The organism is Thalassospira profundimaris (assembly GCF_003326755.1).
In the GTDB taxonomy this organism is placed as follows: domain Bacteria; phylum Pseudomonadota; class Alphaproteobacteria; order Rhodospirillales; family Thalassospiraceae; genus Thalassospira; species Thalassospira profundimaris_B.
Genome location: NZ_JPWH01000005.1, coordinates 1 through 57,671, shown reverse-complemented (window position 1 = coordinate 57,671; position 57,671 = coordinate 1). Strand labels below are relative to the sequence as shown.

The 57,671-nt window shown below is 54.9% G+C and carries 51 protein-coding genes (1 of these 51 running past the window's edge); 31 read left to right on the top strand and 20 right to left on the bottom strand.

Annotated elements, in window-relative coordinates:
- From ispG to TH25_RS07560, 7 genes are all read left to right on the top strand, one after another.
- Window positions 1-235 carry the end of a flavodoxin-dependent (E)-4-hydroxy-3-methylbut-2-enyl-diphosphate synthase gene (gene ispG, locus TH25_RS07590; RefSeq protein WP_114087828.1) on the top strand. Its footprint begins 878 nt before the window's first position, so only the last 235 of its 1,113 coding nucleotides appear in the window; its start codon lies off the left edge, out of view; the stop codon is at window positions 233-235.
- Between the two features lie 106 nt (window positions 236-341).
- A complete protein-coding gene (gene hisS / locus TH25_RS07585; protein ID WP_114087827.1) occupies window positions 342-1,583 on the top strand; it encodes a histidine--tRNA ligase in 1,242 nt (413 codons plus the stop codon).
- Window positions 1,584-1,590: 7 nt separating this feature from the next.
- Window positions 1,591-2,970 (top strand): glutamyl-tRNA reductase, encoded by a 1,380-nt coding sequence (gene hemA, locus TH25_RS07580; protein ID WP_114088004.1) that lies wholly within the window; start codon window positions 1,591-1,593, stop codon window positions 2,968-2,970.
- Window positions 2,967-4,049: a peptide chain release factor 1 gene (gene prfA / locus TH25_RS07575; protein ID WP_114087826.1), complete on the top strand. Its 1,083-nt coding sequence runs from the start codon at window positions 2,967-2,969 to the stop codon at window positions 4,047-4,049. Before hemA ends, prfA begins: the two co-directional genes overlap by 4 nt.
- Window positions 4,050-4,057: 8 nt before the next feature.
- Window positions 4,058-4,954: a peptide chain release factor N(5)-glutamine methyltransferase gene (gene prmC / locus TH25_RS07570; protein WP_114088003.1), complete on the top strand. Its 897-nt coding sequence runs from the start codon at window positions 4,058-4,060 to the stop codon at window positions 4,952-4,954.
- Between the two features lie 403 nt (window positions 4,955-5,357).
- A complete protein-coding gene (locus TH25_RS07565; protein ID WP_114087825.1) occupies window positions 5,358-6,398 on the top strand; it encodes a DUF4167 domain-containing protein in 1,041 nt (346 codons plus the stop codon).
- Between the two features lie 300 nt (window positions 6,399-6,698).
- The gene (locus tag TH25_RS07560) at window positions 6,699-8,297 is read left to right on the top strand and encodes a type IV secretory system conjugative DNA transfer family protein (RefSeq protein ID WP_181847468.1); all 1,599 of its coding nucleotides are present in this window, start codon (window positions 6,699-6,701) and stop codon (window positions 8,295-8,297) included.
- A 31-nt stretch (window positions 8,298-8,328) separates the two neighbouring features.
- Here TH25_RS07560 and TH25_RS07555 read toward each other — a convergent pair whose 3' ends face one another.
- Entirely contained in the window at window positions 8,329-9,096 is a 768-nt protein-coding gene (locus TH25_RS07555; protein ID WP_114087823.1) for an MOSC domain-containing protein, read from the bottom strand.
- A 437-nt stretch (window positions 9,097-9,533) separates the two neighbouring features.
- On the opposite strand from TH25_RS07555, the gene clpB reads away from it, so the two are divergent.
- The 3 genes from clpB to TH25_RS07530 all read left to right on the top strand — a co-directional run bounded on the left by clpB (window position 9,534) and on the right by TH25_RS07530 (window position 14,567).
- Window positions 9,534-12,128 carry an ATP-dependent chaperone ClpB gene (gene clpB, locus TH25_RS07545; protein ID WP_114087821.1) on the top strand — a complete coding sequence of 865 codons (2,595 nt, stop codon included), beginning with the start codon at window positions 9,534-9,536 and terminating at the stop codon, window positions 12,126-12,128.
- 154 nt (window positions 12,129-12,282) lie between these two features.
- Entirely contained in the window at window positions 12,283-13,098 is an 816-nt protein-coding gene (locus TH25_RS07540) for a DUF4197 domain-containing protein (protein WP_258549071.1), read from the top strand.
- Between the two features lie 287 nt (window positions 13,099-13,385).
- Window positions 13,386-14,567, top strand: coding sequence for an SAM-dependent methyltransferase (locus TH25_RS07530; RefSeq protein WP_114087818.1), 1,182 nt, complete (start codon window positions 13,386-13,388; stop codon window positions 14,565-14,567).
- A gap of 30 nt (window positions 14,568-14,597) precedes the next feature.
- On the opposite strand, the gene TH25_RS07525 is transcribed toward TH25_RS07530, so the two are convergent.
- The 3 genes from TH25_RS07525 to TH25_RS07515 form a co-directional block, all read right to left on the bottom strand.
- Window positions 14,598-15,017: an ATP-binding protein gene (locus TH25_RS07525; RefSeq protein WP_114087817.1), complete on the bottom strand. Its 420-nt coding sequence runs from the start codon at window positions 15,015-15,017 to the stop codon at window positions 14,598-14,600.
- A 127-nt stretch (window positions 15,018-15,144) separates the two neighbouring features.
- A complete protein-coding gene (locus TH25_RS07520; protein WP_181847466.1) occupies window positions 15,145-15,927 on the bottom strand; it encodes a substrate-binding periplasmic protein in 783 nt (260 codons plus the stop codon).
- A gap of 299 nt (window positions 15,928-16,226) precedes the next feature.
- Window positions 16,227-18,044, bottom strand: coding sequence for an AMP-dependent synthetase/ligase (locus TH25_RS07515; RefSeq protein ID WP_114087815.1), 1,818 nt, complete (start codon window positions 18,042-18,044; stop codon window positions 16,227-16,229).
- A 166-nt stretch (window positions 18,045-18,210) separates the two neighbouring features.
- Here TH25_RS07515 and TH25_RS07510 point away from each other — a divergent pair, with 166 nt between their 5' ends.
- Window positions 18,211-19,986, top strand: a complete 1,776-nt coding sequence (locus tag TH25_RS07510; protein WP_114087814.1) for a M3 family oligoendopeptidase — start codon at window positions 18,211-18,213, stop codon at window positions 19,984-19,986.
- A 1-nt stretch (window position 19,987) separates the two neighbouring features.
- Window positions 19,988-21,364 carry an ABC1 kinase family protein gene (locus TH25_RS07505; RefSeq protein ID WP_114087813.1) on the top strand — a complete coding sequence of 459 codons (1,377 nt, stop codon included), beginning with the start codon at window positions 19,988-19,990 and terminating at the stop codon, window positions 21,362-21,364.
- A gap of 79 nt (window positions 21,365-21,443) precedes the next feature.
- Here TH25_RS07505 and TH25_RS07500 read toward each other — a convergent pair whose 3' ends face one another.
- Window positions 21,444-23,159 carry a hypothetical protein gene (locus tag TH25_RS07500; protein ID WP_114087812.1) on the bottom strand — a complete coding sequence of 572 codons (1,716 nt, stop codon included), beginning with the start codon at window positions 23,157-23,159 and terminating at the stop codon, window positions 21,444-21,446.
- Window positions 23,160-24,035: 876 nt separating this feature from the next.
- Here TH25_RS07500 and TH25_RS07495 point away from each other — a divergent pair.
- From TH25_RS07495 to TH25_RS07480, 4 genes are all read left to right on the top strand, one after another.
- The gene (locus TH25_RS07495; protein ID WP_114087811.1) at window positions 24,036-25,214 is read left to right on the top strand and encodes a Re/Si-specific NAD(P)(+) transhydrogenase subunit alpha; all 1,179 of its coding nucleotides are present in this window, start codon (window positions 24,036-24,038) and stop codon (window positions 25,212-25,214) included.
- Window positions 25,207-25,638 (top strand): NAD(P) transhydrogenase subunit alpha part 2, encoded by a 432-nt coding sequence (locus TH25_RS07490; protein ID WP_114087810.1) that lies wholly within the window; start codon window positions 25,207-25,209, stop codon window positions 25,636-25,638. The genes TH25_RS07495 and TH25_RS07490 overlap by 8 nt, the downstream gene beginning before the upstream one ends.
- Before the next feature lie 15 nt (window positions 25,639-25,653).
- Window positions 25,654-27,051: an NAD(P)(+) transhydrogenase (Re/Si-specific) subunit beta gene (locus TH25_RS07485; protein ID WP_114087809.1), complete on the top strand. Its 1,398-nt coding sequence runs from the start codon at window positions 25,654-25,656 to the stop codon at window positions 27,049-27,051.
- A 145-nt stretch (window positions 27,052-27,196) separates the two neighbouring features.
- Entirely contained in the window at window positions 27,197-27,757 is a 561-nt protein-coding gene (locus TH25_RS07480) for a GNAT family N-acetyltransferase (protein WP_181847464.1), read from the top strand.
- A 77-nt stretch (window positions 27,758-27,834) separates the two neighbouring features.
- Here the strand turns inward: TH25_RS07480 and TH25_RS07475 are convergent, their stop codons facing one another.
- Window positions 27,835-28,434: a LysE family translocator gene (locus TH25_RS07475; protein ID WP_220151365.1), complete on the bottom strand. Its 600-nt coding sequence runs from the start codon at window positions 28,432-28,434 to the stop codon at window positions 27,835-27,837.
- A 270-nt stretch (window positions 28,435-28,704) separates the two neighbouring features.
- Between TH25_RS07475 and TH25_RS07470 the strand changes: the two genes are divergently transcribed.
- Window positions 28,705-29,310: a hypothetical protein gene (locus TH25_RS07470; RefSeq protein WP_181847462.1), complete on the top strand. Its 606-nt coding sequence runs from the start codon at window positions 28,705-28,707 to the stop codon at window positions 29,308-29,310.
- A gap of 10 nt (window positions 29,311-29,320) precedes the next feature.
- On the opposite strand, the gene TH25_RS07465 is transcribed toward TH25_RS07470, so the two are convergent.
- Window positions 29,321-30,160, bottom strand: a complete 840-nt coding sequence (locus TH25_RS07465; RefSeq protein ID WP_147252995.1) for a hypothetical protein — start codon at window positions 30,158-30,160, stop codon at window positions 29,321-29,323.
- A 283-nt stretch (window positions 30,161-30,443) separates the two neighbouring features.
- Between TH25_RS07465 and TH25_RS07460 the strand changes: the two genes are divergently transcribed.
- On the top strand, window positions 30,444-31,208 hold the full coding sequence (locus TH25_RS07460) for an SDR family oxidoreductase (protein ID WP_114088002.1): 765 nt from the start codon (window positions 30,444-30,446) through the stop codon (window positions 31,206-31,208).
- A 154-nt stretch (window positions 31,209-31,362) separates the two neighbouring features.
- On the opposite strand, the gene rpsU is transcribed toward TH25_RS07460, so the two are convergent.
- Window positions 31,363-31,566 carry a 30S ribosomal protein S21 gene (gene rpsU / locus TH25_RS07455; protein ID WP_008891676.1) on the bottom strand — a complete coding sequence of 68 codons (204 nt, stop codon included), beginning with the start codon at window positions 31,564-31,566 and terminating at the stop codon, window positions 31,363-31,365.
- Between the two features lie 223 nt (window positions 31,567-31,789).
- Here rpsU and def point away from each other — a divergent pair, with 223 nt between their 5' ends.
- Window positions 31,790-32,356: a peptide deformylase gene (gene def, locus TH25_RS07450; RefSeq protein ID WP_114087805.1), complete on the top strand. Its 567-nt coding sequence runs from the start codon at window positions 31,790-31,792 to the stop codon at window positions 32,354-32,356.
- A gap of 1 nt (window position 32,357) precedes the next feature.
- A complete protein-coding gene (locus tag TH25_RS07445; protein ID WP_114087804.1) occupies window positions 32,358-33,059 on the top strand; it encodes a COQ9 family protein in 702 nt (233 codons plus the stop codon).
- Between the two features lie 109 nt (window positions 33,060-33,168).
- On the opposite strand, the gene TH25_RS07440 is transcribed toward TH25_RS07445, so the two are convergent.
- From TH25_RS07440 to purE, 3 genes are all read right to left on the bottom strand, one after another.
- Entirely contained in the window at window positions 33,169-33,813 is a 645-nt protein-coding gene (locus TH25_RS07440) for a thermonuclease family protein (protein WP_114087803.1), read from the bottom strand.
- 246 nt (window positions 33,814-34,059) lie between these two features.
- A complete protein-coding gene (locus TH25_RS07435) occupies window positions 34,060-35,169 on the bottom strand; it encodes a 5-(carboxyamino)imidazole ribonucleotide synthase (protein ID WP_114087802.1) in 1,110 nt (369 codons plus the stop codon).
- A gap of 110 nt (window positions 35,170-35,279) precedes the next feature.
- A complete protein-coding gene (gene purE / locus TH25_RS07430; protein ID WP_114087801.1) occupies window positions 35,280-35,780 on the bottom strand; it encodes a 5-(carboxyamino)imidazole ribonucleotide mutase in 501 nt (166 codons plus the stop codon).
- A gap of 327 nt (window positions 35,781-36,107) precedes the next feature.
- Between purE and TH25_RS07425 the strand changes: the two genes are divergently transcribed.
- Complete coding sequence (locus TH25_RS07425) at window positions 36,108-36,932, top strand: GGDEF domain-containing protein (RefSeq protein ID WP_181847460.1); 825 nt, start codon at window positions 36,108-36,110, stop codon at window positions 36,930-36,932.
- A 143-nt stretch (window positions 36,933-37,075) separates the two neighbouring features.
- On the opposite strand, the gene TH25_RS07420 is transcribed toward TH25_RS07425, so the two are convergent.
- Entirely contained in the window at window positions 37,076-37,282 is a 207-nt protein-coding gene (locus TH25_RS07420; protein ID WP_114087799.1) for a YdcH family protein, read from the bottom strand.
- Between the two features lie 135 nt (window positions 37,283-37,417).
- Here TH25_RS07420 and TH25_RS07415 point away from each other — a divergent pair, with 135 nt between their 5' ends.
- The gene (locus TH25_RS07415; protein ID WP_114087798.1) at window positions 37,418-38,524 is read left to right on the top strand and encodes an ATP-dependent 6-phosphofructokinase; all 1,107 of its coding nucleotides are present in this window, start codon (window positions 37,418-37,420) and stop codon (window positions 38,522-38,524) included.
- On the opposite strand, the gene TH25_RS07410 is transcribed toward TH25_RS07415, so the two are convergent.
- Window positions 38,521-40,581, bottom strand: a complete 2,061-nt coding sequence (locus tag TH25_RS07410; RefSeq protein ID WP_181847458.1) for an FIST N-terminal domain-containing protein — start codon at window positions 40,579-40,581, stop codon at window positions 38,521-38,523. The two genes, TH25_RS07415 and TH25_RS07410, sit on opposite strands and share 4 nt — an antisense overlap.
- A 265-nt stretch (window positions 40,582-40,846) precedes the next feature.
- Here TH25_RS07410 and TH25_RS07405 point away from each other — a divergent pair, with 265 nt between their 5' ends.
- From TH25_RS07405 to TH25_RS07395, 3 genes are all read left to right on the top strand, one after another.
- Window positions 40,847-41,320, top strand: a complete 474-nt coding sequence (locus tag TH25_RS07405; RefSeq protein WP_114087796.1) for a TIGR02444 family protein — start codon at window positions 40,847-40,849, stop codon at window positions 41,318-41,320.
- 522 nt (window positions 41,321-41,842) lie between these two features.
- Complete coding sequence (locus tag TH25_RS07400; RefSeq protein ID WP_114087795.1) at window positions 41,843-42,007, top strand: YdcH family protein; 165 nt, start codon at window positions 41,843-41,845, stop codon at window positions 42,005-42,007.
- Between the two features lie 538 nt (window positions 42,008-42,545).
- Complete coding sequence (locus TH25_RS07395) at window positions 42,546-44,456, top strand: propionyl-CoA synthetase (protein ID WP_114088001.1); 1,911 nt, start codon at window positions 42,546-42,548, stop codon at window positions 44,454-44,456.
- 128 nt (window positions 44,457-44,584) lie between these two features.
- Here the strand turns inward: TH25_RS07395 and TH25_RS07390 are convergent, their stop codons facing one another.
- Window positions 44,585-45,217, bottom strand: coding sequence for a GNAT family N-acetyltransferase (locus tag TH25_RS07390; protein WP_114087794.1), 633 nt, complete (start codon window positions 45,215-45,217; stop codon window positions 44,585-44,587).
- Between the two features lie 111 nt (window positions 45,218-45,328).
- Here TH25_RS07390 and TH25_RS07385 point away from each other — a divergent pair, with 111 nt between their 5' ends.
- Entirely contained in the window at window positions 45,329-46,237 is a 909-nt protein-coding gene (locus tag TH25_RS07385; protein WP_114087793.1) for a LysR family transcriptional regulator, read from the top strand.
- Window positions 46,238-46,245: 8 nt separating this feature from the next.
- Here the strand turns inward: TH25_RS07385 and TH25_RS07380 are convergent, their stop codons facing one another.
- Together TH25_RS07380 and TH25_RS07375 are read right to left on the bottom strand one after the other, a co-directional pair.
- A complete protein-coding gene (locus TH25_RS07380; protein ID WP_114087792.1) occupies window positions 46,246-47,055 on the bottom strand; it encodes a DeoR/GlpR family DNA-binding transcription regulator in 810 nt (269 codons plus the stop codon).
- A gap of 164 nt (window positions 47,056-47,219) precedes the next feature.
- Entirely contained in the window at window positions 47,220-47,909 is a 690-nt protein-coding gene (locus tag TH25_RS07375) for a DUF1013 domain-containing protein (RefSeq protein ID WP_114087791.1), read from the bottom strand.
- Between the two features lie 38 nt (window positions 47,910-47,947).
- Here TH25_RS07375 and TH25_RS07370 point away from each other — a divergent pair, with 38 nt between their 5' ends.
- Window positions 47,948-48,157 (top strand): hypothetical protein, encoded by a 210-nt coding sequence (locus tag TH25_RS07370; RefSeq protein WP_114087790.1) that lies wholly within the window; start codon window positions 47,948-47,950, stop codon window positions 48,155-48,157.
- A gap of 29 nt (window positions 48,158-48,186) precedes the next feature.
- Here TH25_RS07370 and TH25_RS07365 read toward each other — a convergent pair whose 3' ends face one another.
- Window positions 48,187-49,194, bottom strand: a complete 1,008-nt coding sequence (locus TH25_RS07365; protein ID WP_258549070.1) for an NAD(P)H-quinone oxidoreductase — start codon at window positions 49,192-49,194, stop codon at window positions 48,187-48,189.
- A gap of 161 nt (window positions 49,195-49,355) precedes the next feature.
- On the opposite strand from TH25_RS07365, the gene TH25_RS07360 reads away from it, so the two are divergent.
- Entirely contained in the window at window positions 49,356-49,550 is a 195-nt protein-coding gene (locus TH25_RS07360; RefSeq protein ID WP_114087789.1) for a DUF1192 domain-containing protein, read from the top strand.
- A gap of 393 nt (window positions 49,551-49,943) precedes the next feature.
- Complete coding sequence (locus tag TH25_RS07355; RefSeq protein WP_114087788.1) at window positions 49,944-50,396, top strand: DUF1465 family protein; 453 nt, start codon at window positions 49,944-49,946, stop codon at window positions 50,394-50,396.
- 70 nt (window positions 50,397-50,466) lie between these two features.
- On the opposite strand, the gene TH25_RS25240 is transcribed toward TH25_RS07355, so the two are convergent.
- Window positions 50,467-52,200 carry an adenylate/guanylate cyclase domain-containing protein gene (locus tag TH25_RS25240; RefSeq protein ID WP_114087787.1) on the bottom strand — a complete coding sequence of 578 codons (1,734 nt, stop codon included), beginning with the start codon at window positions 52,198-52,200 and terminating at the stop codon, window positions 50,467-50,469.
- Between the two features lie 227 nt (window positions 52,201-52,427).
- Entirely contained in the window at window positions 52,428-52,655 is a 228-nt protein-coding gene (rpmE, locus tag TH25_RS07345; RefSeq protein WP_114087786.1) for a 50S ribosomal protein L31, read from the bottom strand.
- Window positions 52,656-52,879: 224 nt separating this feature from the next.
- Between rpmE and cyaY the strand changes: the two genes are divergently transcribed.
- Together cyaY and TH25_RS07335 are read left to right on the top strand one after the other, a co-directional pair.
- Window positions 52,880-53,212: an iron donor protein CyaY gene (gene cyaY / locus TH25_RS07340; RefSeq protein ID WP_258549069.1), complete on the top strand. Its 333-nt coding sequence runs from the start codon at window positions 52,880-52,882 to the stop codon at window positions 53,210-53,212.
- A gap of 50 nt (window positions 53,213-53,262) precedes the next feature.
- Entirely contained in the window at window positions 53,263-55,059 is a 1,797-nt protein-coding gene (locus TH25_RS07335; RefSeq protein WP_114087784.1) for an ABC transporter transmembrane domain-containing protein, read from the top strand.
- A 301-nt stretch (window positions 55,060-55,360) separates the two neighbouring features.
- Here TH25_RS07335 and TH25_RS07330 read toward each other — a convergent pair whose 3' ends face one another.
- Entirely contained in the window at window positions 55,361-56,743 is a 1,383-nt protein-coding gene (locus TH25_RS07330) for a M23 family metallopeptidase (protein ID WP_258549068.1), read from the bottom strand.
- Window positions 56,744-57,671 lie beyond the last annotated feature (928 nt).

Sequence of the window (57,671 nt, the reverse complement as noted above, 5' to 3'; positions counted from 1 at the left end):
GGCGCATATTTCAACACCCATTTCGCTGTCGATCATTGGCTGCATTGTCAATGGCCCCGGCGAAGCCCGCGAAACCGACATTGGCCTGACCGGCGGCGGTGGTGGCAACCACAAAATGTATATTTCCGGCCGTCCGGACCATAATGTGAGTACCGAAAAGATGGTGGATCACATCGTGGAACTGGTCGAGGAACGGGCGGCAAAAATCGAAGCCGCCAAGGCCGCCGCAGAATAGCAGGCGATAGCGCAATTAGGGCTTTCCGCCATCCCGGCGGAAGGCTATTTTCGTGCGCAGGCATCCGGCCTGATTTGGAAAACAGCAAAAATATCGGAGATACAACGTGGCATCGCTTCAACCCGTCCGTGGCACACATGACCTTCTACCCGAAGATAACCGGGTACAGGACCATATTGCGGAAACTGCCCGCGCCATTGGCGAGCTGTATGGTTATCATCGCATGACCACGCCGATTTTTGAGTTTACTGACGTTTTTGCCCGTACCCTTGGCGATACGTCCGACGTTGTGACCAAGGAAATGTATACCTTCGAGGATCGCGGCGGGGAACGCATTACCCTGCGCCCGGAAAATACCGCCGGGATCGCGCGGGCCTATATTTCGAATGGCATGCAGCAGATGTCGCCGGTGAAGGTGTGTTATTACGGGCCGATGTTCCGCTATGAACGCCCGCAAAAGGGCCGCCAGCGCCAGTTCCACCAAATCGGCGTGGAATTGCTCGGTGTTGAACAGGTTGCTGGCGACATTGAAGTGATTGCCTATGGGGCGCATATCCTCAAGGCGCTGGGGCTGTGGGATAACATCACCCTGGAGCTGAACACCCTGGGCGATCCGGAAAGCCGGGCGGCGTACCGCGATGTGCTGGTGGATTATTTTAAAGGCCATTTTGACAAGCTGTCGGAAGACAGCCGCAACCGCCTTGAGAAAAACCCGTTGCGCATTCTGGATTCCAAGGATGAAGGCGATCGCGAACTGGTGGCAAATGCGCCGATGTTTGGCGAGTATTTAAACGACTATTCAAAAACGTTCTTCAAACAACTGACCGACGGTCTGGGCGATATCGGGATTAATTACCAGCTTAACCCGCGTTTGGTGCGCGGGCTGGATTATTATTGCCATACCTGTTTTGAATTTGTCACCAGCACACTGGGTGCGCAGGGCACGGTTATGGCCGGTGGCCGGTATGATGGCCTGATTTCAACAATGGGTGGCCCGCAAACAGCCGGTGTGGGCTGGGCCGCTGGTGTTGAACGCCTGGCGATGATGGTGGAAAATGTGCCTGCCGCGCCGCGCCCGGTGGCGCTGGTGCCGATGGGCGATGCCGCCGAAAGCCGCTGCCGTGCGCTGGCACAGCAACTGCGCCAGGCCGGCATTGCCGTCGAGCTGGGGTATTCGGGCAATATGAAAAAACGCCTGAAACGGGCCGACAAGGCAAATGCCAAAATGGCCGTGATCATTGGTGACGACGAACTGGCAAAAGGCATTGCCGTTTTGCGTGACCTGGATGCAGGCGAGCAACAGGAAGTTGCGATTGACAGCCTGATTGGTGTGATTGGCAAGAGGTGATGACCTGGTGAGCGAGGCGGCCGCACGCGAGGAAGCCGGAGACTGGCCGCTGGACCGCTTGATGGTGGTTGGAACCAACCACCGGCGATCCAGTGAGGATACGCGCGACCGCCTGTTCATTGACGAAGCCCGCCTGCCGCAATTCTTGGGCGTGATCACCCAGGCAAGGCTGGGGCAGGCGGTTGTGGTTTCGACCTGCAACCGTACCGAAATCCACCTGCTGGCGAACGAGGCCGAACGGGGCCGGGAACGGGTGATCGACCTGATGGCCCTGTGGGCCGATCTGGACCGGGACCAGTTGGCGGCTGAATTGTATATTCGCACCGGGCGCGAAGCCTTGCGGCATGTTTTTGCCGTTTCATCCTCGCTCGATAGTCTGGTGATTGGCGAGCCGGAAGTTTTCGGCCAGATCAAGGAAGCCCACAGAATCGCCCGCGCCCACGGGCTGGTGGGCCGCGAACTGGAACAGGTTTACCAGACCGCCTATGCCATTTCCAAAAGAGTGCGCAGCCAGACCGGTATTGGTCAGGGGGCGGTATCGATTGCGGCGGCGGCACAGTCGGTCGCACGCGATTTGCATGGCGATATTGGCAATTGTTCGCTGTTGCTGGCCGGGGCGGGTGATATGGGCGAACTGATTGCCGCCTCCCTTGCCGAAAGGGGCATTGGCCGGATTATGGTCGCCGACCGGTTAACGGCGCGGGCGCGTCTGGTGGCGCGACGTCTTGAATGCCACTGGTCGGATATGGGCGATCTCGACCGTTTGTTGGCCGAGGCCGACATTGTGTTAACGGCAGGCGGATCACGGCGGTATTTGATCAATCATGATATTGCGCTTGCGGCGGTCAAGCGCAGGCGGTATCGCCCGGTTTTGATGATTGATACCGCCGTTCCCGGTGATATCGACCCGCAGGTTGACGATATTTCGGAAGTATTTTTCTATCGCCTGGAAGATCTTGAAAAGATTGCTGCCGAAGGGCGCGGCGGGCGCGAGGAAAAAGCCGACGAAGCCTGGGCGATGGTCGAAGCCGAGGTGGACCATTTTGTCCGGGTGCGCGCCGAACGCGCCGCCATCCCGGCACTGGCGGAATTACGCCAGCATTTTGATACTGTGCGCGCCAGTGCGCTGGCCGAAAGCCACGGCGATGCGGAAAAGGCAACCCGGCTTTTGGTTAATCGGCTGTTGCATGCACCGACACAAGCCCTTAAAGACCTAGCAGCCACCACAGGCGGGGCCGGGACAATGGAATGGGTCAAGGCGCAGAAACTGCTGGGGCGGCTGTTTCCGCTTTCGCCCGATGACGAGAGCCGGAGGGATATTTCAGACCCGGTGGACACCGCAGAGACGGCAGACCCGGCAGAGACAGATCAGGAGAATAAAGCGTGAGTTTGGACCCAGCAAAGCTGCATGGCGTTGTGCGCCGGTTTGATGAACTTAAATCCCTGCTTTCCGGCGGGGCGGGGGATTCGGACAGCTTTGCCAAATTGTCGCGCGAATATGCCGAATTGCTGCCGGTTGTCGAAAAGATCGAGGCCTTTAAACGCCTGCATGATGATTTGGCCGGGGTGAAGGAATTGCTCGCCGACCCGGAATCCGACCGTGACATGCGCGAAATGGCCGAGGCCGAACGCCAGGAATTGCTGGAAAAACTGCCCCAAGCCGAACATGAAGTAAAGCTGATGCTGCTGCCCAAGGATGCGGCAGACGAAAAGAATGCCATTTTGGAAATTCGCGCCGGAACCGGCGGCGAAGAAGCCGCTTTGTTTGCTGCTGATTTGTATCGCATGTATCAGCGTTATGCCGAAACGCGCGGCTGGCGGTTTGAACTGATGGACGTTAACGAAAACGACCTGGGCGGGTTTAAGGAAGTGGTGGTCAATGTTTCGGGTGCGGGCGTTTTTGCCCGCCTGAAATATGAAAGTGGTGTGCACCGTGTGCAGCGTGTGCCGGTCACGGAAACCGGCGGGCGTATTCATACATCCGCTGCGACGGTGGCCGTCCTGCCCGAGGCCGAAGAGGTTGACGTGCATATCGACCCCAAGGATTTGCGTATTGATACCTATCGTTCGCAAGGCGCTGGCGGGCAGCATGTGAACACCACCGACAGTGCCGTGCGCGTTACCCATATTCCCACCGGGGTTGTGGCCTCCTGCCAGGAAGATAAATCGCAGCATAAAAACAAGGCCAAGGCCATGAAAATGCTGATGACGCGCCTGTATGACCATGAACGCGAAACCAAGGATGCGGCGCGTGCGGCAGACCGAAAATCTCAGGTGGGGTCGGGCGACCGGTCGGAACGTATTCGCACTTATAATTTCCCGCAGGGGCGGGTGTCGGATCATCGTATCAATCTGACGCTGTACCGGCTGGATGATTTCATCACCGGCGGCCCGGCGGTTGATGAAATGATAGATGCCCTGATTTCCGAAGATCAGGCGCAAAAACTGGCCGAAATCGAGAATTGAGCCGCGATATGACATCCGACCAACCGGAAAATACCCCTGCGACGCTGGGAAATTTGATGGCCTGGGCGGTGGCAATGTTGCGCGACGCGGGCAATGACACAGCGCGACTGGATGCGAAGATATTGCTGTGCGAAGCCAGCGGTGTTGATACCAGCCGCATTCTGGCCTGGCCCGATGATGTTGTTTCGCCTGAAAAGGTGGATCTTTTTCGGGCCATGATTGCCCGGCGTTTGGCGCACGAGCCGGTATCGCGCATTTTGGGCAGGCGCGATTTTTGGCGTCATACCTTTAAGGTGACAAAAGACACCCTTGACCCGCGCCCCGATAGTGAAACGCTGGTGGAATGGGCAATCGAGTGTGCCAGGCGGTTTGACTCCCCGAAGATGATCGATTTTGGCACGGGTACGGGATGCCTGGTCCTGTCGGTTTTGGGTGATGTGCCAAAGGCATTTGGCCTGGGGGTGGATATCAGTGCTGGCGCGGTCGCCTGTGCTCTTGAAAATGCCCGTAATCTGGGGCTTGCGGCGCGCTGTGACTTTGTGGTGTCGGACTGGATGGAAAACCTGCCACCCGAGACAATCGCGTCCGGGTTTGATATGATGATTTCCAATCCACCCTATATTGCGCATAGCGAAATGGTTGCTCTTGCGCCGGATGTACGCGATTATGACCCCTATGGTGCGTTAAGCGACGGGGGCGACGGGCTTGGTGCCTATCGGATTTTGGCCGATGTTGCCGCACGGTTGGTGCGCCCCGGCGGACAGGTTATTTTTGAAATTGGCCAGGGCCAGGAAAAGGCGGTTCGGGCCTTGCTGACGCAGCACGGATTTGATGCCATCACCGAACGCCGGGACCTTGGCGGGATTGTGCGATGTGTTGGCGGACAAAAACAACAAAATACCTGATCGCCAGTATTCTTAAATGAGTGCCGTTTGTGCCTGTTATCGTGGCATAAATGGTTAATTGCGCGTCTGTTACGCATTTGCGTATACGGAGAGCACGAGCCCTATGCCATTTTTGACCAAGAGGTTGTAAAAAAATTGAAAGAACGGAAAAAAACAGTTGGAATAAGCCTGCAAGACATATAGTTTGTCCTGAGCAGGCCGGGTGCCTGACGCGCTTTCTTATTGCGCCGTGTTCCCCTGTAAACAGTAACAAATCTCCGTTCCTTAAATTGGTCTTCGGTTGATTTCTGACGGTACCGTTTGGCCGGTACTGTTTTTCGGGAAATGTGTTTTTTCAGACGGATTGGTTCCGGGGCACAATAACGATGCCCCCGGGTGTCCTCAACGCCAACAGTATGTTGATATGAGAAATAACAATAAACGTCCGCGCGGGCGGCCACAGCCTAATAAACGTCCTGTAAATCCGAAATTTCAGAATTACGATAGTAACGGTCCGGACGGGCGAGTGCGCGGTAATGCCCAACAGGTTTACGAAAAATACGTGTCGCTGGCAAAAGACTGCACCGACGATCCTGTTCTGGCAGAAAATTATTACCAGTATGCCGAACATTATTATCGCATTTTGCAGTCGGCCATCGAATGGGAAAACCAGCGCCGTGACTCGCAACCCCGTTCAGATCGCAATGACCGGAATAATAACGATCGCAATAATGGCGAGCGGAATAATAATGACCGCAACAACAATGATCGTCACAACAACGATCAGCGCGGCAACCGCCAGAACAATGCCGATCAGCGCAACGATGACACGTCCGCGCCGGATGTAGCCGCCGAAAAGAACGGTAATGCTGCGGAAGGTGAGACTGGCAATGCCGCTGCTGCGGTGAACCAGAGCGGGCAGGAAAATACGGCAAGCGGACAGGACGATGCCAAACCGGCACGGACACCGCGTGCAACCCGCACCCGTACCACGCGCAAGCCCAAGGCCGAAACGGCGGATGTTGCCGATGAAACGGTGACTGCTGCGGCGGCGGATGACGCCAATGCGGAAGCCCGCGCCGTGGAAACACCGGATGCCGCATCGGATACCGATGTCAGTGCTGACAGCGAGGCTGCACCGAAGCGTGCAACCCGCACCCGGCGTACCACAACCACCCGCACCCCGCGCAAAACGGCAGCCGCAAAGGCCGCAGAGAATGCCGGTGCTGATGAAAATGCGCCGACTGCGGCAGATGGCGATAATGCCCCGGGTGATGCCGTTGCCACGAGTGATGGCGATAGCGACAACGGCGAAGAGAAAAAGCCGCGCAAGCGTGCGGCCTCGACCAGCCGGACACGGGGCCGTCATCCGACAGCACGCCGTGGCCGCAGCCGCGTTGGCAGCCGTGAAGACGGAGAAGAGGGCAACGAAACCGAAAGCGAAAGCGAAAAGGTTTCCGCCTGATTTTATGGCCGCGTGTGCCTTAGCCTGATACGAAATCCCCGGTTCCAATATGGCCGGGGATTTTGTGTATCCGGGACATATTGACAGCGACGACAAACAGCATTTGTGTAATGTCTCTGTCGATGGGTATAAAGCAGTCTCATACCAGAGTATGAAAAAAATGTGCGTGTCCGTTTCTGTTTGTGGGAACGACACGCAACATGTGCTGTTTGTATGGCGCGGGTATCCGGGAATTGCGGGTGCCATAAACCAAATGCCGAAAACAGGGATAAAAACAGGGATTCTGTGGGGAGGACTACAATGGGGCCATCGGGCTTCAGGGTGTTGATGGTTTTGATGCTGGGGCTGGGCGCTCTTGTGGTTGTGATTGGCATGACCGCGCGTGACGACGCACTGGTATTGGCCGGATTGACCTGCGGTGTCATACCGATCGTGGTTCGGTTTTTTGTCGGTCTGCTGGCGCCGTATTTGACGGCCCCGGCAAAACAGGACGAAACCGGGGCGGGTCAGGCGGATAAACAGGAAGCAGAGCCGGTCAAAAATCCTAATGATCACTGGGCGGATGCGGAAACCCTGGAGCAGGCCGGTGTGCTGGAGGCGGATCCGCAAATTTATCTGGGTCGTATTTCGGATTCCAGCGCGATGATTGGCTTGCAATCTGTGCGGCGACTGATGACATTCAGTAATGCCTCGCTGGATTTTTATCAAAGCAGTGTAATCCCCAATGCGTTGACCTGCCGGGATAATGTGCTGGTTTTTGAAAATGATGGCCTGGTGTGCAAGGCGGTGCGTGACCGGCGGGCGCAATTGGGCCAAAAGGTAATCGTGCTGGACCCGTTCGGGCGTTCGGGAAGTACACCGGACCGTTTTAATCCGCTTGATTTCATGCGACCGGAAGGGGCACCGCTGGTGGCAGATGCCGCCATGATGGCCGATTTGTTGCTAGCCCCCTATTTCGTCCGCGATCTGGACCCGCAAGATGCCCGGGTTGCACGGGTTTTGTTGCAGGGCCTGATCATTCATACTTATCGTAATGGTAAAGAAAATGGCCGTCATTTAATGGCGGTTCGCGAAAACCTTACCCTGCCATCGCACCGGTTTTATCCGCTATTGGGCGAATTGATGGATATTGACGTCACGGAAGGGCGGATTTCCGATATTGCCCTGTCCATTATGGATATGTCCGAAGAACGCCGTGGGGCAATTCTGGAAGCCTGTCGTGACGCAACTGCCGTGTTCGAGTTGGGGGCGATTGAAAAATCCACCCGAGACACCAGTTTCGCCCTGGAGGATATTACCGAACGCGGTGCCTCTATATTTGTAATAGGGTCTCCGCCTGAAAGTTATGAGGATTCCCTTTTGGCATGGTGCCGGGTCGTGGTGGGGTGCCTGTTATTGCTGGTTTCCAACCGCGAGAGGGAACATTTGCCGTCCTATCTGGTGATGCTGGATCGGGTGGAAACGCTGGGGCGGCTGGTGCAGTTGGAGAGGTTGCTGGGCGGGGGCGGCAATAGCCCTGCCGGGCTGACATTATGGCCCTGTTTTTCCGGTGTTAGCGCGGTGATGGATGTGTGCCACAACTGGGAAAATGTGGTGGGGCGTAGCGATGTCGTCCAGATTTACGGCCAGGATGGGGCCTTTGACCTGGATTGGGCTGCAAACCTCACCGCGATGTCACGTTTTGCCGACACCGGCAAAAGCAGCACACAAAGCGATGCTCCCGTTCATTTGCGCAGCCGTGACAGGGAAGCAATGATGAAATCGGTCGAAGTCGCCCGGATGCCGTCGGACGAGCAGTTGCTGTTTTGCAAGGGGCTGTCGCCCATTCGTGCTGCGCGCCTGCAATGGGCGGATGATGATGCCTTTCGCCTGCTGGCAACCCGTCCGCCCAGTTTCTAGGGGAAAGTGCTTTAGGGGCGGGGAAGGTGGCTTATTGTGCCACCACGCGATCCCCCGGTTTGATCGTGCCGCTGCTGGTGGCTTCCAGATAAACCCCCATAAACAGGTGATTCATCCCCTTGCGCAGCAATAGCGGCACATTGATGTCCGATTGTGCGGTATCGGGGTTGATCGAGGTGGCCTTGCAGCGGGTAATGGGGTGGATCATGCGAAAGGACACATCGCCGATGGTGATTTTCTGATCCTCGCGCCATTCCAGTTCCGACCAGGCTGGCAGGCCATCGACCAAAAGGTTGCCGCGAAAGCGCATCGGGTCCACAGGCTGGCTGGCAATACGGTCGGCAAAATCACGGATCGAGTCGCGATTGAGCAGCGAAATATAGGGCTGCTCCATGTCGCCAAATTGGGTACCCGGCACCGACATGATTTTGGGCGAACCGGCAATGTCGTTTTTCAGAAAGGCCGACAGGAAATCCTCGATCACGGTGCGGCCCATCGCGTCTTCAAGGTTGCCTTTGCAAATGGTGCGGCCATTGCGCGAAATGGCAAGGGTCGTGGTTTCATCGTTATAATCGATACCAAGCTCGGCAAGTTTGGGGGTGTTGACCAGTTGCAGGAAGTTGCTTTTGCGCGCCCAGCCATCCAGCCCGCCCTGGCCCAGTGATGTGCTGCTGGCCAGCACATAGCGCCGGTCATCCCGGATCATTGTGCCTGCATTGATGGTCGCAGCGTCCAGTTCCACGCCGCGCAGTCCCTTGACCGGATAGCGCATGATCGCGCCAATTTCACCATTTGCCATTTCTTTTGCCTGTCTGTTCGTAAAGGGCCGCGTTGGCGCATCTTTACCGTCATGTTGATGGGCCTGACGTTAAAGACTGCACCTTCCTTCGGCAAGTCCGCAATTGTCCTGATTTTCAATAGATACAATCTGGCGCGATGGAGGGGGAGCAAATGGCAAAATCATGGAAACTGCGCGCCGGTTTATGATAAAATAAATAATCGTTTCAGGCATTTGCCTGCTGCCTTGTCCGGTGGCATTTTTGAAAATCCGGTTAAATGCGAAAAACCTGTCTGTTTGTGCGGACGGGGGCTTGCGCGGGCAAAAGCTTGTCACATATCAAGGATGTTCCTGTGCTGTTCTTATAGGATAAGGGCAGATGGGAACACCATCATGGGCGCGGATGCTTCCAAGAAGGTCCGCAGAAATGTGCCTGTTGGCTCAAGGAGTGACAGATAATGGAATTCGAGAAATTTACCGACCGGTCCAAGGGATTTTTGCAGTCGGCCCAGTCATTGGCCCTGCGGGAAAATCACCAGCAACTTGTCCCCATTCACCTGCTTAAGGTGCTGCTTGATGATGAGGAAGGCCTTGCGGCCAATCTGATCAAGGCACAGGGCGGGGATGCCAAGCGTGCGCTGGACCGTACCGAACAGGAACTGGCAAAGCTGCCAAAGGTGACAGGTGCCAATGCACAGGTATACCTTTCCAGCGAATTTGCCCGCCTGGTGGACGAGGCGCAAAAGGTCGCCAAAAAGGCTGGTGACAGCTATGTCACCGCCGAACGCCTGCTTTTGACTTTGGCGCTGGATGCCAAATCGGTGGCAGGCAAGGTGCTGGCCGATGCCGGTGTGACGGCGCAAAAGCTTAATAGCGCGATTAACGATTTGCGCAAGGGCCGCACCGCCGATAGCTCCGGTGCGGAAAGCCAGTATGACGCCCTGAAAAAATACGCCCGCGACCTGACGGAAGCCGCCCGTGAGGGCAAACTGGACCCGGTGATTGGCCGGGACGAGGAAATTCGCCGTGCGGTGCAGGTTCTTTCCCGCCGAACCAAGAACAACCCGGTTTTGATTGGTGAACCCGGCGTGGGTAAAACCGCCATTGCCGAAGGTTTGGCGCTGCGTATCGTTAAGGGTGACGTGCCTGAAACCCTGAAAAGCAAAAAGCTTTTGTCGCTGGATTTGGGGGCCTTGATTGCCGGTGCCAAATTCCGTGGCGAGTTTGAAGAACGCCTGAAGGCCGTTTTGTCCGAGATCGAGGCCGAAGCGGGCGAGGTGATCCTGTTTATTGACGAATTGCACACCCTGGTTGGGGCCGGTAAATCCGAAGGGTCGATGGATGCGTCGAACCTGTTGAAACCGAAACTCGCCCGGGGGGAACTGCATTGCGTCGGGGCCACCACGCTGGATGAATATCGCAAATATATCGAAAAGGATGCCGCCCTTGCCCGGCGTTTCCAGCCGGTATTTGTCAGCGAGCCGACGGTGGAAGACACGGTGTCGATCCTGCGCGGGATCAAGGAAAAATACGAACTTCATCATGGGGTGCGTATTGCCGATAACGCGCTGGTGGCGGCCGCAACGCTGTCAAACCGTTATATCACCGACCGCTTTTTGCCCGATAAGGCGATTGATTTGATGGATGAATCCGCTTCGCGCCTGCGGATGGAGCTGGATTCCAAGCCCGAAGAAATTGACGAGCTGGACCGTCGGATCATTCAGCTGAAAATCGAGCGTGAAGCCCTTAAAAAGGAAGAGGATGTTGGTTCGCGTGACCGGCTGGGCAAGCTTGACAAGGAATTGTCCGATCTTGAGGACAAATCTGCCGAGCTGACAGCAAAATGGGAAGCGCAGAAAAACGAACTGGCGGCCTCCACCCATATCAAGGAACAGCTGGATATTGCGCGCGGCGAACTGGAACGCGCCATGCGTGATGGCCACCTTGAGCGGGCCGGTCAGTTGCAGTACCAGGAAATTCCGGCACTGGAACGCCTGCTGATCAAGGCCGAGGAAGACCAGGCCGATACCGGCCTGAAAGACGAGGCCGTGACCGAAAAGCATATTGCCTCGGTGGTGTCGCGCTGGACGGGCATCCCGGTGGATAAAATGCTGGAAGGCGAGCGTGAAAAGCTGCTGGATATGGAAAATGTCCTGCGCAAGCGTGTTGTCGGGCAGGATGATGCGGTACGTTCCATTTCCAATGCGGTGCGCCGTGCGCGTGCCGGGTTGCAGGATCCGAACCGGCCGATTGGCTCGTTCCTGTTCCTTGGCCCGACGGGTGTGGGTAAAACCGAACTGACCAAGGCCCTGGCACAGTTCCTGTTTGATGATGAACAGGCAATGGTGCGCATTGATATGTCCGAATTCATGGAAAAACATGCCGTGGCACGCCTGATTGGTGCCCCTCCCGGTTATGTTGGCTATGATGAAGGCGGATCATTGACCGAGGCTGTACGGCGGCGCCCCTATCAGGTCGTGCTGTTTGACGAGGTGGAAAAAGCCCATCCGGATGTCTTTAACGTTTTGCTTCAGGTGCTTGATGAAGGTCGCCTGACGGACGGGCAGGGACGCACGGTGGATTTCCGCAATACGCTGATTGTTCTGACATCGAACCTGGGGGCCGAAATTCTGGCAAACCAGGGTGAAGGCCAGGATAGCAGCGAGGTGCGCAGCCAGGTGATGGAAGTGGTACGGGCATCGTTCCGGCCAGAATTCCTCAACCGGCTGGATGAAGTGCTGCTGTTCCATCGCCTTGAACGGGCCCAGATGGATTATATCGTAGATATCCAGTTGGGCCGTCTTGAAAAGCTGCTGGCGGATCGCAAGATCACGCTGAAGCTTGATGACTTCGCCAAAAGCTGGCTGGCAGACAAGGGCTATGACCCGGTTTATGGGGCGCGACCGCTCAAGCGTGTGTTCCAGCGGTATCTGCAAAACCCGCTGGCGATGCAAATTCTCGAAGGCGGGGTGCGCGATGGCATGACAGTGCCGGTTTCGGCCGAAGGTGGCGTTTTGCTGCTGAATGGCAAGAAGGTCGAAGTGCCTGATTGACCTGCCATCCGGGTTTGCCCCCGTCTGATGATGAACGAAACACCCGGCATTTTCCGATGCCGGGTGTTTTGTTTTACAAACATATTTTGGCCGCGAAGTTTGATCAGTTAGGATGATCCTTGCTGTTTCCTTCACCCAACAGGAGCCTTGCTGTATGTCCGTGTCGTTATCGAAAATTGCTGTTGCGGCGTCATTTGCGGTTATGGGCATGGGCCTTCTTGCCCTGTCACAACCGGCACAGGCTGAAAATTCGTTTTTCAATTCGGCCAAAAAGGCGCTGGGTACCGTGATGGGGACAGAGTCATCCTCTTCGGGGGAGACAACCCGCACGACTGGCACGAAAAGTGGCAACCTTTCGGGCCTGTCGCAGGAGATGGTCGATGATGGTTTGCGCCAGGCGCTTGATAAGGGCATTGGTACCGTAACGGCGATGCTGGGCAAAAAGGATGGCTTTAATGCCGACCCGGTGGCGCATATTCCCCTGCCGGGGCCGGTCAAGCGTGCGCAAACCCTGCTGAACAAAGCCGGCATGGGCAGTTATGGCGATGAAATTGAATTGCGCATGAATAGGGCGGCCGAAAGCGCAATGGACAATGCCGGGAATATCCTGGTTGATGCGGTCCGGAAAATGACCGTGGCTGATGCCAAGGCGATTTTGCAGGGCCCGGATGATGCCGCGACCCGCTATTTGCAAAAGGTTTCCGGCAACCAGATTGCCGATGATATGCGCCCGGTCATGAATGATGCGTTGTCCGATACCGGTGCCTTGCAGCTTTATGACCAGATGCTGGGGCAATATGACAGCCTGCCAATGATGCCCGATATTAAAACATCGCTGACAGACTATGCCACCGATGCGGCGATGAAGGGGCTTTTCCATTATCTGGCACAGCAGGAAGGCGAAATTCGCAACAATCCGGGTCAATGGACGACGGATGTTTTGAAAAAGGTGTTTTCTGCCGCCCAGTAGCATCGTCTGGCATCACATATTTTGATTTTGTGTTCACAGCTTTTGCCGGGGCGCGTCTGACGACCGGGTGTGTGTCGCAAAAGACGCTGAGGCAGCAATTTCTGCGTATTATGGTCTTTGTTTTTTTGCGCCATCGCCTGTTTTTCGGGTGACAAACAGGGTGGAGCGGCATTTTGGTGGACCGGTATGAGACATGTGCAAAAACGGCAAGATTGCAGGACATTATAACGCATTTTTTGGCGTTGCCCGCCGATGCTCTGTCGGGTAATCGGCAGGATATATGTGAAATGGTCGATATTCTGGTGGCCCTGACCGATATAGACCTGACACCTGGAAGCAAGCTTGATTATGCAAGCTCGACAGATGGCGGAAAAGGTGTTTCACTGATCACAGCGGGGCGATGTGCGCTTGAATATATGCGAAGCCAGGTATTTATACGGGGTTGTTATCAGGCCATTTGCGATCAGAAAACGGGGACGAAACCCGTTGAGGTGCTTTATGGGGGAACCGGGCCGTTTGGCCTGTTGATTGTACCTTTGCTGCCGTTGTTTTCGCCGTCGGATATTCAGGTGACTTTGCTCGATATCCATCAGTCATCGCTGGAATATGTGCAAAAGCTGATTGATGTTTTGGGCGTGCAGGACCGCATTCGTGCCATTGAATGTGTGGATATTTTAAAATGGCCGGTGCCCGACGCCAGTTATGATGTGATCGTGTCCGAAACCATGACGGCCCGTCTTCATGCCGAACCACAGGTCGCCATTTTCGCCCATTTGGTAAAAGGATTAAAAACGGACGGCGCGTTGGTACCACAATCGGTAATGATTGAGGGGGCGCTGGTCTCGCAACGGGAACAGTTGGCCGATCCCTTGCCCATTGGTCGCTTTTTTACACTGGATCGCGAAACTGCCACCGCGTTAAACGCGGGGAACATGAAGTGTCTGAAAGGCCGTTTCCCGGCGCCGGTGCAAACAACGCCTTCGCATCACACCCTGCAAATTACAACGGATATTTGTGTCTATGACCGGCATTTTCTGGGGATGAACCAGTGCTCGTTGAATCTGCCATTACGCTATGACATTGCCGATATTTCGCAAGACAGCCGGTTTGACATTGAATATGTGATGTCAGCCACGCCCAAACTGGTGGTGAGGCATCTTGCGGTTCCTGTCGTACCGGAATCTCCGGTTTGGTCTGATGAAAGTCCGTCCGGTTTGCCTGTCGTGCCCACTTTGTGGCGCTATCTGCAACACCAAAAGACGGCACATAATGCTGGCGGGGTATCTGTCTCGCCAGCGCAGTCTCAGCAGGTTATCGTGGCTTTGAACCTGGATTTCCCCGAAGATTTGCCTGCTATTTACGCTTGCGAAACCCTTGAGGAACTTGAAACCCTTATTTTTAGCCGGAATGGCGGCACCGCTTCCCCGGACTTGCGGGCCAGACTTAAGGCCTTTGCCCGGGCGGCGTGAAATGGCAGGTTTGGGCAGGGGAATTTGGGGTTAAAATTCCGGCTGGGGCAGTTTTTCCCAGCGGTTGCGCATTTCGCGGACATTGCGGTCAGGAATGTCATGGATGGATTTAAACTGACCCTGGCATTCGATGATCTGAACCGGAATGCCAAGCTCCGCTGCCATATCAAGATAGGGCTGCATTTCCCATATCTGGCTGAAGGTGTTGGAGACCACCACATGATGGCCTTCGCGCAAATGCCGTAGCGTTTCGGTTTCGCAGTATTTGTGAACCTCGCCCAGCCGTGCGGCGGAAAACCGGTAGTTTCCGGCATCATCGGTCATGAACATGTCAGCTTCAAGATGGATATGATGGTCCGTCTGGCACAGACGGCAGGCGAGTGTTGATTTGCCAGAGCCGGGAAGGCCGCGCACCAGAAGAAGGGAAGGAAGCGTGTGTTCTGCGCTCATGCCGCTCGGACCGTGATGAATGTATAACCTGTGACCGGATCCAAATTGCCAGATCGATCCGGGAAGTTCCAGTGCGATATTGTCCCGATACGATTTGTCGGGATGGCAGGCTTAAGGGAGGGCGGTTTCAGTTTGCCGGCATCAGTGGCTTGATTGTTTCGTCCATCCCCAAAACAAGCGGCGATCCAACTGATCGCAAATACTGAACCAGAACAGTTGGCATTAAATCTTCACGATAGAGCGTGCGAATGGTGTCGTTAAAACTGGTCAGCAGTGCATGGCAACTGCTTTTGCGCGAAAACAGGGCATACAGGGCCTCGCCATCGACATCCAGCCGGTCAAATACCAAATCGGGAAAGGTGTTTTCCTGCATCATGTTGCGGGCAATGGCATCGCTGGTCAGAAAATAATCCGCGCGACCGGCATCCAGCATATGCAGGCCATCGTCGATTTCGGGCACCTCGAAAATGTCAAGCTGCCCTTTGCCAATGGCGGTATCAACCATTTGGCCGTGGCTGTCCCCCCGGCGGATCAAACCGCGTTTCTGGCGTAAATCCTCCAGTGTCAGGCGGTCCTGATGGAAAATACCGGCATGGATGGCAACAATCCGCTCATAGCCAATGGGCATGTCACTATAGCTGGCCCAGGACTGACGTTCCTTGGTGCGATAGGCAGCCGTGACGAAATCGATATTGCCGTTTCTGGTTTCCTGCAACAGGCGTACCCACGGCATTTGCGTCAGTTCGACCATGACATTCATTTTGGCGAAGGCCCGTTTGGCAACTTCAACGGAGGCCCCGGCATCGCGGCCATCGGCGGTTTGATAGGAAAAAGGCGGATAATTGCTATATCCGACGGAAATACGATGACAGGCCTCCTGTTCCCGGGCGAGGGCCGTTCCGGTTAGCATCACAAAACACATCAGAACCCATATTGGCAAACAGATGCCAGACATTGCGACGCGCGTCGGCAATGTTGCCCGTAATCGGGTGTGAAATTCCGGGTTGCTATGTGTGTTTCCCATTGTCGGATTTTGAACAGACCCCACAGGTGCCGCAATCAGGGCGATAGTATTGCTAGTATATTTTTCTATTTTGGGAAGTTCTGGTCAAGATGCAAGTGCCGTGTAAGGTGTATTGACCGCACTATGCGGGTTAATGAGGGTGTCTTTGTTCGACAGGGGCAAAAACACCCTCACGCGGGGCGGCATTATTTCTGGCGTTTGCGCTGATACAGGGCCTTGAGACGATGCTCGTAGGCCTCCCGGATTTTGTGACGGCGAATTTTCATCGAGGGCGTGAGCATTGCGTTATCGATGCTAAAGGCGCTGTCGGCAAAGGCAAAGCTGCGGACTTTTTCAATGGTGGAAAGCCTTGTATTAACGCGATCAATGGCCTTTCGGATCATTTTACGGAATTCTTCATTTTCCGAGAGGATTTCGATCTTGTTTTCGACACCGTGGGTGCGGGCAAATTCGCGCATGACGTCTTCTTCGGGCCACAGAATGGCAACCAGATAGGGCTGATCATCGCCATAAACCATTGCCTGGGCGATTTCGGTTTCAAGGGTGAGCAGCCCCTCGATCCGCTGCGGGGATATATTGTCACCGCCGGAATTGACAATAATGTCCTTCTTGCGGTCCGTGATCATCAGGCTGCCTTCTTCATCGAACTGGCCGATATCGCCGGTATGAAGCCAGCCGTCAATGATGGTTTGCGCCGTCGTTTCGGGCAGGTTCCAGTAACCCTGCATCAGGCTTTCCCCGCGCAGAAGGATCTCGCCATCCGGGGCGATTTTGCATTCAACACCCAGCATGGGCGGGCCAACGGTACGCAATTTGTTGTTTTCCGCCCGGTTGCACGACACGACAGGGCTGAATTCGGTTTGGCCGTATCCTTGCAAAATGCGTAAACCGCACGACACAAACAGAACCCCCAGTTCATAATTAAGCGGCCCGCCGCCAGAAACCATTGCCTTGAGGCGGCCACCAAACCGCTGGCGCAGCTTGCGGCGCAGCAGAAGTTCGCACACCAGGTTTTGCACCCATTCAACCGGGCCCAGGCGTTCGCCTTCGTATTTTTTCCGGCCCAGACGCAGCGTCAGGTTAAACAGTTTCAGCTTGAAACCGCCTTCTTTTTCCAGTGTGCGGCTCATGCGCTGATACAGCATTTCATAAAGGCGGGGGACCGCCGTCATGATGGTCGGGCGGACTTCGGCCAGGTTGGCCGCCAGTTTGTCCAGGCTTTCGGCATAATAGATTTGCGCACCGAGGCTGATGGGGAAATAAAGCCCGGCGGTATGTTCGTAAGAATGCGATAGCGGCAGGAACGACAGGAATATTTCATTATCAATGCCAAGTGCATCAATAATGTCAAACGCCCCGGCGCAATTGTTCAGAATTGCCCCGTGGCTGAGCATCACCCCCTTGGGCGCGCCGCCGGTGCCCGATGTATAAATCAGACAGGCGGTATCGGTACGTTTGATATTGGCAACCCACGCATCTACATCGTCATCCAGGGCCTCGCCCTGGGCGATCATGTCATCCCATTTGGAAATGGTGATGCCGCCGACAAAATTTTGGCCCCAATCCTCGATCGTGATGGCATGGCGACAGCGCCCGGAATCCAGCGCACCATGCAAAAACGGTTTTGCCAGCTTTTTGGTGGAAATGATGGCAAGGCCCGCACCGGAATCCTCGATGATATGCAAGTGATCACGTTCGGTATTGGTGGAATAGGCCGGGGCGGTTAACCCGCCCACACACATAATTGCCAAATCGGCAATGCCCCATTCGGTGCGGTTTTCCGATAGCAAGATCACCCGATCACCGGGGCGAACACCCAGTTTATAAAGGGATCGGGCAAGGGCACGGACCTGCCGGGCTGCTTCGCGCCATGTGGTGGGAACGAATTCATCCGTATCTGGCGATTTGGTCCACCAAAGGGGCTTGTCGCCATTTTTCGCAGCCAAATCGAAAAACATCGAAGGCAAGTTCTGCCACTGGGCATAATCCTGCAAATTCGTCATGGCGTTTCCCTGTTATTGTTTTCATATATATAAGCTTTACGGCGCATGTGCCAATGGCCGCAAGATCAAGTGTTTTGATCTTTTTGTCTGCTCGCGCTGGCGATGAAAATATCTTTGTCTTATATCGCAGCAAAGACTTTTATGTTCCGAATGATCTGGAGGACCAATGAACGCGATAAACAAGAACCTGCCGACCTGGGATCTGAGCGATTTGTATGCGGATGCCAAAGACCCGGCCATTCGCCGCGATCTTGATGATGCCAAACAGCGTTCGGAGGCATTCCAGAAGGAATATCAGGGTAAACTAGCCGGTTTGTCGGGCGATGCGCTGGCCGGTGCCATTGCCGAATATGAAAGCATTTCTGAAATTTGCGGCCGGATTGGTTCGTTTGCGGGCCTGCTTCATGCCGGGGATGGCAGCGACCCGGCGATTGGGCAGTTTTATCAGGGGGTGCGCGAACAGCTTACCACGATTTCCAGCTTTACCCTGTTTTTCGGGCTGGAGCTCAACCGGATCGAGGAAGCCGCCCTGCAGACGAAATATGATGAAAGTGCCGATTTGGCGCGTTATCGCCCGTGGCTGGATGAAAACCGGTCTTTCCGCCCGCATCAGCTTTCCGACGAAGTCGAACAGGTTTTGCACGAACGCGAAGTGGCCGGTTCGGGGGCGTGGATCCGTCTGTTTGACCAGACGATGGCCGAATTGCGCTTTCCGATTAATGGTCAGGACCTGACGATGTCCGAAGCGGCCAATATGCTGTCCTCGACCAAGGTAGAGGACCGCAAGGTTGCCGCGAAATCCATTGGCGATGTGTTGGGCAAAAACATCAAATTGCTGGCCCACATCACCAATACCCTGGCCAAAGACAAGGAAATTGACGACCGCCTGCGCAGTTTTGCCACCCCGGTCAGTGCGCGCAATCTGTCCAACCAGGTGGAAGATGATGTGGTGGAGGCGCTTTGTGAAGCCGTGACGTCATCCTATGGTGATTTATCGCACCGTTATTACAAGCTGAAAGCCAAATGGTTTGGTGTGGATCAGCTTGATTACTGGGATCGCAATGCACCGCTGCCTGAAGATGACGACCGCGAAATTGCCTGGGACACGGCGCGTGAAACCGTGCTGAAGGCTTATGGCGAGTTTTCTGGCGATCTTGCCGCGATTGGCAAGCGGTTTTTTGATAACCCCTGGATTGACGTGCCGCCGCGTGCGGGCAAGGCATCGGGCGCGTTTGCGCATCCCACCGTGCCGTCTGTCCACCCCTATCTGTTGCTGAATTATCATGGCAAAACCCGCGATGTGATGACGCTGGCGCATGAACTGGGCCACGGCGTGCATCAGATTTTGGCAGGCGAACAGGGCTATTTCCTGTCCGATACGCCGTTGACCCTGGCGGAAACCGCATCGGTCTTTGGTGAAATGCTGACCTTCCAGTCGATGCTGCGCGCTGAAACCGATCCGAAGATGCGACGCATCATGCTGGCGGGCAAGGTTGAGGATATGCTCAACACCGTGGTGCGCCAGATTGCGTTTTTCGAGTTTGAAAAACGTGTTCATGCCAAACGCCGCGAGGCAGAATTGACGGTGGATGAGATCTGCGAGATCTGGCTGGACGTACAAAAGGAAAGTCTGGGTGATGCGATCCGCTATGACGAGGAATACAAATATTACTGGTCTTACATCCCGCATTTCATCCATTCGCCGTTTTATGTTTATGCCTATGCCTTTGGCGATTGTCTGGTGAATTCGCTTTATGACGTGTATCAGCATTCCGAAGAGGGCTTTCAGCAGAAATATTTTGACCTGTTGAAAGCCGGTGGCACCAAGCGCCACCAGGAATTGCTGGCACCGTTCGGGCTGGATGCGTCGGACCCGGCCTTTTGGCAGCGTGGGCTGAATATGATCAAGCGCCTGATTGACGAGCTGGAGGAGCTTTCCTGAGATGAGCGATGATAACGACGACGATTTTCGCCAATCCGAAGATAATCGTTTTGGCGGGCGGGTGCGTCGTTATGCCCGCGTTGGTGCGTCTGCCGGGAAACTGGCGACGCGCCTTGCGGTGGGCAAGGTTTTCGGCGGCGAGGTGGATCATGGCCGTTATGCCGCCGATTTGACCTCCGCGCTGGGCGGGCTGAAAGGCCCGCTGATGAAGGTGGCGCAAATATTATCGACCATTCCCGATGCCTTGCCGCGCGATTATGCCGATGCCCTGGCGGGTTTGCAGGCCGATGCCCCGCCAATGGGGTGGCTGTTTGTCAAACGCCGGATGCGCACCGAACTGGGTGCTGGCTGGCAGGATAAATTTGCCGATTTTGGCAAGGATGCTGCTGCGGCCGCATCGTTGGGGCAGGTGCATAAGGCCAGCCTGCCTGATGGCCGTGACGTGGCCTGCAAACTGCAATATCCCGACATGGCCGCAACCGTCGAGGCCGATTTAAAACAGCTTCGTGCCGCCTTTGCCATTTACCGGCGTTATGACAGCGCGATTGATGCGGAAAATATCCAGTTGGAGCTTGCCGCGCGCCTGCGTGAAGAACTGGATTATGAACGTGAAGCGCGGCAAATGGCGCTTTATGGGCATATGTTGCGCGATGAAGCGAATGTGCATGTGCCCGAACCAATAATTGATCTGACAACGCGCCGCCTTTTGACCATGACCTGGCTTCAGGGCGGCAAATTGCAGGCCTTTGTTGACCGGAACCCGTCCGAGGCGGAACGCAACCAGGTCGCACTCAACATGTTTCGGGCCTGGTATGTACCGTTCTATAAATATGGTGTCATTCACGGCGACCCGCATTTGGGCAATTATTCCCTGCGTGATGATCTGAGTGTCAATTTGCTGGATTTTGGCTGTATCCGGGTGTTCCAGCCAGGTTTTGTCGAGGCGGTGATTTCGCTGTATCATGCCCTGCGCGATAATGACCGGGATCGGGCGGTGGCGGCCTATGAAAGCTGGGGCTTTACCAATCTGTCAAACGAACTGATTGATGTGCTGAATATCTGGGCCGGGTTTGTGTATGGGCCGTTGCTTGATGACCGCGAACGCAAGATGGAAGAAAGCAATTCGGTGGCCTATGGGGCGGAGGTGGCCGGCAAGGTCCATGCGGAATTGCGTCGCCTTGGCGGGGTGAAGCCGCCGCGCGAATTCGTGCTGGTGGACCGGGCGGCTGTGGGCCTTGGTTCGGTGTTTTTACGGCTGGATGCCAAGGTGAACTGGTACCGGATTTTCCATGATCTGGTGCAGGATTTTGATGTTGCCAAATTGGCGCAAAATCAGAATGAAGCCCTTGAAAAGGTGGGGCTGGAACACCCGGAATAACTGGCAAGAATAAAGCTGAGAGTACGGGGCCGGATCGTTATGATCCGGCCCCGCTGTTTTTATCAACCAAAGCCGGGACCTATTTGCCAGAAACCGTCGGCAGGTCCGGGCTGATGCCTTCAAAAATATGGCTGATTTTCAGGCCGTTGGGCGACTTGAAAGTATTATGGCAACCAAAGCAGCCCGAGCTTTGCTCGAAGGTTTCCATTGAGGTGTTGGCCAGCATGGGCGAGCCGGTAATGGCCTTTGCCGTGCTTTTTTCGGGAATGCTGCCATCGCTGGTCCAGACCGCACCGCTCAGGAAATAATACTGGCGCGGGTCCGTGGGGCTTTGGGCCTTCAGGTGGCGTTTGACATCCCGGTTGAGCGAAATGATCTGTGTGGTTTGCGAAACGGCATCGGTTGTTGTCGTGGTTGGCACCTGTTTGATGCCCCACGGGTTCAGGCGGGTTACATTGGATGGCGCGATGGGATCATTGCCATCGGCGCTGACAATGTCGCTTTTGGCGACGCAACCGGCGGGCATTGTGGAATCATCGCAGCCCTTGGCATATTCAGTGACAGTATCAACAATGTCGCCGTTGGAATAAGTCCAGCCGGTTTTGGTTTGCGGGTCGGAAACCGCGACGACCTGCTTTTTGTCGTTCATGTAATAATAAAGGCCGTTGGGCGCGTTGTTTTCGTGTTCGATGGTGGCCCAGATCATTTCCGGGTGGCCTTTCACCGTGCCAACAACGTGCATACCCACGAGCGCCATTTCACGGGTTGCGGAGTCCTTGACGGTCCAGTGATTGGGGTTGGTGCGATCATAGATCGGGATTTGCAGGTTTTGCCGGATATATTTGTTCTTGCTGCCTGTGGGCAGGGATGCGGTCTCGACCCAGCTTGTTTTGACCTCGACCGCCAGTGACAGGAAATCAACCGCCGGTTCGATTTGCGGAATGATCGATGATCCCGGGGCCGTCGCGGCCGGGGCTGCGGTTGCCGTCACTGCTGTATCATTGCCGTTTTTCGGGCACAGTTTCTTCTCGATAAAGGTCGGTATAAGACCCTTTTCAACATAGTTGTTTTGTTCGGCATATTTCAAAATGGCGCAGGTTTCCGCTGCCGTGGTGGGGAATTGCGATGCCAGCGGGGTGCCCTTGGTCTTGCCCGACAGAAGGTTTTTATAAAGGCTCAGGAAATAGTCATATTGCCGGTTTGTATGAATGCCATAATAGGTCAGCGAGGATTGCTTGCCTGTTTCGGCGGGTGGTTGGGTCAGCAACACGCCATTGCCACCGGCCTGGCCGATGCTTTCGTCTTCGTCATTTTTGGCGGTCCGCAGGCTGATCGCCAGGTTGTCGCTTTGAACATTTTCACCCTGGGCAAGCAGTTTGGTCTGGTCGTTTGACAGGCGGTAGAAAAATTCGGTGTTGAACACAAAGGGCAGGGTGGCCGGATATTGCGGTTTCGCCGGTTGCTTGCCGATGTCATCGATGGTCGAGGTCATCCACAGAAACATCTGTGCGCCCCATTTGTAAAAGTCGCAGTGATTGGCGGTTGTGTTGGCAAAATCCGGGCCATTGACCGGAAAGATATAGGGCATGCCGCTGGTTTCATCATAAACCGGGCTGGTCAGGCCAAACATTGGCAGGGTGATCCAGGTTTCAAACTCGCTGGTGCCAAGACTGCATTGGCTTTGATCAACGTCTTTGGGAAAAAAGGTTTGTGCATTGGCAGGTGCAAGGGCGGTTGCGCCCCACAAGCCGATTGCCATACGTGCCACATGTAAAAGGCGGCTTTTCTGTTTCATGATCTGTCCCCGTGTAAAGAAAGTCCCTGATTTCGGAAAAGACTCCGGATTTGTTTGACGACACGTCAGCCGGTTTGTGATGTCACGATACTTGCCGCGATTCGCCAGCAACCTTCGTGCTGCGGGCTGTTTTTTCCCCGTTTCTGTTATCAGGCAAAATTCGGTATGCCCATTTGCTGTCGTGATTTTCGGCACGAACTTGTGTTGCGAGGGGCATGGTTTTCCTAGGAAAACATAGATTTAGGGTGCTTGAATTTTACGATGAATGAAACCTTTGGGTGTATTTGTTTTAAAATTTAAATATCCAAGGTTACATTGTCGGGCTGGAAAATGAGCGAAAACAGCAGGTTAATTATTTTCGTATTGGAATGACACCTGTTCCGCAGGGGAGAAGGTGTGTGCGGTTTTTCGCACATGGTGATAAAATCTGAATGTAAACTGAAATACAGTTAATCGCTATTTTTGTCAGGTTTTGCTGTTGAGATCGTGAAAGGAAAGTCGCATCTTGCATTTAACGCAGACAAAGCGGGGCGCTGGTGAATGTTTGTCCTGAGCATCACTGGCGGGTGGGACCCGGTTTGTCACCAAGGCTTTATTGCCTCGGAAAGCGTGGTGGGAAAGCGGGCGGTTTCTTCTGTTTGAGCAGAGGAACCGCCTTTTTTCATCCCTGGTTGCATTTTGCCGCCATACGGGAAAAGATCGTTCTGGTATTGCAGCGATGGTTGCGATGGCGACGATGCTGCCAGGGGTGTGAAACCGGCCTGCCGGACAAGGGTTTAACAAAACAATACCAAAGCCCCGGAAACAGGGGCGGTACAATAAGAAATGCCAACATACCAGACAGGATTGTTAAAAAAGGGAAGGAGGTACGACGCGATGAAGCTGGCCGTTCCAAGGGAAATATGGCCCGGTGAGAAGCGCGTTGCCATCACACCGGATACCGTAAAAAAATATACGGGTCTGGGATTTGAGGTGGTGATCGAATCCGGTGCAGGCGAACACGCATCCATTGCCGATGATCGCTATGTTGAGGCCGGGGCAACCATTGCCAAAACGGCAAAGGCCGCAACAGGGGATGCCGATGTCATCCTTAAGGTGCGCCCGCCAATGGTCGAGGGGAAAACCAACGAACTTGCCGCCTATAAAAAGGGCGCTACGGTAATTGGTTTGATCGAACCCTATGACCGGGCAGAGCTGATTGGCAAAATGGCCGAGGCCGGGCTGACCAGTTTTGCCATGGAACTGGTGCCGCGCATTTCACGCGCCCAGTCGATGGATGTGCTGTCCTCGCAATCCAACCTGGCCGGTTATCGTGCCGTGATTGATGCCGCCCATGAATTTGGCCGCATTTTCCCGATGATGATGACAGCAGCAGGTACCCTTGCGCCCACCCGTATCGTCGTGGTTGGGGCCGGGGTGGCCGGTTTGCAGGCCATTGCCACGGCCAAACGTCTGGGTGCGGTGGTTTCCGCCTTTGATGTGCGCCCGGCGGTGAAGGAACAGGTGCAATCCCTTGGCGGGACGTTTATCGAGGTCGAGGATGACGATGCCGCCAGCGCGGAAACCGCCGGGGGCTATGCCCGTGAAATGTCTGACGACTATAAAAAGAAGCAGGCAGCCAAGCTCAAGGAAGTTTTGGCAAAAACCGACATCGTGATTACCACGGCGCTTATTCCCGGCCGTCCGGCACCTGAAATTGTCACGGCCGACATGGTGGCGGGCATGAAAAATGGCTCCATCATTCTGGACCTGGCGGCTGAACGCGGTGGCAATGTTGCCGGGGTGAAGCCGGGCGAAAGTACGATGACGGAAAATGGCGTTAAAATTATGGGGCCGTCCAATATCGTGAGTTCTGTCGCGGCTGATGCCACCGCGATGTATGCCAAAAACTTGCTGAATTTCGTCACCCTGATGGTGGATGGCGAGAAGAAGGAAATGGTCTTTAACCGTGAAGACCAGATCATTGCCGAAACCATGCTGACCCGGGATGGCAAAATGGTTCATCCGAAATTTGGTGGTGAAGCCGATAAGGAAACGGAGGCAGAAAATGGTTGATCAGACTGTCACACAATCTGCCAACGAGCTGCGGGATTCCGCGCTTGGTCTGGCGGAAAAGGCCGCAAAACTGGCCGACCAGCTTGCCTCTGGCGCGCATGACGTTGCCAGTGGTGCCGCTCATGCCGCATCCTCGGGCGGGGTCAGCCCCACCGTGATTGGCCTGACGGTTTTTGTCCTGGCCTGCTTTGTCGGCTATTACGTGGTGTGGAAAGTCACCCCCGCCCTGCATTCGCCGTTAATGGCGGTGACGAATGCCATTTCATCAGTGATCATTGTCGGCGCGCTTCTGGCGTCCGGCCCGATGGATATGAACATCTCCAAGGTGATGGGCTTTGTTGCCGTGGTGTTGGCATCGATCAATATTTTTGGCGGTTTTATCGTCGCGCAACGCATGTTGCAGATGTTCAAGAAAAAGAAGTAGGGAAGGGGAAACATCATGTCGGAAAACCTGTCGGCTTTCCTGTATCTGGTCGCCTCGGTCTGCTTCATTCTGTCCTTGCGCGGCCTTTCTTCGCCTGATTCCGCCCGGACCGGCAATATGCTGGGCATGGCCGGTATGGCGATTGCGATTTTTACCACACTGGCCTCGCCAGAAGTGCTGTCTTACACCACGATTATCGTGGGGATTCTGATTGGCGGGGCGATTGGCACCATCATTGCCCTTAAAATCAAGATGACGGCACTGCCGCAGCTTGTGGCGGCCTTTCATTCGCTGGTTGGTCTGGCCGCCGTGTTTGTAGCCGGGGCGGCCCTGTTCTCGCCAGAGGCCTACGGCATCGGCACGGTGGGTGCTATTCACCCAGCCAGCCTGATTGAAATGGGCCTTGGTGTTGCCATTGGCGCCATTACCTTTACCGGTTCGCTGATTGCCTTTGGCAAGTTGCAGGGCCTGGTATCGGGCACGCCGGTGCAATTTGCCGGGCAGCATATGCTCAACCTTGCCATTGGCATCGCCATTGTGGTGGTCGGCATCATCTTTGTCTCGACCGAAAGCCATTTTGCCTTCTGGGTGGTGGTCCTGCTGGCGCTTGTGCTGGGCATCACGCTGATCATTCCGATTGGCGGGGCGGATATGCCCGTTGTTGTTTCCATGCTCAATTCCTATTCGGGCTGGGCGGCGTGCGGCATTGGCTTTACCCTGCAAAACAACGCGCTGATCATTACCGGTGCGCTGGTGGGCGCATCGGGGGCGATTCTGTCCTATATCATGTGCAAGGGCATGAACCGTTCGATCTTCAATGTCATCCTGGGTGGCTTTGGGGCCGAGGCCGGTGGTGCTGCCGCTGCCGGGGGCGATGCCGACCGTCCGGTAAAATCGGGCTCGTCGGATGATGCGTCCTTTATCATGAAAAACGCATCGAGCGTCATCATCGTGCCGGGTTATGGCATGGCGGTGGCCCAGGCGCAGCATGCCCTTCGCGAAATGGCCGACCTTTTGAAGGCAGAAGGGGTGAAGGTGCGTTACGCCATTCATCCAGTCGCAGGCCGTATGCCGGGTCATATGAATGTGCTGCTGGCCGAAGCAGGCGTGCCTTATGAAGACGTTGCCGAAATGGATGAAATCAACCGTGATTTCGGCACCGCCGATGTGGCCTTTGTCATTGGTGCAAACGACATCACCAACCCGGCCGCCAAAACCGACCCGTCATCGCCGATTTTTGGCATGCCGGTTCTGGATGTGGAAAAGGCCAAAACGGTGCTGTTCATCAAACGTGGCATGTCGGCTGGGTATGCCGGTATCCAGAACGAATTGTTCTTTAAGGACAACACCATGATGCTGTTTGGTGATGCCAAAAAGATGTGCGAGGAAATCGTCGGACATCTGGATGCGTGATTGATCTTGCTGATCAAACAGTAACGGAAAGGGCAGTCCATCGGGCTGCCCTTTTTTGCATCGACAAAATCGCTCGCTCCGGGTGGCATGATGTGTGAAATTCGCTGTAGCCTGTTCTGTTTTGTCGCCGCATCGGAGGATGATCATGCCGGATTTTCGCGATTGTATCCTTGAAACACCCCGCTTGACGCTGCGTTGTGTGCAGGAAGCGGATGCCGGGCAGATTTCGGCCTTGATGGTGCCGGAAATTTCACGCTGGCTGGCGTCGTGGTCGCTGCCATTTACTGTTGAGAAGGCTCGTGCCCGGATTTTGCGCGAGCGCGATGCCACCGAGAGCGGCAAGATGATGCCCCTGGCCATTGTGGAACGGGCGACAGATGCGGTTATCGGCTGGGTGAGCATTTTTCGTGATGCCGATGACCCCAAAAAAGGCGAGGCCGGGTATTGGTTGGGCATGGATGCACAGGGCAAAGGCTATTTGCGTGAAATGGGCCCGGTTGTGCTGGCCGCCGGGTTTGACATGCTGGATGTCGATGTGATCGAAGCCGGTGCACAGCCTGAAAATGCCGCATCCTTTGGCGTGATGCGGTGCTGGGGCATGTCGCAGGCCGATGACCGCTGCCATTATGCCTCCGCCCGGGAGCGCGACGAGGTGTGTCGTTATTTCCAGATTACCCGTGCGACGTTTGAGAGCGTAGCTGTTTAAAGACCAATCGCTTTAGCCCGGTGAAGCGCTTGCAAGGTTTTTGCGAAAGCCTGCTGACCGATGAAAGGCAAAGGGCGTTAGCGGGTGGTTGCCATTAAAACGCTTCCGCCAATCATGAATGTGCCGCCTGCATATCCAATGCGCTTTTGGGCCTGCCTGCTTTGAAATATCTGTCCGGCGCGTGCCGCAAGCAGTGCATAGCCGGTTAAAAGCACCATGACAACAAGGCTGGATGTCAGGGTCAGGATAACCAGTTGTGCCGCCAAGTCGGCCTGTGGATTGATGAACTGTGCCAGGAAGGCCATATAAAAAATGATGGCTTTGGGATTCAGGATGGCGGTTATGGTGCCAGCCCAAAAGCTGCGCCAGGCGGAATGGGGTTGGTTTGCCCCGGCGGGTTTGGTGGTTGCGTCTGTGTCAGTTGTCGGGGTTTGGCGGGCTTCGGCAATTTGTCTGTATCCCAGCCAGGCAAGGTAGATTACCCCTGTCCATTTGACGATTTGAAAAAGTGTGGCAGAGGCTGCAAGGATTGCGCCTACACCGGCAAAGGACAGGCCCATAAGCACAATACTGCCGATGACATCACCCATGATACACATGACTGCAGCCCTTTTCCCCCGCGTAAGGGATTGCCCGATGACCAACAGGACGCTGGGACCGGGAATGAGCGTTAACACGATGCACGCGCCTGTGAATGCCAGCCATGTTTCTAAACTCAAGGCTCTACCTTTCGATCATCATGTCTTAATAGTATATCGTGAAAGCCCATTACATCATCCATAACTTGTAAGACATTTAAAGACGAGCCTTAAACAGGAGCGGAGTTCGTTCAAATCACGGTGGTTTGGGGCTGTTGGGCAGTTTGGCGTATTGTCATTCGGGCTTGTTTGTAAAATCAGACCGGGTGACACTGGTCCCGGTTTTGAAGCTGATGGGATGAGTGTGGTTTGAAAATCCGTGTTGTCAGAATATCCCTGTTTGCGATTGTGCTGCTATCCGTAGCACTGGCCCTGTCGATATTCGGGATTGTATTGACCTATACCCGCCTGACCGATGAAGTGCCGGTGGCGACGGTGACGTTCGAGCCGGTGGGGAAAGAGGAATTCAATGCCTATTTGCGCCTGCCCGGCGAGGATATTCCGCGCAAATATGTGATTTATGGCGACCAGTTTCGCATGGACGCGCAGTTTGTGAAGCTGAAACCCTGGGCCAATATTTTGGGTATGGATGCGCGCTACCGGCTGGAACGGCTCGAAGGCCGGTTTTCCGATATCGAGGCGCAAAATAGCGGGCAGCACCGGGCCTATAATCTGGCATCCAAATATAGCGGATCGGTCAGTAGCTGGCTGGTGCCGTGGAATTTTCTGGTCGACGCCGAATATGGCAGTTCGACCTATACCGATATTTCAACGCAGGATGTTTACACCGTTTACCGATCCCAGTTTGGCCTTTTGGTGCGGGCTGTTCCCGTTGCGGACAAGGCTGACAAGGCCGGGATGATTGACGGTCTGTTTCGCTGGCTGTGGCCGGGGGATACCGCGCCAAAAGGTTAGGTCATCGGGGTCATTTTGTCGGTGCCGGGGCGGATTTTTTGTTAGCAGGGGCAGCTTGGTCAGTGTTTTTCGATTTGTCGGTTGATGTGTCTTTGGCTGGTGCACCGGGGGCCAGATGTTCGACCGTCACAATTTTGGGCGGGCTGGCCTTTTTAAATTCGCGGGCATCGTCATCGATGGTGGTTTGCGCCCAGTTTTTGATGGCATCGGTCAGGGTTTTGTCATCCTTGGGCCCCAGGATGGTCAGGGTATAGTCATCCTGACATGTCTTGGTACAGGCAAAATGCAAAATGGCCGTTGCGGTGATCTCGCCCTTGTTGGTGACAATCACCGCACCCTTTTCCGGGCAGCTATGTGCGCGACAGGCCCCATAAAGCCAGAGATCATCACCGATTTTTTGCCGCATCTGCGGCGGGCCACTTAATACCTGGATCATCTGGTCAATCCGGCTGGCATGATCGGCAAGCCAGCTTGCCGTGCCGGGGCCGACAAAGGTGCCGACCTTGTCGGCAAAGCCCTTGGACCAGATCAGCTCGTTGGTATCTTCACAGAGCGACATATGGTCGCTGTCACAATGCGGGGCGGGGGCGGGTGCTGCGGTTTTTGCCGTGCCGGTATCGCCGGTTTTGTTGCTGCCGGTTGCATCTGACGGGGCCCCGGATGTGGATGCGGCATCGGATGTTGCGGTCTTTGCCGCTGGCGTTGCCTGTGAGGATGCACTTTGTGCCAAGGCGGTGTTGTCCGGTATGAACATGGCCAGTGTCATCACCAATGCCGTGCCCAGCAGGGGGCGCAAAAGGTGCAATTTGCCGGTGTTTGGCAAAGGCCGTGTCGGGAGGTGAGATGGCACGTCATACTCCTGTGATCAGGCATGTCAGCTATTAGGGAGAAGATAGCGCCTTCGCATTTTGATGCAATGGTATCTTGGCCCGGTGCCCCTGGCTTTAAACCACAATACCCGCCACGCGAGATTATATGCGGGGCCTGGGTTCGGCCAGGTTTCGGGGCATTGAATACGCTTAAAACGTCGCGTCCGAAACTGGCGAGCAGATTTTCGGGGCCAGGCATAACTTTCCACCATCGTTAATTGCACCACATGCCTTCGGGCCGGTGCCAGATAGATGGGAAAGATCATGTTACTTCAGGACAAGGTTGTGATTATCACCGGAGCCAGTTCCGGGATCGGTGCCGCATCGGCCAGGCTGTTTGCCGCCGAGGGGGCGAAGCTTGTGCTTGGCGCGCGCAATGCTGACCGGCTTGATGCGGTTGCGGGTGAAATTACCGCTACGGGTGGCGAGGCCTTTGCCCTTGCAGGCGATGTCTGTGACGAGGCGTTCGCCAAGGCGCTGGTTAATGCGGCCATCGGGGAATATGGCGGGCTTGATGTCGGGTTTAACAATGCCGGGACGCTGGGATCGCCCGGGGCGCTGGTCGATATCGAACAAAACGACTGGGATCAGACGCTGCGCACCAACCTGACCTCGGCGATGTTGGGGGCAAAGTATCAAATGCCCGAAATCGCCCGGCGGGGTGGCGGATCGGTTATTTTTACGTCCACCTTTGTCGGGCATACCATCGGACTGCCGGGTATGACGGCCTATGCCGCCAGCAAAATGGGCCTGATTGGCATGGCGCAATGTCTGGCAGTGGAATATGGCGGGGCCCATGTGCGCGTGAATGCGCTGCTGCCGGGCGGAACGGATACCCCGATGGCCGCAAGCTATGCCAATGATCCGGAAGCACGGGCAATGGTGGAAAAGTTCCATGCGCTTGGCCGGATGGCCGAGCCAGAAGAAAATGCCAGGGCGGCCTTGTTCCTGGCATCGGATCAATCAAGTTTTGTTACCGGAACCGCCATGCTGGCCGATGGTGGCAATTCGATCTGCAAGGCTGCGTGACCGGTTCTTGATAGGCCCCTGATTTTGGCCGGGATATCGAAAAACTAAACCCGCCCGGATTGCTCCGAGGCGGGTTTGGCGCACGGGTCCGAATTTAGCGTACTAAATTCGATCGTGCAGTCACGTTCGAGGAACCCCGAAAGTGAAAAAGACTTTAGAAGCCTTCGCGCTCGATGCGCTTACGCTCCAGCTTGCGAGCCCGGCGGATTGCCTCCGCCCCTTCACGCGCTTTCTTCTCCGACGGCTTTTCAAAGTGACGACGAAGTTTCATTTCGCGGAAAATGCCCTCGCGCTGCATCTTTTTCTTAAGCGCCTTCAGAGCCTGATCGACATTGTTGTCGCGAACGATTACCTGCACGGAAACCACGCTCCTTTCAATAATACACAATAAGCCGGAAGGCAGATGTGCCAACCGGATGCTAATGCGGCCACCAATGACCGTGGCTGTTATATAGTGCAAAGTTAAGAAAAAGGAAAGGGGCAGCTTGCAAGATCGCGTACAAGGTTTGCCCGGTACGGTTTTGCCCCTTATATATGGGGGAGTTTTTGGCCCCCAAAAGGGTGTGATCGGATAAAATGCCATGTCGATATTAAAAATTGCCCGGATGGGGCACCCGGTTTTGCGCAAGGTGGCAGAACGGGTGGAAGACCCCAATGACCCTGAAATCACACGCCTTGTTGCCGATATGATCGAAACATTAAGTGATGCGGGCGGTGTTGGTTTGGCAGCCCCGCAGGTGTTTCAGTCCCTGGCCGTGATGATCTTTTTTGTGCCGCCCACTCGGGCAGGCAAGGGTGATGATGACGGGGAAATACCCTTGACGGTTTTGATCAACCCGGAGATCGAACCGCTTGATGATGCGCAAAAGGTCGGCGGCTGGGAAGGGTGCCTGTCGATTCCCGATTTTCAGGGCTATGTGCCGCGCTGGGATAAAATTCGCTATCGCGGGATTGATGAAAATGGCGAACCGGTGGAAAAAATTGCCAGCGGTTTTCATGCCCGCGTTGTTCAGCATGAATATGATCATTTGATCGGAGTCATGTATCCCGAACGTATGGAAGATATGAGCCTGATGGGCTTTACCGACGAATTACGCCGCGACCCGCCGGATGTTTCGGGCCGCAATGAGTCGCAACAGGAGAATTGACATGTCCGTTGAGGAAAGTTTTGCCCGTATTGCCGAGCAGCGCGACCAATTGGTGCGCGCCGCCCTGGAGCATGTTGCGTTTGATGGCTGGAGTAAAACCACGTTGCGTGCGGCCTGTGATGATCTGGGCTGGCCGGAAATGGAGGTGGAGCGTTTGTTTCCAGCCGGGATTGGGCAGGTGATTGAACATTTTGTCGCCCTGACGGACCGCGACATGATGGACCGGCTGGCGGCGATGGACATCAAATCGATGAAAATTCGCGATCGTATTGCGGCGGCCATTCGCGTGCGGCTGGATCTGGTGGAGCCTTACAAGGATGCGGTGCGGGCGGCAGTTGCGCATTTGTCATTGCCGCAAAACCTGCCCAAAAGCCTGCGGATGACGGCAAAAACCGTGGATATGATGTGGCAGGCGGCGGGCGATACCTCGACCGATCATAACTGGTACACCAAACGCGGGCTTCTGGCCGGGGTTTATGGATCGACCCTGATGTATTGGCTGGACGATACATCGGACGGGCATAAGGACACCTGGGCATTCATGGATCGCCGTATTGGGAATGTGATGATGATCCCCAAGGTGAAATCCAGCCTGGGCAAAGCAGGCAAAGTCGCGGGTACGGGCTTTCGTGTTGGTAAAAAAATTGCATCGTGCATTCCGACACCGGGGCGCATTGCCCGCCAGTTTGGCGGGGCGCGATAAGCGGTTATCCCCTGTTTGCTCATTCAAATCATAAAGCCCCGCTGCGACTGGATTGCGTAGCGGGGCTTTTTATGGGGGCGGACGATGTAAGCCTGTTGTTATTGCGAGATCAGGGCATCAAAAAGCTGATCAGGGTGCGGTCCGGTGCATTACGCGCCTTCATTTCGGCGGCCAGATCGACGTTGAAAATCGCATTGCGGGCTGCAGCCTTGGTGCCTGGCGCGGTTTTGGTCTCGGGCTTGCGGGTGGCGACAAGCAGGCTTTCGGGCGGGGTGCCCAGCCACATGCCCTTGCGGTTGTCGCGGGCAAAATTTTGATCGGCGATATAGGTTTTGCAGCGCGGATCGCTCTCGCACACATTCATATCCACCATTGCCCAGCCAGCGCGCAGGATCAGGCGGTTCAGGTCGCTTTGGCCGATATGGCATTCGGTCAGCATCGGGAAAAGCTGGCTGTCAGATACCTTGTCGCACGAAACGGCGTAATCCTGGATAATGCGGCGCACAGCCTGGGCGGCGGCATCCCCGCAATGAAACGTGATGCCTTCCGCCCGGCAAACCGTACCGGGCTGCGGGGCGCGAATGCCAAACAGATCCACCGCCATCGCCCCGAACTGAAGCTGATCGGCGCGATTGACTGTCGGAAAACCGGCAGCACCGGGATTGATGGAGCTGGCCCGCGCCATCGTTACGTGACCTGCCGGTGCCAGAATGATTGCGCAAAGAAGTGCCAGAAGGGCGGTAAGTTTTTGCATCGTCCGTCGCCTTAAAAAGAACCTGCCGTGATAAGAGCAAAAGCAATGCCAGTTTTGGCAGGCAGATTATGCCGCCTGTTTGACGGGCCGGTAAAAGAGGCATCGGCAGCGGAAACGGAAATTTGGAGGCAGCAGGTCTTTGTCGTTATTTTTGCGATCATCCTGTTGATCAAAGAAAATACCCCGCCAGGGGAAGGCGGGGTATCAGGATGAGGTAGATTGTCTGGTGACGTTGTTTCGGGCTGTTTACTTGGTCGGTTTGTTCGCCTTTGCCGGGCGCAGCCAGGTCACATGGCCCATTTTGCGGCCCGGTTTGGCTTCGGCCTTGCCATAAAGGTGCAGTTTGGCATCCGGGTCGGACAAAATTGCCTGCCAGGCCTCGATATCCTCGCCCAGCAGGTTTTTCATTTCCGCATCCGAATGGTTGGCCGGGTCGCCCAGCGGCAGGCCGCAAACCGCACGAATGAATTGTTCAAACTGGCTGGTGACGCAGGCATCAATCGTCCAGTGGCCGGAATTGTGCGGACGCGGGGCCACTTCATTAACCAGCAGTTTGCCATCGCGGGTGACAAACATTTCAACCGCCAGAAGGCCGACAAATTCCATTTTCTCGGCCAGGATTTTGGCAATTTTTTCGGCCTCAGCCCGCAAGGCCGGGCGGATTTGCGCAGGCGCAATGGTCATATCAAGGATATGGTTGGCATGGCGGTTTTCCACCGGGCAAAAACAGGCCATTTTGCCATCAATCCCGCGTGCGACGATCACGGAAAGTTCGCGTTCAAAATCAACAAAGCCTTCCAGAATGGCTTCGCTGTCCTTCATATCCACCCAGGCCGAGGCCAGGTTGGTGTCATCGGTGATTTTAACCTGCCCCTTGCCGTCATACCCCATTTCGGTGGTTTTCAAAACCGACGGGCGGCCCAGTTTGGCAACGGCCTCTTCAAGGTCAGCCAGCGACCGCACGGCGGCAAAGGGGGCCGTGCCAATGCCATGTTCGTTACAAAAGGTTTTTTCGCGCAGGCGGTTTTGCGAAATATGTAGACACTGCCAACCCGGACGGACCGGCACAATACCCGAGAGCAGCTTGACCGCATCATAGGGGACATTTTCAAACTCGAATGTCACAACATCAACGCTGTTGGCGAATTCCTTCAGGGCAGTGAAATCGGTATAATCCGCTACGGTGGCCCTGTCGCAGACCTGTTCGGTCGGGCTGTCTTTTCCGGGGCCAAAGACATGGACGCGGTATCCCAGTTCGGCCGCACACAGGGCGGCCATGCGGCCCAGTTGCCCATTGCCCATAATGCCAATGGTGCTGCCAGGCGCAATGATGCGTTTGTCAAAGTCGTTTGTCATAAAATCCTCGGATCGGAACGGCCAGTCAGGTGCGCACTATATCGCGCCCGCATGAAAATACACATATGCAAAAACGGCGCACCCGGGGATGCGCCATAGCGTTTCCGGGGTTAGTTTGTCGGGTCAACCGGTTCTTCGGCAACTGCGTCGCTCTGGCTTTGGCGCCAGGCATCCAGGCGCCCGGCAAGAGCGTCATCCATCAGGGCCATAATGCCAGCGGCCATCAGCCCGGCATTTTTTGCCCCGGCGGCGCCAATGGCAAGGGTTCCCACCGGGACACCACCGGGCATTTGCACGATGGAAAGCAGGCTGTCCATGCCCTTGAGCGCGCGGCTTTGTACCGGAACACCCAGAACCGGAAGCGGTGTCATGGCTGCTGTCATGCCTGGCAAATGGGCGGCACCGCCAGCACCCGCGATAATGACTTTCAGGCCACGGGATTTCGCGGTTTTGGCATAATCGACCAGACGGTCCGGGGTGCGATGGGCCGAAACGATTTTCGTTTCATAGGCGACCCCCAGCGTATCAAGAATATCGGCCGCATTTTTCATGGTCTCCCAGTCCGACTGACTGCCCATGATAATGCCGATTGCCGGGCGGGGTTCGCTCATGATGGGGCTCCGTTTCTCTGCTGACTTGAGGCTGTATTTTGTGAAGGCCGCATTATAGGGAGGTCGCCCCGGCATGCAAGCGTGACGCGACTCTGTGTCGGGAAATGACGATAAAAACGGCAACGGGGCAGGGGTGATCCAAAATGCTCATATTTTCGCCGGAATCTGCGGGCACCCTCGCAAGGGTTGAATATCTGTCAGTATAGTATTCTGGCAATGGATTTTAACTTCTGATTGTATTATTATTCAATATGGAACAATGCCAGTCGGGTCGTTCCAGAACGCAGGTAGCGCGAGAACCCGGACATGAAAGTCTCAGAACCCAGGATGACACTGTCATCCTACGGTGCCGGTTCCGAAGGACGGAACCCCGCCGCAAGACAGGCCGTTCAGGCCGCCCAGGCATATGGTCGCGCCACGCCAGATGGTGGCGGGTCTTCCTCGTCCGGTCAGGATTATTCTGGCGATAAGGGATCGGCTTCTGGTGAGGAGGCATCCGGGGGCTCCGGGCGGGCGCCGATGGATGCGGCCAATCTTTTGGGGATTCCGTCCGATCAGATAACACCGGCGGTGGAGCGCGCCCTGTCGCGCCTGATGTCCCGGGTTGATACCCTGGTGACGCAGCTTGAAACCGTGCAAAAACATCAGCAGGAATTGGCGCGTAAATCGGTGCAGGATCCGTTTACCGGCCTGTTGTCGCGTCCGTCTTTCATGCAGATTCTGGAAAATGAAATTGCGGTTTCCCCGCCGCCCGCCTTACCGCGTTGTCTGTTGCTATGCGAAATTGCCGATCTGGATGTGCTTTCAAAGACCTATGGTCAATCCTGCAAGGATGCCATGATTGCGCAACTGGCCGAATTTTTGCGGCTTTATATCCAGCCACCCCATCAGCTGGGTTATTTGGGCTGTAATGACTTTGCCGCGTTGCTTTATAACGTGGATGCCGCCGAGGGCTGGCGCCGTACCCAGGCAATCAGTGACCGGCTATATCGGGCGTCCTATTTTTGGGATGGTCAGCCAGTGGATTACCGCCTGGTGTTCGGGGTCTATCAGATCGGCCCCGGTGAATCGCTGACCACGGTGATGGGTGGGGTTGACCGCGAATTGCGTTATTCATTGGCGCGCATGCAACCTGCACCCAGCCCGGAATAATCCGCCTAAACTTCCCTGGCGAATGCCGACAAACACAATTGTTTTGGGCCGCGCCATACCATAGGGGCGGGCTCTATCAGTCCGTTGCACAACCCAAAAAATGCGGTCAGCAGCAAGGTTTTGCGAGAAACTGAACCGTATAATCAGGCGATAATATCGGGTAGGATTTGCGACTCGGCGTAACGAATCTCGTCTTTTAGGGCCAGTTTGCGTTTTTTCAGGCGGATAAGGCGCAATTGGTCGTGGCGCGGATTGCTTGCCATTTCGGCGATGGCGATGTCGAGATCACGGTGTTCCTCGCGCAGAGCAGCCAATTTTTTTTCAATCTCGATCTGATTGATTTCATCCATTTTTGATCCAGCTTCTTTGTCGACGCGAACAGCCTGTCATACTATCAGAAAGCGGGCACGAACCCACATGAATATTGTGCTGCCCCCATCGTCTGTTTCATAAAGGCGATGACAAACCGTTACGGGAGAAGTCTGATGCGGATCGGAATTTTAACCAGTGGTGGCGATTGTGCCGGGCTGAATGCCGTTATTCTGGCGGTGGTGCGCCGTGCCGTACTGGGATATGGCTGGGATGTGGTTGGTATCCGACAGGGCACACACGGCCTTTTGCAGCGTCCGCCTGCGGTAGTTCCCTTGAATGATTATGTCAATAATGACGGCATGTTACGTTTGGGCGGCACCATTCTGGGGACGATCAACAAGGGCAATCCGTTTCATTATCCCATGCCCGATGGCAGTTTTACCGATCGCTCTGACGAAGTGATTGCCGGATATGAAGCCCTGGGGCTTGATGCCCTGATTGGCATTGGCGGGGATGGCAGCATGGCGATTTTGCGCGAACTGGCGCAAAAAGGCGGCATTAATCTGGTGGGGATTCCCAAGACCATCGATAACGATTTGGCCCATACCGAATATTCGGTGGGGTTTACCACGGCAGTCAATGTGGCCGTGGATGCGCTGGACCGGTTGCAACCCACGGCGGCCTCGCATGAACGCATCATGATCCTGGAGGTCATGGGCCGCGATGCCGGGCATATTGCCCTGTTTGCCGGCATTGCCGGGGGCGCGGATGTGATTTTGATCCCGGAAATGGATTATGACCTGGAAGATATGGCGCAACATTGCCTGAATATTCGCAAGCGCGGGCGCAACCATGCCCTGGTGATTGTCGCCGAGGCAATTAAAACCGATACGGGGGACGCCGTAATTTCGGGTCATGACGGACAAAAGGCACGCTATGGCGGGGTCGGGCACTGGCTGGCGGAAAAACTGGGCGAACGCACCGGCTGGGAAACCCGTGTGACGGTGCTGGGCCATTTGCAGCGTGGCGGCACGCCATCCCCGCGTGACCGTCTGGTCGCATCGACCTTTGGGGTCCACGCCGTTGACCTGATTGCGCAGGGCAAGTTTGACCGGGTTGTTGCCTGGCAGCAGCGCCGCGTTGTTGATGTGCCAATGGCCGACGTTATCACCGGTCCGCGCCTTGTGGATACCGGCGAAACGATGGTTTCGACCGCGATCGGGCTGGGGGCCTATATGGGCACCCCGCCCAAAGTCAGGAAAACCGCAAAAACCGTTTAGGTGTCAATATGGCGCAGGCGTGTCAGATCGGCTTCGACCTGCTCCATGACGGATTTTTGACCATGTGACATGTTTCCGATTTCGCCAACCACGCGGTTGATCTCGGAGAAGGAGCCAAACAGTGCCTCCAGTTGGCCGAAAATCTCGTCGTAATCGTTTGAGGCCCGTGAAAGACGTTCCTCGGAGGCAGCAATATGCTGGCCGAGGATCCCCATTGACTGTTCAACTTCTGTCAGGGACTCACGGGTCTTTTCGAGGGTTGATTTTGTATCCGAGGCCAGCGACCGGACCTCGTTGGCGACGACGGCAAATGCCTTTCCCGCTTCTCCGGCGCGGGCGGCCTCGATGGTGGCGTTGAGCGACAGCAGGTTGGTCTGGCTGGTAATGCCATCAATAATGCCGACAATGTCGTTCAGGCGCTGAACAACGCTCGTTACCTTCGTGAATTCCTGTTCAAGAAGGCCATGTTGATCGGATTGTGCGACGGACTGAATTCGGCTGTGCATGTCCTGTTGCATATTTTCAACGCTTTCGCGCAGTTCACCCGTCTGACTGACGATGTGGTCCAACTGGCTGCTTTGGTCGGACGATTTTTCGATAAATTCGGTCAGGCGTCCAATCAGGAGTTGACGCATATCATTGATCAGCCCCTGGCGTTTCAGGCGCGTTTCGGTGAAATAGCGTGAAAATCCGGCATATCTTAGCGGAAAGTCATGAACGTAACTGTCGCGAAATTCGCGGTTTTCGTCAGCCTGGAAAAAAACGATGGCAGTTAGTGTCTGGTTGACATTGATCCCGAGCAGTTCGCCGAATGTCGAAAACCCGGCAACGGGAATGTCCCATGCGCCATCCAGTGTGGAAAGGGCATTCTGATTGCCAAGACGCCGCAAAATGCAGTCATTCAGGATGGCTGCAATGGGCTTGGGCTTGTCTTTCAGGAAATCCGCCATGTCCTCGCGGGTTTGGCGGGTGAAATCGGTTGCTTTTAGCAAATGAAGTTCATCGCCCGGGCTGACGTCACAATAAAAGTTGACGACATTGGCTTCAAAATCAATTCCGGCAACGGAGCGGACAAAATATTCACCATTGAGCCGCACTGCAAAAGTATATCCGTGAAGATTTTGTTCCAAATTCTGCCGCTGGCATTTCATCATGTCGCACAGGGCATCAATGATTGGAATGACTTCGAGTGTATCAACATTGACGGCCGATTTAGCCTGGCGCAATTCGGTACTTGCTTCGATCACAACAAGTGACTTGCCCGTGGCCTTGAAATTTTGCGATTTCAGGATGCCATAATGGACCTGGTTGGTGGTTTTGGCAAAAATGATAACAGCATGGTTTTCCAGGACCTGTTTACCGTCGAAGAGCAGTGTCTTTTGGAAATCAAGCTTCCCGCCTGCGGAGCCGCCGATAAAGATGCACGGGAAACGGTTACATTTATAAACGGCCTCCATGAAATAGTTTTCAGAAGCAGACAACCCGTCAATAAGGGTGATGGCAAAAGTATCGCGGGCATCAATATCAAAAGGAACGCGCACCTGCCGAAGGTTCTGTTCAATTTCTTTGACACGCTGGTCATGTGACTTTGAGGGCTTGCCCGATCTGATGTCGGCATTTGCCAGATTGATGCTGTGGATCGAAATCTGGTCAAAAACATTCGGGCCGAACACCTGGATAACGACATTGTCCCATCCGTCTTTGGCGGCACAATATAATCTCTCTTGCGAAGTTCTGGTCGTGTTGCAAAGTTCTCCGGCCGTCGTGGTCGCAACCACCTGGGCGCCGGCACTTAACCGACGGATTTTGGCCGTAATGTCTGCAAAATCGAGATACGGGGAGACAAGAACCAGAACAAGATGCGCGTTTTTGCCGTTGAAACGGAAACTGTCTTCTGAAAGACCTGCCAAACGTGAATCGGTGTTCAGAACACGAATATATTCGGCGTTTTCGGCTGTTTCCGGCCCGGGATTGTCGTCGTTGCGGATCGGCTCAATCTCGCCAGGAAGTGATATATCCCCCGTTTTCCGGGACCGTTTTTGCATGAAGTTGAACATTTTCCCCACCCTCATTGTCTAGAACAACAGCAAGGCCCACACGGACGGCGGTCCCCCTTGTCTACCCGATGATGTTTGGTTTGAATTATAGGTTCTCAAGGTGACGGCGTGATGTTTTATATCAATCCTTGGTTATAATTGGCGATTTCCCCGAAAATATCAGGTTCATTGAACGGGATTTGCGTTACTATCGACTTGTAAAAAAGACAAAAATGCCGAAGGAACGTTACAGTCCCTGATGGCAGGAAAACCAGGGCCGAGCAAAATGGACGCCAAAGCATTGTGGAAATTTACGGTTGCCTTTTACGGGCGGCCGGGTGTTGCCCCTATGTGCCTGTCATTGCAGGACAAATGCGGACTGGATGTTAATTTGCTGCTGTTCCTGGCCTGGCTTGGTTTGCAGGACAAGGCCCCGCACAGCATTTCCGCCTTGGAAGATGCGGTACGAGCCTGGCGGGAAAATGTCATTACGCCCTTGCGCACAACCCGGCGGTATTTGCGGGATGACCCTTCTGTTGGCGTGCAGGCCCTGCGTGAACAGCTAAAAAAGGATGAGCTGGTTGCCGAAAGGCTGGAGCAGGAAATTCTGATCGCGGCGGTTGAGGTCATTCCGGCCAATCAGGATCGCACCGCCCCGATGCGAGCCTACCTTTCCCCCACCCGGTTTGACCTGAGCCAAGACGAATGTAACGACGCCCTGCGCTTTCTGATTGGTCAACTGGCACGGGTCGAGGCGTAAATTTCCGTCACATTTTTGATCCTTTTTTGATTTGGGGGTGTGCGCGCGTTTGACGGGGCAGCATGCGGGAGGCTGTGCTGGCGCGCCTTTGGGTTGATTATAATCCGCGACTCGTCACATCAAGGGGTGGAGTTGGCAGGGAAGGGTGGAAAATCCGTTTAAATATCGTGCGATGAAGGCGGGGGAATCCTTGAGGGCCCTGTTATTGAAAATCTTGTGCCATTTTGGTTAACATATTGAAAATAATGTCTTTTTACAGCTTCTGTATTTGCGCCTGTCAGGATTATACCGTGAAAGACCAGGCATGGCTGTATGATCACCCGCAACTTTGTGTGAAGAAAATCACATTTGGATATGGGGCGGCGAAGTTACTGAAAATCGGTCGATAATCCCGGTTTTTACGACAGGTTATTATCCGCCAGCCTATAAAATTGCACAAAACATGCGCGGAAAGACTGGCAATCACGTTACAGAATTACTACCATTTTGGTGTGGGTAATGTCAGGAATGAGGAGTAGGCGAATGAGCGTTCAATCCCATATCGAAGCTCTCACTGCCAAACATGCCACGCTCGAGCAGGAGCTCCATGCAGAGCAAACTCGACCGTCCCCTGATCCAACGCGCATTACAAGTTTGAAACGGCGCAAACTGGAAATAAAAGACGAAATCAGTCGGATCACTCATTAAAAAGGATGATGCTGTTTTTGGCAAAAGGGCCGTGGAGTTGAACCGCCACGCGTGACTTTTGCCGGTGTAAAGAACACCCCTTTTTCGCCGCCTCCGGTTTGTGCCCACACCGCGAGGCGGCAAATATGTTCTGGCTGCTCTCACGGTCCTGCTGTCGCAGGGCTGCATTCCTTGCCTTTCAGTCCTGCCGTTGCAGGGATAGAGCCGCTTTTTCAAAGCTGTAACGTTGTCTTGAGAGGGGCGATTAAAATTCGTCCTTTGGTAAAAACGGATGGCGCGATACACTTCTTTTTCTCAGCCAGTTGCCCAACTGGCCGTGGTCCCAATTCCCATCTTTCCTTGATGTTCATATTTTGCGCGCAGCGCGGTTGTTCCACCGGGATCGACCAATGTCTAAGGGAAGTGTCACCCATAAATCGGTATTATGATGCGGAATTATCGGGCCATCACGAAACCGGTATTGCCCCAATGTAAAGGGCGGCAAAATCCGGGTGCCAAAAATGGTCAAAATGACCGCAAAGCGGGAGGAAAAACGCCAATGCCGGGTCGCTACCAGGATATTTATGCCCAGTCCATTGATGATCGCGAGACATTCTGGGCGGATGCCGCCAATGCCCTGTCATGGGATAAAAAATGGGACAAGGTGATTGATCTGGATGCCAAGCCGGTGCCGCGCTGGTTCGCCGGGGGGATGGTCAATACCTGTTATAATGCGCTGGATCGCCATATCGAGGCAGGTCGCGGCGGGCAAAATGCCCTGATTTATGACAGCCCGGTGACGGATACCGTTGCCCATTACACCTATAATGAGTTGCGCGACGAGGTGGCAAAACTGGCTGGCGCCATGCGCGCGCGTGGAGTTGGCAAGGGCGACCTTGTGATTATTTACATGCCGATGATCCCGCAGGCGGCAATGGCAATGCTGGCCTGTGCGCGGATCGGGGCCATCCATTCGGTGGTGTTTGGCGGGTTCGCCGCCCACGAGCTGGCAACCCGTATTAATGACGCCAAACCAAAACTTATTCTGTCGGCCAGTTGCGGTATCGAAGGCAGCCGGGTGATTGCCTATAAACCCCTGCTGGATCGCGCCATTGACCAGGCCACCCACAAACCGGAAACCGTTTTTGTCTGGCAGCGGCCCCAGGCGACCGCCGAAATGGTCCCGGGGCGCGATTTTGACTGGGCCGATGAATGTGCGGCCGCCAGCCCGGCGGATTGCGTTTCGGTTGCCGCGACCGACCCGCTTTACGTGCTTTATACGTCGGGCACAACCGGCCAGCCCAAGGGCGTGGTGCGTGACAATGGCGGCCATATGGTGGCCCTGCACTGGTCGATGAAAAACATTTATGGCGTTTCCGCTGGTGATGTTTTTTGGGCGGCGTCGGATGTCGGCTGGGTTGTTGGCCATTCCTACATTGTTTATGCCCCACTTCTGGCGGGGTGTACCACAGTCATGTATGAAGGCAAGCCGGTGGGCACGCCCGATGCCGGGGCCTTTTGGCGGGTGATTTCCCAACACGGGGTAAAGGCCCTGTTTACCGCCCCCACGGCCTTTCGCGCCATCAAGCGTGATGACCCCAATGCCGAATTGATGAAAAATTACGACCTGTCGTGTTTTGAGGCGCTTTATTTGGCCGGTGAACGGTCCGACCCGGATACATTGCAATGGGCGGAACGGCATTTGCAGGTGCCGGTGATTGACCATTGGTGGCAAACCGAAACCGGCTGGTCGATTTGTGCCAATCCGCGCGGTATTGAATTGATGCCGATAAAATATGGCTCCCCCACCGTTGCGGTGTGTGGTTGGGATGTGCGCGTGGTGGATGAAGGGTGCCATGAAGTACCGCGTGGCAAAATTGGCGCGCTGGTCGCCAAGCTGCCCTTGCCGCCGGGAACCCTGCCAACCCTTTGGCAGAATGACGAACGGTTTGTCTCCTCCTACCTTGCGGAATATCCGGGATATTACGCCACGGGCGATGCCGGTTTCATTGATGAGGATGGTTATATTTACGTGATGTCGCGGACCGATGACATCATCAATGTCGCCGGGCATCGCCTGTCCACCGGGGCAATGGAAGAAGTGCTTTCTGGTCATCAGGATGTTGCCGAATGTGCGGTGATTGGTGTGCATGATGACCTTAAGGGGCAGGTGCCGCTGGGCTTTTTGGTGTTAAAGGCCGGGGTGAACCGCCCGGACGAGGAAGTGGTCGCCGAAGTAATTGCGATGGTCCGTGACCAGATCGGCCCGGTTGCCGCCTTTAAGCAGGCCACGGTGGTGGATCGTTTGCCTAAAACCCGGTCAGGCAAAATTTTGCGCCGGACCATGCGCTCGATTGCCGATGGCGAAAGTTATAAAACCCCGGCCACGATTGATGATCCGGCGATTTTGCCCGAAATCACCACGGCGCTGCGCGATATTGGCTATGCCCGCGAGGCCGCAGAAAGTTAACGCCTATGCCAACATGCCAGTTGTGAGGCTGGTGATACGATTTTGCTGACAAAACACCCCGTTCGGGCCTGTTCTGCCGCTGCATCTACCTCGTCGGGTCCGAATATCCTTGGCCGTCCGCGCCCCTTTCAGGGGGCGGACGGTGTTTTTGTCGCGGGTATCAGTGGTTCTTTGGAATGCAGGGGCCGCTGCATCAGCACGGAATCCAGCCACCGGCCGAATTTATAGCCCACATTATGAAATGTCCCGGTGACGACAAAGCCGTGTTTGCGATGCAGGGCGATGGAGCCCTTATTGGCACTGTCACCGACAGCGGCGATCATTTGCCGCCACGGTCCGGCTTCGCACTTCATAATCAGGTGATGCAGCAAAAGGCCGCCAATGCCCTGTCCATGATAGTCCGGTGCAACATAAATGGAATCCTCGACGGTGTGGCGATAGGCCGACCGGGGGCGATAGGGCCCGGCATAGGCATATCCGCAAAGCTGCCCGTTTTGTGCATCAATCGCGGCAATATAGGGATACCCCTTTTCACGCAGTGCTTGCTGGCGGCGGGCCAGTTCGGCTTTGGTGGGCGCAACTTCCTCAAAGGATGCCGTGCCTTCCTCGACGGCCTGTCGGTAAATGCGGTGAATGGCAGGGACATCCGAGGGGGCCGCATCGCGGATCAGAAATTTTACGGTTTTGTTATCGGTATTTGGGGCGGGTTCAGTTGTGGGCATGGCAGCGGTGGGGGCTGTATTGGGGCGGGTGTCGGGCATGGATATGTCTTTGATTGTTGTGGCGCACGATATGAGATTGGCAAAATATAGATTGTTTTTTAGTATCAGTGTTTATTTGAATTCTTATGCAGATGATAAGGTATTTTTATAGTGCGCGGCTTCAACCTTGACCAATTGCAGGCTTTTGCCGATGTGGTGGATCTGGGCAGTTTTTCAGCCGCGGCAGCGCGCCAAAACCTGAGCCAGCCCGCAATCAGCCAGCAGGTCAAACTTTTGGAAACGCGCCTTGGCGTGCGGCTGATTGAACGGATTGGCAAGCGCGCCATGCCAACGCCAGCAGGTCAGGCGCTGCGGGCGCACATTGGCCCGATTGATCGGGCGATCCGCAATGCCCTGGATGCCGTTGCCCCGTTTGGCAACGGCGTGAAAGGCCAGGTGCGGGTCGGGTGTGGCGCGACAGCCTGCATTTATTTTTTACCGGCGGTTCTGGCGGGTATTCAGCGCGATTATCCGGATCTCGACATATCGGTGAAAACCGGCAATACGGGCGATATGATCCGTTTGATCGAAAATAACGAACTCGATATCGGCTTTGTGACATTGCCCCTGGCCAGCCGCGCGCTTGAAATCACACCGGTGATGAAAGACCCGTTCCTGGCAATTTTTGCTGCCGATCATTCTGTGCAGGGCCCGGTGTCCCCCGATGAAATGGCCGAAATGCCGCTGGTTCTGTTTGAGCAGGGATCCAATACCCGCACCCTTGTGGATGCCTGGCTTCGGAAGGCCGGGCGGCGGGTGCATCCGGTGATGGAACTGGGCAGTGTCGAGGCGATCAAGGAATTGGTCGGGGCAGGGCTGGGGGCATCGATTTTGCCATCAATGGCCGTGATCGACGGGCGGTCAAACCTGCCTGTGCGGGGCCGCCCGCTGGAACCGGCAATGGGCCGCGACCTTGCCATTGTGATGCGACGGGACAAAACCCTGACCCAGGGGTTGCGGGTGGTGCGGGATGGCATAATCGCCGCTGCCAACAGCGACCTTGGGCAAAATAACCCGTAACTTGACGTCTAATGGTCTTCCGGGACGTAAAATGTCGGAAATTCGGCATCTGGTTCCGGCACATGCAGTTCGACGCCCGATTTGTGAATCATCGCGCTCATGGCATCAGGTGGGGCGGTGTTGGTGAAAAAGGCCGTAACCTGTGAAATATTCCCGCCGCGCACCACGGCATTGCGGCCAAACTTGGTGTGATCTGCCACCAGATAGTTCTGGCGCGAATTGGCCAGAATGGCCGAACGTGCCCGCACTTCCTGTTCGTCAAAATCAAGCAGGCTGCCATCCGGGTCAATACCGCCAACGCCGAAAATTCCGTAATCCACCTTGTAGCTGTTAAAAAACGCCTCAACCTCCGGCCCCAGTACATCACGGTCCCGGTTGCGCAGGCGACCGCCAATCAGGGTAACGTCAAAGCTGTCATTGGTGGCGGCAACATAGGCCACATTCAGGTTGTTGGTAAAAATTCGCAGCGACCGATGCTGCAAAAGCGCGCTTGCCACCAGTTCCGGTGTTGTGCCGATGGAAAAAAACAGCGAGGCCCCGTCGGGAATATGGCGGGCAACCTGGGCAGCAATTTTGCGTTTTTCATTCACATGCAAAACCTTGCGCGCGCGATAGGCGATGTTTTCGTGCTCCAGGGCGGGTTCAACACCGCCATGACGGCGGCGGAGCAACCCTTCTTCGCACAACGCGTTGACGTCCCGGCGGATGGTCTGGGCTGTCACCTGAAAGCGCTCGGCAAGGTCTTCGATGGTGCGAAAACCGTCGGCGCGGACTGTCTCGACAATGCTGGCCTGACGTTCGGTTGGTCGTTTTTGCATGAAATTGTTTTTCTATCGGCCTGTTTTAAGGTGCGAATGAATGCTAGTGCAGGCGCGTTTCAAGAATATGACGGTTCGGCTGCATTCATATGAAAACAATTTGAAAGACCAAAAAGAAAAAGGCCGCCTTTGGGCGACCTTTTGTGCATCTATCGTCGAACAGATCAGCTGCGGAACAGGTTCTCGGCAGCTTCCTTGTAGTTGACCGAAGACTTGTTGCGGTCTTCGTCTTTTTCTTTTTCCTTCTCCGACCCGGGATATTCCGGCTCCGGACGAATTTGCAATTCTTCGGGCAGCGGATCGGGCTCGACATCGCGAACGATCTTTTCCGGGTTTTTATTGCGTGCGATCACAACCTGTTTTTCAAGGTCAAGTTCGGTACAAAGACCCATCGTCACCGGATTACGCGGGACGAGATTGGCCGAATTCCAGTGACTGCGATCGCGGATCTTGCCAATCGTGTCTTTGGTGGTGCCAATCAGCTTGCAAATCTGGGCGTCAGCCAGTTCCGGATGGTGCTTGAGCAGCCAGGCAATCGCATTCGGACGGTCCTGACGTTTGGATACCGGCGTGTAACGTGCACCTTTGGCCTGCGAACGCGGGCGCGGCAGGTCCGATTTGGCAAGCTTCAGCATCTGGCGCGGGTCGGCTTCACAACGGCTGATTTCGGCCTGGGTCAATTGCCCATTGGCGATCGGGTCGCGACCAACGATTCCCTGGCTGACATCGCCATCGGCAATTGCCTGGATTTCAAGCTCATGCAAACCGGTGAAGGCGGCAATCTGCCGGAATGACAAGCCGGTATTGTCGATAAGCCATACAGCGGTTGCTTTCGGCATGAGGGGCTGAGCCATAATTCCTCCTGTTATCATTTAACTTCTGGAGACCGGCGATGGGTAAAAGCCCAAAAACGCGGCAAGATCTGCCCCAGAATATAATCTCTTTTGATGGTTCGGCAACGCAGCAGGTGAACCACAGGTTCGCCATGCGCGACTCCCCAACGCATCACAGCGTTCTTTTCGGTCAATGCGTCGCTAAAAGCAACATTCTGTTGCATCTGACGGGCAATAATATTTTTACCCGCGCGATTTTTTGTCCTTAAAGGCCCAGTTAGGCGACCTTAATACCGGTTCAGGCCATTTTCATGACCACTTTGCCAATATGATCGCCCTGTTTGAGGATGTCATGCGCGCTTTGTGCATCATCAAAGGCAACTTCCCGATAAATCACCGGTTTGATCTTACCCTCTTCAATCAGCGGCCATATGGTTTTATGCAGGCTTTGGGCGATGGCCCCTTTTGCCGCAACCGGCTGGGCGCGCAGGGTGGATCCGGTCAGGGTCAGTCGTTTGGTCAAAAGCGGCAGGAAGTTGGTATTGGCCTTTGGTCCGCCCAAAAAGGCGATGACGGCAATGCGCCCGTCGGGGGCGGCACATTTGAAATTTCGGCCGACATAATCGCCCGCCACCATATCCAGGATAACGTTTGCGCCTTTGCCGTTGGTCACATCCTTGACCACCTCGACAAAATCCTGCTCCCGGTAGTTGATCGCGTGATCGGCCCCCAAATCCAGACAGGCCTGGCATTTATCCGCACTTCCCGCGGTTGCAATCACGGTTGCGCCCAGGGCCTTTGCCATTTGTATGGCGGTGGTGCCAATACCCGAGGTGCCGCCATGTACTAAAAGAACTTCGCCTTCCTTAAGGGCTGCCTTGTCAAACACATTGTGCCAGACGGTAAAAAAGGTTTCCGGCAGGCAGGCGGCTTCGATCAGGGACAGGCCTTTGGGCACCGGCAGGCATTGCGGCGCGGGGACCAGCACATATTCGGCATAGGCCCCCCCGGCCACGAGCCCGCATACTGCCATGCCCGGTTCCAGTCCGTTGCAATCCTCGCCACAGGCGACAATGTGACCGGCGAGCTCCAGACCGGGAATGTCTGATGCGCCAGGCGGGGGCGGATACATGCCCGCAACCTGCATCAAATCGGGGCGGTTAACGCCGGCCGCGGCAACTTTGACCAGCACTTCGCCTTTCCCGGGTGTGGGGCAGGGCGCTGTTTCAAGCGTTAATTTGCCGTTTTCCCCGCTATTTTCAATGGCAACAATTTTCATGTTTGCGGGAATTTTTTCCACAGTCATGGCGTATCCTTTATGGCGAAAGTGATGTTGTATCATTATCTAGTTTCCAGATCGTAACGCGAAAGGCCTTTGTTGCCATATGGTTGTCATCTGGCACCCTTATGGTGGCGACTGTTTTGAATGCTGTGTCCTTGTTGGTCATGCAATACTGGAGGGCGAAAATGGATCAGAAAGAGCTTTTGGCAAGTGCCGCTGCGGGAATGTCTGTGGGGATTCCCCGAAATCTGGATGATTTGTCGATCGAGAATTTGTTGGCTTACAAGGCGGCATTGCAAAGCGAAATTGACCGTGTTGAACAAACACTTGTTGCGCGTGACGGTGTGCGCAAAGGGGCAGAGGCGCTGTTTCGCACTTGATGATTGGGCTGGCAACTCACGGGGGTGTCATTAATTTGTCAAAATAAACTCTGGGTTCATTGAATGTTAATTCAGTCATCCTATATGTAAGATCAAGGGTTCAGACTTTGACCCCTTGTCGAACGTGATGTTTCGATGCCTCCCTGTTAAACTGGGCCGCCCTATTCGGGGCGGCTCTTTTTCTTTCGGGCCATACGTACTAATACGGATCGTCACATTTCCGTCACTTATCCGCTTGACCCGGCAATAGACCAGCGTATAGATTCGCAAAAAATAAAACAGTCCGGCAAGTTTAGCAGGTAGAGGCAGAGGTCGTCCCGTTGGGGCGGCCTCTTCGCATTTTTGATATCAGACATGCTTGAACTATTATCTCAATAGTCCAATATGTTCTGAATGACATATGAACCCCCCTTTTATGGCGGAAGCAACTATGACAGTAACTTTGTCATTGTTCCTTTTTCCCGCACCTATGACGAGGCCCTGACCCTTCTGGTCGAGGCTCGGGACTATTTGTATGCCAATCGCGGCCGCGAGAAGTTCGATATTCTAAGCGATTCTGCCATTGCGCAGTTTCGCGAGGAAATGCGCATGACCACGCGCCTGATTCGCGCCATGGCATGGCTGTTGTCGGTCCGCGCGGTGGAGGCGGGGGAAATCGGCTGGGACGAGGCGGTGGATGACGATGATCTGATGGTGGACATCAAGATCTGTATTCAGGATGAGCGTGATCGCTGTTCGTCTGTGACGCCAGCTCTTTTGAATTTGATGGAGCGGGCGCATTCTTTGTATATGCGGGCAGCCCGTATGGAGCTTCAGGTGGCGGCACGCCATCGCTCCGAAGACTGACCAGACAATTTACCTTTTTATGTATTTCATTGAAAACCGGCGCTTCTGAAAGTGTTTTCCGAAGGGCGGTCTATTTTCGGCTAAGGGCTGCGAAAATCTCGATAGGTGCGCTAAACCCTTTCATGTCTCGCTTCCCCAGCGATTTGAACCGGGCTCTTTTTCCGGCATAGGTTTCCTTTACCGCCGGTGATACCAGGATTTCATCCCCACTTGCCGCCGCACAGACCCGTGCGGCAAGCTGCACAACCGACCCAAACAGGTCGTTTTCCTCGGTAATGGCTTCACCGGCATTAATGCCGATGCGAACGTGAAACTCCCCATCGTCGCGGGCATTGTGTTGCGCCATTTGACGCTGAATTTCCAGCGCCCCTTCCACAGCGGTATTGGAGGATGGAAAAACGGCCATAATGCCATCGCCCATATGCTTCACTTCTTTGCCGTAATTGTTCAATAATGCGGTGCGCACAATCCGGTTGTGAATATGAATGATCTGTTGTGCGCCAATATCACCGAGCTCCTGGGTCAGTTTCGTGGAATTGACAATATCGGTGAACATCAGGGCATGAATTTTTTTGCCGGTTTTTCCCGCATCCGAAGCGGGCTTTTCCGACCAGAAATCAAGGGCGCGGGCCACCGAAACCGAAAGGCTTTTGGCGTCTTTAATGTAATCAAGCATCGAGTCACGCCCGGCGCCATACATGTCGTTATATTTGGGTTCCAGAAGATACTGTTCCAGGCTGGCACAGAAATTTTCAGACATTTTGCCTTTTGCCCCCAGTGCCGCAACGCAGTCTTTCAGAATGTCACGGCCCTGTTCACGCGGCAGCTCATTGCGTTCCGAACAGGCGTCACAGGCGCCCGCCACATACAGATTGACGCCAAATTTGTGATAGGCATCAAGGTTGGGCAGCGTTTCGCCAATGGCAACAACCGACCCGGCCATGAAATCGCGCATGACCTGGCGCGTTGCCTGCAGGGCCGGGGTTTTGGCCACTGGTTCCTGGGGCGTTGGGGGGGCATTATCGTCTTCGTCTTCGGGTCGGGCTTCCGCGGTATCTTCCGGCGGTGCATCCAGAAGTGAACGATTTTCCTCGAGGCTGCGTTGCAGCGCGGCAGCGCGGGCCTGGCGCATCTGTTCTTCACTGGGGCCGGTCGGTATGGGCTGTTGCGCGGGTTTGGCGTTGTCCTTTTTATTCCTGGGGCGTTTGTCCTTGCTGCGGAAATTGCGCGTCAGGGCCATCATCATGGGCGTAACGGAAACAACGAATCCCAGGATAAAGGCAAAAAAGTTGGCCTTTTCAAACGCCCCCTGGCTGACGCCGATGCCAAAATCCGGAAGATATTCCAGAAGGCGTGCCGTGCCGATCATAACGGCCAGGCCAATCGCAATGGCCCCACAAAAGGCCAGCATCATTTTCAGGATCAGGCCGACAATACCAACGTCTTTCTTCTTGCGTTTCGCTGATTTTTCGCTTGCAGGCGCGCGGGAGACCTCGCTGGCGGCTTCTGCTTCGGCGATATTTTCAATCGCGTTGGCAGTGCGGGCCGCGGCCATTTTTTCCCGGCTTTCCGCATCCCGCGTTTGATAAACGATATATTCGTCGGCGCTATTGGTTTCGCTATTGTAAACTTCCCGGATCAGTTTGACGGCCATAACATGGGCTTCACGTTCAAGCTGATGGGTTTCTTCCTCGGCGGTTTGTTTTTGCGCGCCGCTGTAATGGGCATGGATCACCCATTTCCCGGTGCGGTCTTTGATATAGATTTCATAGCTGATCTGCTTGCGCGTGATCACCTGGTTCATCCCTCGCGCCCCCGCGAAAACCGCATGTCGATCATGTCGGTCGCTTTGGTCATTCTGTCCCCGGTGTGATTATGGCAAGAAACTGTCATTCGTACCATAGCCTGATTAAGGCATATGAGGGATGAGCAGGCATATATAAAGGGGAAGGGACAAAGAAAAACGCCCGCTGCATCGTTTTGATGCGGCGGGCGATAATCCCAAAAATCGCGGCATTGCGATTTGTGTTCTTAGTTGTTACCGATATTGAAACCAGCGAAACGCTTTTTGAACTTGGCAAGCTGCCCACCGCTGTCAAGAAGACGATGAACACCAGTCCAAGCCGGATGGCTCTTCGGATCGATGTCAAGCTTCAAAACGTCGCCCGGTTTACCCCAGGTCGACTTGGTGGTGTAGGTGCTGCCGTCCGTCATCTGAACGGTGATTTCATGGTAATCGGGATGGATGTCTTGTTTCATCGCCTATCACTCCGGAATTTGAAGCGCGGTGTATAAGGGAAAAAATCGGCTTGCGCAACCCCTGTGACCGGAAATATCTCAGATAGGGCAAAACGAATATTTTCCCGCCCCTGTTTGATGAAGGTTACTTGCGCGACTGCCCTTATATAGTATGGTGCGCCAACAGACCGAAACGATCACGGGCACGGCCCAAAGCCCGCCCGCCTGACACACGGAGTTTGATTGTGGCCCTTGAAGAAACCTTTTTTCATCGCCTTGCCGACGAGACCATCGAAAATATCTCTGACGTGATTGACGATGCCATTGGCGACAGGATTGACGTTGACCTTGAAGCCGGTATTCTGACCATCGAACTCGATTCGGGCGAACAGTTTATTATCAATAAACATGCTCTTAATCGTCAGATATGGATGTCATCCCCCGTAAGCGGTGCCAGCCATTACGATTATGACGAGGATACCGAAAGCTGGCGCTCCACCCGGGGGGCGACAACCTTGCACGAACAGCTTGCGACCGACCTTGCAGTCAAGACCGGTCACAAGATCGCGCTGGACTAAATTCCTGGTCTGGCGTTTTCCTGCCGATATTACAGAACTGGAATATTGCCGTGGCGACCTCTCCGCGAAAGTCTCCCCGCCTTGAAGATCGGGATCGGAGCCGCGATCTTTCTTCTTTGCGGGCTATCCTGCCTTTTATCAAACCCTACAAATTACAGATCGCCGGTGCCGCCCTTGCCCTTATTGTGGCATCGGGCACCGTGCTTGCCCTGGGGAACGGTTTGCGTTTCCTCGTTGACAAGGGCTTTGCGGACGGGAATGGCGGTCTGCTCGACCAGGCGCTGTTTGTGCTGTTCGGGTTCACCATCCTGATGGCCCTTGCCAGTTATTCGCGTTTTTATCTGGTGTCCTGGATTGGCGAACGTGTTGTGGCCGATATTCGGCGCGCGGTTTATGCCCATATCATTCGTCTGGATCCCGGCTTTTTTGAAGTCACCCGCACCGGCGAGGTGTTGTCCCGTCTGACAACCGACACTTCTCTGTTGCAGGTGGTGATCGGGTCCAGCGTGTCGATTGCCTTGCGCAATATTCTGATGTTTGTCGGTGGTCTGGCCATGTTGGCCATTACCAGCCCCAAACTGACAGCCCTTGTCCTGCTGGTGGTGCCGCTTGTGGTGGTGCCGATTATCTTTTACGGGCGCAAGGTGCGGCGTCTGTCGCGCGACTCCCAGGACCGGATCGCCGATGTCAGTGCCTTTTCCGAAGAATCGATCAATGCCTTGCGGACGGTTCAGGCCTACACGCATGAAGAAATTGAAACCGAACGCTTCGCCACCCATGTGGAAGGGGCTTTCAAAACCTCGGTTTCGCGTATCTCGGCCCGGGCGTTGTTAACCGCCATTGTCATTATCATGGTTTTTGGGGCTGTCGGGGTTATCCTCTGGATCGGCGGCCACGATGTCCTGAGCGGTGCAATCTCGGCAGGCGAACTTTCGGCCTTTGTGTTTTATGCCGTTGTTGTGGCGGGCTCTGTCGGGGCAATCAGCGAGGTGATTGGCGATTTGCAGCGCGCAGCCGGTGCGGCTGAACGTCTGGTGGCCCTGCTTGAAACCCGGCCGGCCATTGCCGCCCCGGCCAATGCGGTGATCATGCCAGCGACGCAACAGGGCAATGTGACGTTTGAAAATGTGACTTTCCATTATCCGGCCCGGCCGGATCGTTCTGCCCTGACCGGTTTTTCCCTCGATGTCAGGGCGGGCGAGACGGTGGCGCTGGTTGGCCCGTCCGGTGCGGGGAAAACCACGGTCTTTCAATTGCTGTTGCGGTTTTATGATCCGGCCTCGGGCACCATATCGGTCGATGGGGTTGATATTCGCAAGGCCGACCCGATTGCCGTGCGTGAACGTTTGGGGCTTGTCGCGCAAGACCCGGTCATTTTCGCAGCCAATGCCTGGGATAATATTCGCTATGGTCGGCCTGATGCCAGCGATGCCGATGTCCGTGCCGCTGCCGATGCCGCCCATGCCAGCGAGTTTCTTGATCGGCTGCCTGATGGCTTTGATACCTTCCTGGGGGAAAAGGGCGTGCGCCTTTCTGGCGGGCAGCGTCAGCGCATTGCCATTGCCCGGGCGATTTTGCGTAACCCCTCGGTCCTGCTGCTTGACGAGGCGACCAGTGCCCTTGATGCCGAAAGCGAACAGGTGGTGCAAAAGGCGCTGGAAACCATCATGAAGTCCCGCACCACCCTGGTTATCGCTCACCGGCTCTCGACTGTGCTTCATGCCGACCGGATTGCCGTGGTCGAGGATGGTCAGCTTGTTGCCGTTGGCTCGCATCACGAATTGCTTGAAACCAGCCCGCTTTATGCCCGTCTGGCCAAGTTGCAGTTTGAACGCGACGCGGCATAGCCTCTTGCGCCTTTGACCCTCCGGTCAGCACAGGCCGACATATATCACTTGATAAAAACGGCCTGGTTGAGCTATCGCCCGGCCGTTTTTTTATCGGCCGATGCCATCCCTCTGTGTGGCGATTGTGCCGCCATTTGAAACCTGAGGGGCGCCGGATGAGGAAAGGCAGCATCATTTACCATGCCGTCTGTTGCATCATGTTTTGCTTTTCAAACTGTCAGATAACATCTCAACAAACAGCCAAAAAGAAACCCTGCCAGCGAGGCTGGCAGGGTGGGGAATGCGATCATGGAAACAGGGCTTAGTCGGCGCTGGCAACCTTTGCGCCTTCAATGGCCAGTTGCGCATATTGCTTTTGCAACTGTTCGGATGTGGCGTGGAAACGATCAAGCTCCTTGCCTGCCAGGGTGCGGCCGCTTGGCATTTTCACATTAATCGGATTGACCTGGTGTTCCGCCTTGAGAATTTCAAAATGCAGATGCGGGCCGGTCGCTGTTCCCGTCATGCCGACATAGCCAATGATATCCCCCTGCTTGACGCGCGATCCGGTATGCAGGCCCTTGGCAAAACGTGACATATGTCCATAGGCCGTTTCATAGGTGCTGTTGTGGCGCAGGCGGATGTAATTGCCATAGCCGCCGACTTTGCCAATACGTTCAATCGTGCCATTCCCGGCAGCAAAAATCGGGGTTCCGGTCGGGGCGGCAAAATCAACGCCCTTGTGCATGCGGCTATATCCCAGAACCGGATGTTTGCGCATTCCAAAGCCCGATGACAGGCGCGCCCCGTTGATCGGGGTGCGCATCAGGGCGCGACGGAAGGATTCGCCCTTTTCATTATAGAAATCCTGGTTGCCATCACTGTCGGTATAGGAATACAGGCGGTATTTTTGCCCCCGGATGGTCATGCTGGCATAGGTAATATCGCCATGACGCACCAAATTACCTTTGGGGTCTTTCATGTCATCATACATGACTTCAAAGCTGTCGCCGGGTTGAATGTCACGCTGGAAATCGACGTCATAGCTGTAAAGCTTGATCATTTCCATCAGGACCGGAATCGGCATGCCGTTCTTTTCGGCGGCCATAAACAGGCTTTGGTCAATGGTGCCGCTGGCAACACTGGGGCTGCTGGACAGTTCAACCTTGTCGGTCGAGGCGCTAAAGCCATCATCCGTCCGTGAAACCGAAACAATGGTTTCGGCATCGGGTTGAAAGCGCAGGGTATCAAGAAGATCACCGGTATCGCCATTGGTTTCGCTGGCATAAACCAGGTCAAATTCCTGACCGGCGCGTAATTTGCGCGGATTATACACATCGCGCAGCGCCTCAATGGCATTATAGGCGACCGACCGTTCAAGACCGGCACCGGTCAGAACCGCCATCAGGTTCGAGCCTTTCTCCAGCACAACGGTATCCTGCCGTGCAGAAATTTCCGCATTTTTTTCGGAACCTTCCAGGTCCGGCGTCGTTTCCGGGACAGCTGCGATCTCGTCAGAGACGTCGGAAATATCCGAAACTTTTTGTTTCGGCGACATGGCCGGCTTGGGCATGGTCGTGGTTTCTGCGGCATAGGCAGAAAGCGGACTGTCATGGCCAGGGGTTGAATTTGAAAGAATGTAGCCGGTTGTTCCGCCAAGAATGGCCGCAAGTGCAGCAAACGATATAAATTGTCTTCCGGCCATTGCCGCAGATCTCCCCTGTCCTCAAAAAATGCAGTGTACCCAGCGAGTTGCTCTTATTGGCAACATCGGCGGAAATCTTATACAAAATGACTGACGGTTTTGAAACCCAAATTCCCGGACCGCCATGCCCGGTTGCCAAAGTCAGTGTGCCAGCAGGATGGTTTAAGAAGTGTTGAAAACCCTGCGAAAAGCTCTCTGCACGGCGGGCGCGATTTGCCTTGTGACCGTGGCAGGAAAAAGGCGCTGATTTAACCAACTGAATTTGACGTCTTTTATCGTCCCCTTGTTTAAATTCTCCTGTGTGCTGTGGCTGTTTGTCGCGTGCTGTCTTCTGCCAGAAAATCGGTGACGGCGCATCCCGGTGCCCGGAATCGGTTTTGTGATCTCTCTTTGTCTTGTTTGCTCAGCTATCGGGACGTGAGGTGACGTGTCGTTTGATATGTGTGTGACTGTATATGGTGTAGCAGCCTATAGAGTGGGCATGCTTCCGTCTTTTATCCAGATCAAAAGTCCCATGCGGTCAGGTTCGGTTTTTTGGTATGTGCTCGGCCATTTGCCGTGGCCTGTGCCGTTACTTTCATGTTGGCGATCTAATTATGCTAATTGCCAGGCCTGTCATTAGCCTTCTGGTCGAGGGCGTCGGCGGCAAATGTGAAAAATGACCACAAACGTCATTTTTCTTTAAAAAAGGTATTTACAGGCAGGGCAAGTAGGCCTATAACCCGCCTCCACCGACGGGGCGCGGTGCTGCGGCGAGCAGTTGACTGCGGCCTTGTTGGTTTGTCCTTCGGGGCGCGTTCTTTGACATTGTAGATAAGCAGGAAGGGATGCGCGGGCGGCGTTATGGCGTTAAGTCTGTGCATCCTGGAGACGACGGACCGGTTTGAGTTTTACTTAAATTGGTTTGTGGTAACCACCAAAATGTGCA

Bases quoted from the DNA above. Each gene is read 5' to 3' on its own strand.
- clpB (WP_114087821.1), top strand. From the start codon at position 9,534: ATGGAATTCGAGAAATTTACCGACCGGTCCAAGGGATTTTTGCAGTCG.
- TH25_RS07515 (WP_114087815.1), bottom strand. From the start codon at position 18,044: ATGACGAATTTGCAGGATTATGCCCAGTGGCAGAACTTGCCTTCGATG.
- TH25_RS07495 (WP_114087811.1), top strand. From the start codon at position 24,036: ATGAAGCTGGCCGTTCCAAGGGAAATATGGCCCGGTGAGAAGCGCGTT.
- TH25_RS07390 (WP_114087794.1), bottom strand. From the start codon at position 45,217: ATGCCCGACACCCGCCCCAATACAGCCCCCACCGCTGCCATGCCCACA.
- TH25_RS07370 (WP_114087790.1), top strand. From the start codon at position 47,948: ATGGGTAAAAGCCCAAAAACGCGGCAAGATCTGCCCCAGAATATAATC.
- TH25_RS07490 (WP_114087810.1), top strand. From the start codon at position 25,207: ATGGTTGATCAGACTGTCACACAATCTGCCAACGAGCTGCGGGATTCC.
- TH25_RS07435 (WP_114087802.1), bottom strand. From the start codon at position 35,169: ATGACAAACGACTTTGACAAACGCATCATTGCGCCTGGCAGCACCATT.
- TH25_RS07395 (WP_114088001.1), top strand. From the start codon at position 42,546: ATGCCGGGTCGCTACCAGGATATTTATGCCCAGTCCATTGATGATCGC.
- prmC (WP_114088003.1), top strand. From the start codon at position 4,058: ATGACATCCGACCAACCGGAAAATACCCCTGCGACGCTGGGAAATTTG.
- TH25_RS07425 (WP_181847460.1), top strand. From the start codon at position 36,108: ATGACACTGTCATCCTACGGTGCCGGTTCCGAAGGACGGAACCCCGCC.
- TH25_RS07400 (WP_114087795.1), top strand. From the start codon at position 41,843: ATGAGCGTTCAATCCCATATCGAAGCTCTCACTGCCAAACATGCCACG.
- TH25_RS07560 (WP_181847468.1), top strand. From the start codon at position 6,699: ATGGGGCCATCGGGCTTCAGGGTGTTGATGGTTTTGATGCTGGGGCTG.
- purE (WP_114087801.1), bottom strand. From the start codon at position 35,780: ATGAGCGAACCCCGCCCGGCAATCGGCATTATCATGGGCAGTCAGTCG.
- TH25_RS07415 (WP_114087798.1), top strand. From the start codon at position 37,418: ATGCGGATCGGAATTTTAACCAGTGGTGGCGATTGTGCCGGGCTGAAT.
- TH25_RS07375 (WP_114087791.1), bottom strand. From the start codon at position 47,909: ATGGCTCAGCCCCTCATGCCGAAAGCAACCGCTGTATGGCTTATCGAC.
- TH25_RS07360 (WP_114087789.1), top strand. From the start codon at position 49,356: ATGGATCAGAAAGAGCTTTTGGCAAGTGCCGCTGCGGGAATGTCTGTG.
- TH25_RS07355 (WP_114087788.1), top strand. From the start codon at position 49,944: ATGACATATGAACCCCCCTTTTATGGCGGAAGCAACTATGACAGTAAC.
- TH25_RS07485 (WP_114087809.1), top strand. From the start codon at position 25,654: ATGTCGGAAAACCTGTCGGCTTTCCTGTATCTGGTCGCCTCGGTCTGC.
- TH25_RS07365 (WP_258549070.1), bottom strand. From the start codon at position 49,194: ATGACTGTGGAAAAAATTCCCGCAAACATGAAAATTGTTGCCATTGAA.
- TH25_RS07520 (WP_181847466.1), bottom strand. From the start codon at position 15,927: ATGCTAACCGGAACGGCCCTCGCCCGGGAACAGGAGGCCTGTCATCGT.
- TH25_RS07480 (WP_181847464.1), top strand. From the start codon at position 27,197: ATGCCGGATTTTCGCGATTGTATCCTTGAAACACCCCGCTTGACGCTG.
- TH25_RS07525 (WP_114087817.1), bottom strand. From the start codon at position 15,017: ATGAGCGCAGAACACACGCTTCCTTCCCTTCTTCTGGTGCGCGGCCTT.
- TH25_RS07420 (WP_114087799.1), bottom strand. From the start codon at position 37,282: ATGGATGAAATCAATCAGATCGAGATTGAAAAAAAATTGGCTGCTCTG.
- TH25_RS07565 (WP_114087825.1), top strand. From the start codon at position 5,358: ATGAGAAATAACAATAAACGTCCGCGCGGGCGGCCACAGCCTAATAAA.
- TH25_RS07445 (WP_114087804.1), top strand. From the start codon at position 32,358: ATGTCCGTTGAGGAAAGTTTTGCCCGTATTGCCGAGCAGCGCGACCAA.
- TH25_RS07505 (WP_114087813.1), top strand. From the start codon at position 19,988: ATGAGCGATGATAACGACGACGATTTTCGCCAATCCGAAGATAATCGT.
- TH25_RS07500 (WP_114087812.1), bottom strand. From the start codon at position 23,159: ATGAAACAGAAAAGCCGCCTTTTACATGTGGCACGTATGGCAATCGGC.
- TH25_RS25240 (WP_114087787.1), bottom strand. From the start codon at position 52,200: ATGAACCAGGTGATCACGCGCAAGCAGATCAGCTATGAAATCTATATC.
- TH25_RS07510 (WP_114087814.1), top strand. From the start codon at position 18,211: ATGAACGCGATAAACAAGAACCTGCCGACCTGGGATCTGAGCGATTTG.
- TH25_RS07460 (WP_114088002.1), top strand. From the start codon at position 30,444: ATGTTACTTCAGGACAAGGTTGTGATTATCACCGGAGCCAGTTCCGGG.
- TH25_RS07440 (WP_114087803.1), bottom strand. From the start codon at position 33,813: ATGCAAAAACTTACCGCCCTTCTGGCACTTCTTTGCGCAATCATTCTG.
- TH25_RS07380 (WP_114087792.1), bottom strand. From the start codon at position 47,055: ATGCAAAAACGACCAACCGAACGTCAGGCCAGCATTGTCGAGACAGTC.
- TH25_RS07555 (WP_114087823.1), bottom strand. From the start codon at position 9,096: ATGGCAAATGGTGAAATTGGCGCGATCATGCGCTATCCGGTCAAGGGA.
- TH25_RS07410 (WP_181847458.1), bottom strand. From the start codon at position 40,581: ATGTTCAACTTCATGCAAAAACGGTCCCGGAAAACGGGGGATATATCA.
- rpmE (WP_114087786.1), bottom strand. From the start codon at position 52,655: ATGAAACAAGACATCCATCCCGATTACCATGAAATCACCGTTCAGATG.
- TH25_RS07405 (WP_114087796.1), top strand. From the start codon at position 40,847: ATGGACGCCAAAGCATTGTGGAAATTTACGGTTGCCTTTTACGGGCGG.
- TH25_RS07530 (WP_114087818.1), top strand. From the start codon at position 13,386: ATGGTCGATATTCTGGTGGCCCTGACCGATATAGACCTGACACCTGGA.
- TH25_RS07330 (WP_258549068.1), bottom strand. From the start codon at position 56,743: ATGGCCGGAAGACAATTTATATCGTTTGCTGCACTTGCGGCCATTCTT.
- TH25_RS07540 (WP_258549071.1), top strand. From the start codon at position 12,283: ATGTCCGTGTCGTTATCGAAAATTGCTGTTGCGGCGTCATTTGCGGTT.
- def (WP_114087805.1), top strand. From the start codon at position 31,790: ATGTCGATATTAAAAATTGCCCGGATGGGGCACCCGGTTTTGCGCAAG.